The sequence below is a fragment of the Frigoribacterium sp. 2355 genome (genome assembly GCF_054060695.1).
This window is the reverse complement of sequence record NZ_JBSSDL010000007.1, coordinates 1-56,176: the sequence shown is the minus strand read 5'-3', so window position 1 is coordinate 56,176 and position 56,176 is coordinate 1. Positions and strand designations below refer to the sequence as shown.

Sequence of the window (56,176 nt, the reverse complement as noted above, 5' to 3'; positions counted from 1 at the left end):
GCTTCGCCTTGAGGGCGGCACGGCGATCGGGCACCAAGGTCTTGACGGTCACCTGCCTACACTAAGTGCAGCGACGCACTCGGTGCACCCTGAGTGCCTGGGGAGTCGCTGGGACTTGCGCGGCCGGGACGCGGCCTCCGTACCCCGCCGGCCCGCGCCTCCTCGTCCTGCCGACCAGACGAGGAGGGGCGCCCCCTGTGCTCGGCCACGGGACGCCCCCTGCCCCGGCGGCTAGTCCGCGGCGATCTCGCGGAGGGTGGCAAGGTGTTCGGCCCAGGCCTCGCGCCCGGCCGGCGTCGCCTTCAGGCTCGTCCGGGGCCGCTTGCCGACGAACCCCTTCGTCACGGCGACGTAGCCCGCCGCCTCGAGGGCGCTGACCTGCTTGCTCAGCGTCGAGTCGGTCACCTGCACGGCGTCGCGCAGGTCGCGGAAGTCGAGACCCTCGGCCGCGGCGAGCGCCGCCATCATCGAGAAACGGACGGGCTGGTGCAGCAACTCGGACAGCCGGAGGCGCGGGTGCGGTCGCGCGGTCATCGTCGCGCCTCGCGCACCTCGACGGCCGCGCAGGCGACCGACACCGCGAGCAGGACCGCCGCCATGACGGCACTGCCGACGACGTCCTGGCCCTGCGAGAAGCCGACGACGAGCATGGCTCCGACGTAGCAGGCGAAGAACGCGGCCAGGTAGGCCATCCAGCGCCGGCCGAAGCCCACGCGGGCCGACCTCCTCAGCAGGACGAACGCCACGACCAGGACGGCGATCCAGACGAGCAGGCCACCCATCGCGACGAAGTAGGCGGTGCCCGTCGTGAGCCCCATGGCGAGGGTGCCCATGGAAGCCGCGGCACCCAGGCCGAGCAGGAAGGCGACGGCGGGCCAGCTCGCCGCCGACGTCGCGCTGCGGCCCACGGCGTCCGCCCGGTCGAGCAGGCGCCGGGCCTCGGCGGAGTCGGGGGTGCCGGTCGTGCCGGTGATGTCAGCGGTCATGGTGGTCGTCCTCTCGTAGGACTCCCACTCTAGAAAGTACTTTCCCGATAAGCAAGTACTTTCTCGTCGATTCGATCGAGTGGGCAGAAGATGTTCGTCCCCCGCGGCGGAAGGACGTCTTCTGCCCACTCGACGGGCCCGTCGAGGTCGGGGCGCCCGGCCGGGCGCGGCCGACCGGGCCGGGCTAGATCGTCTCGTCGAGGTCGAGCAGACGGGCGCTCTCGTCCCACAGGCGCCGGGCGAGGTCGGCGTCGGCCGCCTGACGGGCCACGCGACCGGGGGCCTTGAGGCGGTCGAAGTAGTTTCCGCTCGGCGCGGGCACGGTCGCCGCCCCCGCGAGGCGGATCAGCGGCTCGGCTCCATCCTCGGTCGAGACGGCCAGGCGCTTGGCCGCGGTCATGAACGCGCCGTCGCCACCGAAGCCCGAGGCGACGAACCCGGGGTGGAACGCGAACGCGTCGACCCCGCCGCCGGCGCGGGGCAGGCGTCGGGCCAGCTCACGGGTGAACAGCACGTTGAGCAGCTTCGAGGTGCCGTAGGCGCGGAAGCCGCCGGCCCACGCACCCCGTGCGTTGTCGAGGTCGTCCAGGTCGACCCTGCCGAAGAGGTTGCCGGCACTCGAGGTCTGGACGATGCGGACCGACCCGGCCGGCGCCTCCTTCGCCGTCTCGAGGAGGCGCGGCGTCAGCAACGCGGTCAGGAGGAACGGAGCGAGGTGGTTGCCCTGGAACGTCGTCTCGTGGCCGTCGACGGTGAGCGAGCGCTCGGGGATCGTGGCGCCGGCGTTGTTGGCGAGCACGTGGATGCGCGGCAGCTCGGCGAGCAGCTGCTCGGCCAGGTCACGGACGGTCGACAGGTCGGAGAAGTCGGCGAGGTAGGCGGTGCCGCCGATCTCGTGCGCGACGGTGCGGGTGCGGTCGGGGTTGCGGCCGACGACGGCGACGGTGGCTCCGAGGCGGGCGAGCTCGCGGGCGGCGGCGCGGCCGATGCCCGAGCTGGCTCCGGTGACGACCACGGTCCGGTCGTCGAGGCGGGCGGCGGGAGGCAGGGTGACGGTCATGCAGGGGACGCTAGGCGGGATGCGCCGGGCCGGGTCGGCGGTCGGCGTTCTCTCGGCAGGCGTACAGCCGCGCGGGCCTCCGCCCGCGGTAGCGTCGCATTACGAGACGAAGTGTCTCGATTCATGGCGTGGTCTCCGCGCCTCGACCCGCCCCTCCTCAGAGAAGAGACGACATGTCCGACGCCACCGCCCCCCTGACCGGCTCCCGCACCATCGGCACCTGGCTCGACCACCCCGAGGGCGGGCCGGCGCTCCGTGCCGCCCTCGGGCAGGGAGGCGCGTTCGACGAGGGCGCGCTGGCCCCGGTCCGCGGCCTGCCGCTGCAGCAGCTGGTCGTGATGAGCCAGGGGCAGGTGCCGCAGGAGCTGGTCGACGGCCTGGTGCTGCAGGTCAACGGCGGCGTCGTGCCCGACGAGGCGGCCGAGGCCGACGGTCCGTGGCGCGAGACCGTCACCCCCGGTCGCTTCGCCGGCAAGACCGTGATCGTCACGGGAGCGGCGTCCGGCATCGGCCGGGCGACGGCGTCGCGGGTGGCGCGCGAGGGCGGTCGAGTCGTCGCCGTCGACCTCTTCGCCGACAAGCTGGAGGCACTGGTCGCCTCCCTGCCCGACGCCGACGTGGTCACCGTGGCCGGCGACATCACGAAGCAGGACGACATCGACGCGATCGTCGCGGCGGCCGGCGACCGCATCGACGCCCTGGCCAACATCGCCGGCATCAACGACGACTTCTCGCCCCTGCACGAGACGAGCGACGCCATGTGGGACCGCGTGATCGGCATCAACCTCACCGGCGGGTTCAAGCTGTCGCGCGCCGTGATCCCCGTGATGCTCGGGGCCGGGCGCGGCTCGGTCGTCAACGTGGCCTCGGAGGCGGGACTGCGCGGCAACGCGTCGGGCAACGCGTACACGGTGTCGAAGCACGGCGTCGTCGGCCTGACCAAGTCGGCGGCCTTCATGTACGCGAAGCAGGGCATCCGGGTCAACGCGGTGGCACCCGGCGGCGTGGCGACGGGCATCCCGTTCCCGGCGAACGTGTCCGAGGCGGGGTCGGCGCGGCTCCGTCCGTTCCAGGCGGCGATCCCGACGATCGCGACGGCCGAGGAGCTCGCGGCGTCGATCACGTTCCTGCTGAGCGACGACGCGGTGAACGTCAACGGCGCGATCCTGGCGAGCGACGGCGGCTGGTCGGTCCAGTAGGAGGGGTGGGGCCGCGGCGGGCGTGCGGGAGGATGGACCGGTGACCACCGCACGCCCCGGCCGCGCCCGCAGCGAGGCCGCCCGCCTCGCGATCCTCGACGCGACCCGCGACGAGCTGGCCGAGCGTGGCTACGACAAGCTCTCGCTCGACCGCATCGCCGCGGCGGCGGGGGTCGGCAAGGCGACGATCTACCGCTGGTACCCGGCGAAGGCGGCACTGGTGGCCGAGGGCATGCTCACGGGACACCTGCTGCCCCACCTCGAGGTGGCCGACACGGGCGACGTCCGACGGGACGTGCTCGACTGGCTCCGCGCCTCCTTCTCGACCTTCGCCTCGCCCGCGGCGGGCGGGCTGATCCGCGCGTCCATCGCGGCGACCGCCGAGGACGCCGCCGTCGCCGAGCACTACGAGGAGCGGGTCACCTCGGTCACGCGGGCGGCACTGCTGGCCCGCCTCGAGTCCGGGAGGCGCGCGCGGCAGATCCGGGACGGCGCCCCCCTCGAGGCCCTCGTCGAGTCGCTGATCGGCACCGTGCTGCTGCACGTCGTGACGCGCCGCGATCCCGGGCCGGCCGCGCTCCAGGCCACGGTGGACCTGCTGTTCGACGGCGTCGCGGCGCGGTCGGACTGACGCGTCACTGCCCGACCATCGCCTCCTCCACAGAGGGTGCCGAGCGTGCCCGAAGGCGTCCGCCTGTGGAGGGACGCCTCCATCGCCTCGATCCGCCGCGGACGAGCCCGGGGACGCCCGACGCGTGAGCGCCGCCCGGCAGGGGCTCCGCGTCGCCGACCTCGACGAGCGAGGGACGGAGCTGCGGCGGCCCCGATTCATCATCGACGATTCGGCGTGGCAACGGGTCGCCACCGAGCCGACGGTCCGTGACGCGATCGAGGCGATCATCCGGACGACCGCGCCCGACGACGTCCTCATCTGCCCACCCGTCGCCGCCGGGTACGGCTTCAGCGCCCGGAGCCCCGAGGACCACTCCGCGATCGTCCTGACGCTGGCCGACGCCTTCTCGGACTGCCGGCTCCATCCGGAGGTACGAGAGGTCGCAGCCATCCAAGCCGCTCTCTTCTCCGCGAGCACGGGCCGGGCAGCAGGCGCCGTCGACGTCCTCGTCGCCGCCTACGCCGTCCTGAACCAGGCCACCGTCGTGCACTACGACCGGGACTTCACCCACATCGCCCGCGTCCACCCCGGTCTCCGGCAGCAGTGGGTGGTGGCCGAGGGCAGCCTCTGAGCAGGTCGCGCGGGCCCGACGAGCCGGCGTCGTACTCCGGTGACGCGCCACCGGGGCCCATCGTTGGTCACCCGACCAACGTCGACCGTGAACGCGTGCATCGCACCGCCGCCGGCCACAGGATCGTTCTCGCAAGGCAGTTCCACTCGACAACACGAAGCACCGCAACTCGAACTCCTACGACAACGAAAGAGGACGAACCATGAGCAAGCTGAAGTCGAAGACCGCCACGATCATCGCCGCCGTCGCCGTGAGCGGCGGCGCCGTCACGGGGCTGAGCGGATTCGCCGCCGCTCCCGCACAGGCGGCGACCACCGCCCCCGCCTCGCCGGAGTCCAGCACCGGCAGCCCGATCACGGGCAGCGTCACCCTCGACCCGCTGGCGATCGTCAGCGCGATCAGCGCCGCCGTCAACGACCAGGGCGACCGGTCGGGCGCCGTGCTGGCCGCCCTGGACGTCGGCTACTACAACGCCGGCAACCCCGACCGGCTCACGGTCGCGGTCGTGAACAAGAACCAGGACATCGCCGTCGAGGGCTCGATCGTCGACGCCCAGCCGATCGACATCAAGGGCGGCAGCTACGTCATCTACTGGTTCGACGGCCCCGGCAAGGTCACCAACAACGGTGACGGCGGCTACCTGAACTGGGGCGTGCTCGGCAACAACGTCAAGACCGACAACGTCATCAGCATCAACGGCGGCTGACCCCACCGCGGCACCGCGAACCCGCCCCGACGTCCTCACCGGACGCCGGGGCGGGTTCGCGTGCGCCGTCAGGCCGGGGGCAGGGCAGGAGGCGCGGGTCGGTTCGGCGCCTCGACCGCCGCCTGGCCGTCCCGACGGCGCCCCCGCCGCACGATGCGCGACCGGATGACGCCCTTGACGAACGCGACCGAGACGAGCGCCGTCCGGTTCGGGGCGCTCCACGTCCGCATGAGACGGGCCAGGTGCCAGGCCACGGCCTGGCGGCTGTAGGCCGTCTCGCGGGCGATCTCGGCGTTCGAGAGGCCGTAGGCGGTGAGCGTGAGCATCTGCCGCTCGACGTCGTCGAGGTCGGGGGCGTCGGCCACGAGGTCGAGCACGACGTCGGGCCCCGGGGCCGCAGGGGATGGCTGGGAGCCGCCCGCGCCTCCTGGTCCCCCGCCCGGCGAGGCGGCGACGAGACGGGGCCGGTGCCGCGCCCACTCCTCGGCCCAGCAGGTCCCGAGCTCGTGGGCGACCTGCGAGGCGCGCGCCATCGCGAGGACGAGCGCCCCGGCCTGCCCGCCCGACGCCGAGTGCATGACGAGCGAGAAGATGCGCAGCGCGGGCAAGGCCCCCCGCAGGACGACGGCCAGGTCGACGTCGGGGCAGGTCGCACTGCGGCGGGCGACGGCACGCAACTCGTCGAGGCACGAGCCCGACACCGGACGACCGTGCTCGACCGCGGCGAGGGCCGGACCGAGCACGATCGGCACGATCTCTGCGTACCGGTCGCGCAGCCACGACCGGCCGGTCGCCCCGACGTCCTCGAGCGAGCAGTCGAGCAGCAGGTCGCTGAACTCGTCGTGCCGGGCGTCGAGCCGCAACCCCAGGGGCTGACCCGGGCGCATGATCGTCGTCGGGCGGCCCGTCGCGGAGCCGCCCGTCGTCGGGCGGTCCGCGGGGACGCCACCCTGCTCGGTCAACGTCCCACCCCCCGGTCGCGGCGCCGGCGCCCCTGGCCGGTCGGCCCGCCTCGCGGGCACGTTCCGAGCCTAGGAGCGACGAGCCGGTCGCACAGTCGGCTGGCTGGCCGACCGCGGTGTCCCCCGCAGGGGCCGGACCGACGCGACGGCGTGCCCGCCGGGCCGGTTCACCGGCCGGTCGCGGGCGCGGCGAACACCACGCGCACGACGAGACCGCCCGAAGGAGGCGCATCGAGGGTCAGCGTCGCCCCGTGCGTCTCGGCGACGGCCGCGACCAGGGCCAGGCCGAGGCCGTGGGAGCCGGCGACCCGGCCCGCCGACCGGTAGAAGGGCTCGGTCAGGCGCGTGACCTCGGCCGGGTCGATGACCTCGCCGCCGTTGGCCACGTGCAGGGTCGCCGCCCCCGAGGCGTCGGCGCCGACCGTCACGTCGAGTCGGCCGCCGGGCTCGTTGTGGCCGATGCCGTTGCGGACGAGGTTGCCGACGAGCACGGAGAGCAGGGCCCGGTCTCCGGTGACCAGCGTGGGACGGGCGGTGCGGCGCACCTCGACCCGCGCCTCCTCGGCAGCGGACGCCGTGGCGGCGAGGACCTCGTCGACCACGGCGACGAGGTCGACCCGGTCGGCGGCCACGCCGTCGCCGGACTGTGCGTCGGACAGGGCGAGCAGCGCCTCGACCGTCGCGATGCTGCGGGTGTTCATCTCGCGCAGGCGTCGGATCGTCACCGCCGGCGGTGAGCCGACCGCGTCGCCGACGCCTGTCGGGTCGAGCGCGAGGGCCGCGTCGAGCATCGCCTGCGTCGTCGCGAGGGGCGTGCGGAGCTCGTGCGACGCGTTGGCGGCGAAGCGGCGTTGGGCCTCGTACGAACGGTCGAGCCGGTCGAGCATGTCGTCGAACGTCGACGCGAGGCGTCCGAACTCGTCGTCGGGGCGCCCGGGCGCCGTCGTGGCGAGCCGTCGCCGGAACGACCCCGCAGCGCCGTGCTCGGCCTCGCGCGCCGCGGTCGCGAGGTGCCCGATCGGCCGGAGGAGGCGCCCGGCGACCATCCAGCTCAGCCAAACGCCGACGACCAGCGCGACGACGAACACGATCGACGACGTCGTCAGGAGCACGCGCAGGAGGTCGCTCTCGCCCGAGATGGTGACCGCCGGGCGCAACTCGGCGGTCTCGGGGACGGGCAGCGCCTCGGGGACGGGCGGTGTCCCGGCGGCGGGCGGCGCCCCACCGGTGACCACGCCGGCGTCGACCGAGGGCGCCCACGAGGCCGTCGGCGACGCGAGGTCGCCCGGCTCGGCGCTCGACGTGCGCAGGGCGGTGATGCGGTAGTCGGGCACGAAGCGCATCACGAGGAAGACCGAGGCCACGATCGACAGGCCCACGACCGTCAGCACCGCGCTGACGGTGGCGGTGAGCCGGAGACGGGCGCTGCCCCGGTGACGCAGCCCGCGCCTCTTGGGCCTGGTGGGTGTCGAGTCGACGCCGCCGGTCACGAGCCGGCCTCGGCGGCGATGCGGTAGCCGCTGCCGGGGACGGTGTGGATGAGCCAGGGCTCGCCCAGGCGTCGCCGGAGGTTCGAGATCGTGACCCGCACCGAGTTCGTGAACGGGTCGGCGTTCTCGTCCCAGGCCTTCTCGAGCAGCCGCTCGGCGCTGACCACGCCCCCGTCGGCCGCCAGCAGCACGCCGAGCACCGCGAACTCCTTGCGCGTCAGCTTCACGTAGCGGCCGTCGCGGTACACCTCGCGGCGGAACGGGTCGTAGCGCAGGTCGCCGCAGACCATGACCGGCGGACGGGCCTGACGCGGGCGCCGGGCGAGGGAGCGCAGCCGGGCGATCAGCTCGGGGAACTCGAACGGCTTGACGAGGTAGTCGTCGGCACCGAGCTCGAAGCCGTCGACCTTGTCACGGGTGCGACCGGCCGCGGTGAGCATCAGGACGCCCGGGCCGTCACCGGCGGCGGTCACCGAGGCGCAGACGTCGTCGCCGTGCGTGCCCGGCAGGTCGCGGTCGAGCAGCACGACGTCGTAGTCGTTCAGCGCGATCGCCTCGAGGGCGGCGTCGCCGTCGTGCACGACGTCGACGGCCATCGCATGACGTTCGAGGACGCTCTGGACGGCCTCGGCGAGGTAGACCTCGTCCTCGGCGACGAGTACGCGCATGGTGGCTCCTGTTCGGGTCGGGACGGACGGGACGCGGACGCCCTTCTCGAGGGTGACATGTCGGATGTCACCGAAGCGTAAAGCCCGCCGTTTACGGGCCGGCAACGAGCCGTGCGGTGGTCTGGACCCCGTCGCCCGACGAGGGCGACGCCGCGACCGCCGGTCGCGGCCCGTGATCGTGGAAGACCAGGAGTCCCCTCATGTCCAGAACCCGTGGCACCCTCTTCGCCGCCCTCCCCCTGCTCGTCGTCGCCCTCGCCGGCTGCTCGACCGCCGCCGACGACGCCGCCGCCGAGACGAAGTCCGAGTCGCAGATCGCCGCCGACGCCCAGGCGTGGGACCTCGCGAACGCGAACTGCCTCCGCGAGGAGGGCGTCGACATCGGCGACCCCTCGGGCGACGGCGGAGGCATGGCGATCTCGCGCGGCGACGACATGGACATGGATGCCCTGTTGGCCGCCTCGGAGAAGTGCCGGGAGTCGACGACCGACGAACTCGGCGAGCGCCCCGTGACCGCGTCCGAGAAGGAGAGCCAGGACGAGTTCGACGCGAGGCTGCGCGAGTCCGCCGAGTGCGTCCGTGACGCGGGATACGACGTGACCGACCAGCTCGACGGAGCCGGCGGCACGGACACGATGGACGACGTCCCCGAGGGCGTGCTCGAGGAGTGCGGCGCGTTCGGCAGCATGCCCACGACGGTGACCCGGTGAGCCCGTCGCGCCGAGCCGTCGCCTGGTCGTCCGTCGCCGGCGTGGCCGTGGTCGGGGCCGCCGTCACCGCCGTGTTCCTGGTCGGACCGCCCGGGGCGTCCCGTGCCGCCGACGCGCAGGTCGCGGCGGGCACGACGACGAGGCCCACCACGGCCGTGGTCGAACAGGGCACGCTGACCGGCACGACGACCAGGGCGGGCAGACTCAGCCGCCTCGACGGGCCCACGATCGCCGGGTCCGCACCCGGCACCATCACCTCGCTGCCGAAGGTCGGCGACGCCCTCTCGGCACGCAGCGAGCTCTTCCGGGTCGACGACGAACCGGTCACCGCGTTCGAGGGCGCCCTGCCGCAGTGGCGGGCGTTCGAGCAGGGCATGGCGAAGGGCCCGGACGTGCGACAGCTCGAGGACAACCTCAAGGCCTGGGGATACTTCCCGGGCACCCCGGACGACACGTTCGACCGGCGCACCGCGAACGCCGTCTCGGCCTGGCAGAAGGACACCGGCCAGGAGCGCACCGGGTCGATCGCCCGGGGTGCCCTGCAGTTCGTCACGGGGTCGTTCACGGTCAGCACGCTGACGGCGGCCGTCGGCGACGCCTCGGGCGGCGATCTGTACGACACGGCCCGCGACGACAAGGTCGTGTCGGTCGACCTGCCCGTCGGGTCGCCGCTGGCGGCCGTCGACGGGGTCGTCTCGGTCGCACTGCCCGGTCACGGCACCGTTCCCGGGCGGGTGTCCGACGTGGGGGCGGCCGTGGCCGACGAGACCGCGGGCACGACGACGGTCCCCGTCACGGTGTCGCTCGACGACCCGGCGGCGGCCGGCGACCTGACCGACGCGTCGGTGCAGGTCGACTTCGTCTCCGAGGTGGAGGAGAACGTGCTGCACGTGCCGGTCCTCGCCCTGGGCGCGGCCGTCGACGACGGCTTCGTCGTCGAGGTGCTCCAGCCGGACGGCACGACGACGGCCGTGCCGGTCGAGGCCGGCCTGTTCGCCGGCGACCGGGTCGAGGTGACCGGCGACGTCCGGGCCGGCGACGAGGTCGTGGTGCCCGCATGAGCGCCGTGATCGAGCTGCACGACGTCACGCGCGAGTACGGCCGCCCCCCGACGACCGCGTTGTCGTCGGTGTCGCTGCGGATCGACCGCGGCGAGCTCGTCGCGATCGTCGGCCCGTCCGGATCGGGCAAGTCGACCCTGCTGAACGTCCTCGGCACGCTGGACCGCCCCACCTCGGGCACCGTGCTCGTCGACGGCGTCGACGTGGCCGAGCAGAACGACCGTGAGCTGTCGGCCCTGCGGGCGCACCGCATCGGGTTCGTCTTCCAGCAGTTCCACCTCAGCGAGGGCGTCAGCGCGACCGACAACGTCGCGAACGGCCTGCTCTACGCGGGCGTGCCGCTCCGGCAGCGCCGAGCACGAGCGCGGGAGGCCCTCGAGCGGGTCGGACTGGGGCACCGCCTGACCCACCGACCGAACCAGCTCTCGGGCGGTGAACGGCAACGCGTCGCCATCGCGCGGGCCGTCGTGCACCGCCCGTCGCTGCTGCTGGCCGACGAACCCACCGGCAACCTCGACACGAAGGCCGGCGAGGGCATCGTGTCGCTGCTCGGCGAGCTGCACGCCGAGGGCACCACGATCGTCGTCATCACCCACGACGTCGAGCTCGCCGAGCGGTTGCCCCGGCGGGTGACGATCCGCGACGGGCACCTGGTGCACGACAGCGCGACCCTCGCGGGGGTGACCGCATGAGCGCCTCGGGGACGCCCTCGCGCCTCCTCGGGTCGGACGTCGTGCGACTGGGCGTGTCCGGGCTGGCGTCCCGACCCACCAGGGCCGTGCTGTCGGCGCTCGGCATCGCGATCGGCATCGCCGCCATGATCGCCGTGGTCGGCATCTCGACGTCGAGCCAGGCGAAGCTCGCGGCGACCCTCGACGAGCTCGGCACGAACCTGCTCTCGGCCTCCCAGGGGAAGGACTTCTTCGGCGAGGCCGTCGACCTGCCCCTGACGGCGGGGGTGTCGGCCGGGCACACCGAGGGGGTGCGATCGGCCGCGACGACCGGCACGGTGGCCGACGTCGGCGTGTACCGCAACAGCGCGGTGCCCGCGGGCAACACGAACGGGATCACGGTGCGGTCGGCGTCACCCACGCTGCTGGACGTGCTCGAGGCCCGCGTGGCGAGGGGCGTCTGGCTGACCGACGGCATGGCGCGGTACCCCGTGGTCGTGCTCGGCGCCGAGGCGGCGAACCGGTTGGGCGTCACCGAACCGGGACGGCACGTGATCGTCGGCAGCACCGGGTACGTGGTGGCGGGCATCCTCGAACCGGTGCCGCTGGCGCCCGAGATCGACTCGTCGGCGCTGATCGGCGAACGGGCCGCGGAGGCGTTGGCCGGTTCGCCTGTCCACCCGACCGCGGTCTACGTGCGGGCCGACCCCGCCCGGGTGCCGCAGGTGCGCGACGTGCTCGCGCGGTCCATCCAGCCGCGGAGCCCGTCCGACGTGGAGGTGACGCGACCGTCCGACGCGCTGGCCGCGCAGCAGGCAGCGGACCAGGCGTTCACCGGGCTGCTGGTCGGCCTCGGCGGTGTCGCTTTGCTGGTCGGCGGCATCGGCGTGGCGAACACGATGGTGATCTCGGTGCTCGAACGGAGGCGCGAGATCGGGCTGCGGCGGGCGCTCGGGGCGACGCGGTCGCACATCCGGCAGCAGTTCCTGGCCGAGGCCCTGTTCCTGTCGCTGCTCGGCGGGGTGGCCGGGGTGCTGCTCGGCGTGGCGGTGACCGCGGTGTTTGCCGCTCTGCGGGGGTGGCCACCGTCGATCCCGCCTGTGGTGCTCGTCGCCGGACTCGTCGCGACGCTCGTGATCGGGGCTCTGGCCGGGCTGTGGCCCGCGGTGCGAGCGGCACGCACCCCGCCGACGGAGGCGCTGCAGTCGTGAGGGGGGCGCCTCACCACCAGAACGGTGACTGCGGCCGGTAGGGCTCCTCGAGGCGGCGGACGTCGTCGTCGGTCAGCTCGACGTCCAGGGCGGCGACGGCGTCGGCGAGGTGGTGCGGCTTCGTCGCGCCGACGATCGGGGCCGAGACGACGGGGTTCCGCAGCACCCACGCCACGGCGACCTGGGCCATCGACACCCCGTGCTCGGCGGCGACCTGCTCGACGGCGTCGATGATCGGGCCGTCCTCGTCGGCGTCGAAGGCCTTCGCGACCTCGTCGACGGCGGACCGCTCGGTGGTCGCACCACGCGGTCGCGTCAGCCGTCCCTTGCCCTGCGGCGAGTAGGGCACGAGCCCGACGCCGAGGTCGGCGCAGAGTGGGATCATCTCGCGTTCCTCCTCGCGCTTCAGCAGGTTGTACTGGTCCTGCATGGTCGAGAAGGGCGTCCAGCCGTTGACCACGGCGGCGGTCTGCATCTTCGCGAACTGCCAGGCGAACATGCTCGAGGCGCCCGTGTACCGGACCTTGCCGGCCCGGACCAGGTCGTGGAGCGCCTCCATCGTCTCCTCCACCGGGGTCTCGGGGTCGAAGCGGTGGATCTGGTACAGGTCGACGTGGTCGGTGCCGAGTCGCGTGAGCGACGCGTCGACCTGCTCGAGGATCGCCCCGCGTGACAGCCCCGCTCCCCCCGGACCGTCGTGCATGCGACCGCTGACCTTCGTCGCCAGAACGACGTCCTCGCGGCGGGAGTACTCGCGCATCGCGCGGCCGACGAACTCCTCGCCGGTGCCCTGCTGGTAGACGTTCGCGGTGTCCCAGAAGGTGACCCCGAGCTCGACGGCCTGGCGGAAGAACGGTGCCGAGGCCGCCTCGTCGAGCGTCCACGAGTGGAGGCCCCGGGTGGGGTCGCCGTAGCTCATGCAGCCGAGGCCGATGCGGCTGACCTTCAGCCCTGTGGTGCCCAGACGGGTGTACTTCACGGTCGTGCCTCCTCGGCGTTCGAGGGTGGTTGGTTCTCCATGGTGGCGGAGGCCTCTGCGGCGTCGGTCGCGCCGGGCGCGCGGCGGTGGAAGAGCGCGGCGATCGCCCAGGGGCCCGGCTGGAGACGCACCGCCATCTCGTCCAGCACCCGCGCCTCCTGCTCTCGGTCGCGCGTGAGGTCGGAGATCTCGCAGGAGGCGCGCCACCACATCGCGAGGCGGCTCACGATCCGGCCGCCTCGCGCGGTCCGCTCGCGACGTCGGGTCGGTCCGGGGCGTCGGCGCGGACGACCGCCGGGTCGGCCTGCGGCGCCGCCCAGCTGGCGAGGAGGCGGAGGCGCTCCTCGGTCGGCGAGCCGGGCTCGGCGCTGTAGACGAGGAAGTTCAGGCCCGGGCGGCCCATCGGCTCCATGGCCTCGTAGACCATGTCGAGCTGACCGACGACCGGGTGGTGGAAGCGCTTCTGGCCGGACGTGTGGTGGCGCACCTCGTGGGCGCCCCAGCGCACGCGGAACTCGTCGCTGCGGGTGGACAGTTCGCCGATCAGGTCGTGCAGGGCGCGGTCGTGGGGGTCGCGGCCGGCCTCGGTGCGCAGGATCGCGACGTTGATGTCGGCGGCCACCGACCACGACGGGTAGAAGGCCTCGGCCTGCTCGCGGTGCAGGAAGACGAAGCGGGCGAGGTTGACCGGCCGCTCGTCGAGGGCGTAGAGGTCGGAGTAGAGCGCACGGAAGAGCGCGTTCTCGGCGAGGACGTCCATGCGGCCGTTGCGGACGAACGCGGGCCCGGCCGTCACGGCGTCGAGCACGAGCTGCATGCTGCGCGAGACGGTCTCGGGCGGACGGCGTCGACGCCGGGCGCGCACGGGCGACTCGTTCGCGGCGCGGGCGAGGTCGGCCAGGTGCTCGCGTTCGGCGTCGTCGAGCAGCAGGGCGGTCGCGAGCGAGTCGAGCACGACCTCGGACACCCCGCCGAGGCGCCCGCGTTCGAGCCGCGTGTAGTACTCGACGCTGACGCCCGCGAGCAGCGCCACCTCGCTCCGCCGCAGTCCGGGCACGCGGCGTCCGGGGCCGCCCGGCAGCTCGACCTGCTCGGGCCGCACCCGCGCCCGTCGGCTGGTCAGGAAGTCGCGGATCTCGCTCTCGGTGTCCATGCCCTCGACGCTACGACAGGGGCGGGTCGCGGTGGGAAGCCCTGGTGGTGACCCCCTCGGCGCGACGACGGGACGAACCCCGTTCGCGAAGGAGAACCCCGATGGAACGGGGTTCTCCTTCGCGAACGGGGTTCGTCGTCGCGGACGGGGCCCATGACGAGCCCGACCCCACCGCTCGGTAAGATCCGCACGTGCCTTCGACCCTCTACGAGCAGATCGCCGACGACCTGCGGCGGCGCATCCTGAGCGGCGACCTCGCGGTCGGCGACGACGTGCCGAGCGAGGGCGAGCTGGCCGAGCAGTGGCGCACCTCCCGCGGGCCGATCCGCAACGCCCTCGCCGCCCTGCGCTCCGAGGGCCTGGTCGAGACCCGGCGCGGCCGCCCGGCGCGGGTCGTCGCACGCAAGGCGCACCACCCGGTCGACGTGTCGATCCCCTTCACCAAGTGGGTGCGCGACGTCGGCGGCGAGCCCGGCGCCCGCACGCAGGAGGTGTCGCTGCGCCGCGCCGACGACGACAAGGCCCGGTCGCTCGGCATCGAGCCGGGCGCCCTCGTGGTCGACGTCGTCCGGCTGCGACTCGTCGACGGCCGCCCGACCATGCTCGAGCGCCTGACCTTCATCGAGGAGGTCGGCCGCGTGCTGTTCGACGTCGACCTCGACACGGTGTCGATCACCGAGTACCTCGACTCGCGGGGCTTCGGCTACGCCGACATCGACCACGAGATCGACGCGGTCGCCGCCGACGAGCTCGACGCCGAACTGCTCGGGGTCGAGCCCGGCACGCCGATCCTGCGGCTGCACCGCATCACGCGCGGCCCCGACGGCCGCACCTTCGAGGCCTCGGACGACCGGTACCGCAGCGACATCGTCCGCTTCACCGTCTCGGCGTCGGGCCGGGCCCGCGAGGGCGACCACTTCATCCGCGCGATCGGCCCCTGAGCGGCGCCGACCCGCACCCCTCCCGCGTCCGCGGACGCAGGAGGCAGGACGCAGGAGGCGCGGGGCAGCCCCCGCAGGCCGCCACCGCCCCCGGTCACTCGGGTCGGACGCCCACCCGCACCGACCCGCCGGCGGCGGCCGCCGCGATGCCGGCGTCGAGGTCGCGCAGGGCGACGACCTCGCCCACGAGGGCGTCGAGCGGCCAGGCCGCGTGCCTCCGTTCGACGAAGCGGGCGGCCTCGACGAGGTGCCGCGGGGCGTAGTTGTGCACGCCACGGAGGGTCACGAGACGTCGGACGACGCTCTCGGCGTCGAGCGGCACCGCCGGGGCGGGGAAGACACTGCCGACGAGCACGGCCACGCCGCCGACGCCCAGCGCGGCGAGCGCCGAGGTCACGGCGTGCGGCGACCCCGAGGCCTCCACGGCGACGAGCGGGGCACCGCCCGCGACGGAGAACGCGGTGCTCAGGCCGTCGTCGGAGTCGGGAGCAGCCGTAGGGTCGACCGTCGCGACCGCGCCGAAGCGGACGGCGAGCCGACGGCGGGCGGGATCGGGGTCGACGACGACCACCCGGGCCCCGGCGTCGGTGGCCAGCGCGGTCGCCGTGAGGCCGATCAGCCCGGCCCCCGTGACGAGCACCACGGCACCGTCCAGGGGCACGATCGCCGAGGCGGCGTCGAGGGCCGCCACGGCCGTCGCCGTGCCGCACGACACCGGGGCCAGCAGCTCGGCGGGCAGGTCGGCCTCGACCGGGACGATCGCCGTGCCCGACCGCACGTGCACGTGCGTGGCGAAGCCGCCGCTGAGCTCCCAGCCCGTGACGAGCCGCTCGTGCCCGTACTTCCGCACCGACTCGCACTTCTGCGGCAGGTCGCGCCGGCAGGTGGCGCACCGACCGCACGAGACGGTCAGCGACCAGACGACGCGTTGCCCGACGGCGAGCGGCGTCCCGTCCACCGCGACCGCCCCCGGCCCGAGGGCGACCACGCGACCGACCTGCTCGTGACCGAGGACGAGCGGGGCGGGCGCGCTCCGGTCGCCCCGGGTGGTGTGCACGTCCGAGCCGCAGATCGTCGCCAGCTCGACCTCGACGAGGGCGTCGCCGGGCTCGAGGACGACCGAGGGCACCGCGACGGCCTCGTGCGGACGGCCGGGTTCGAGCCACACCATGGCGGTCGGGGCCGGGTCGAGGGGCAGCGCGGCCGGGGAGGCGGGGTCCGTCACGGACGCGACCCGCGCCTCCTGGTCTGTCGTCCGCGGCGGCACCCCCGTCCGCGGCAGGGCGGTGGTCACGCGACCGCGGTCCTCGACGCGCCGGCGGCCGCGACCGCGGCGAAGGCCGGCAGCCCGACGAGGTCGCGGACGCTGTCGAGCACGACGTCGGCGCCCGCGGCGAGCAGCTGCTCGCGGGTGTGGGCGCCGGTCGTGACGCCGACGACGAGGCCGGCCCCGGCGGAGCGCCCCGAGAGGACGTCGCTGACGGTGTCGCCGACGACCGCGACGGCGGCGACCGACGAGGCACGGGTGCGCAGCAGGGCGGTCAGCACGAGGTCGGGTGCGGGGCGGCCGCGGCCGGCGTCGACGGGCGAGAGGGCGGCGTCGACCGTCCAGCCGAGCGCGTCGAGCAGGCGGTCGCGCGTGACGGGCGAGAAGCCCGTGGTCAGGACGACCGACACCCCGGAGGCGCGGAATGCGTCGACGAGATCGCCCGCGCCCTCGATCGGCTCGACTCCCGACTCGTCGACGAGCTCGCCGTAGGCCACCTCGAACTCGTCGTTCGCACGCTGCGCGAGCGCCTCGTCGCCCCCGGTGAGGTGCCGGAAGACCTCGATCTTCGAGCGGCCCATCGTGTCGCGGACGTACTGCAGGGCCTCGTCGCGGCTCAGCGTCGGGCCGAGGTCGACCCGGTCGGCGACGCGGGCGAAGGCCTGCTCGACCACGCCGTCGTCGACGACGGTCGTGCCGGCCATGTCGAGCACGACGAGCTCGATCGGGGTCGCGGCCTCGGCGGCGGGGGTGCCGGACGAGGCGGAGGTGGTGGCGGTCGTGGTGCTCATGCGGTGAGGCTCTCTGTGAGGGGCGAGTGGACGGTCGAGGTCGGGGCGGGGCGGTCGAGCGCCCGGTCGCGCCCGCCGTCGAGGTGCGCCCCGACGACGTGCTCGGCGAGACCGAGCCCCGTGGTCATGCCGATGCCGGTCGAGACGACCGTGACGAGCACGCCCGGGGCGACCTCGTCGACGACGAACTCGTCGCGTCCCGAGGCGTAGACGCCCTGCCACCGCTCGGTGACGACCGGCTCGGCGCCGAAAAGCACGCGGAACTCGTCGAGGAAGGCGTCGGCGATCCGTTCGTCCTGGAACGGCGCGATCGCGGCGCCCTTCCGGTGGCTGTCCCCGACGATCACCGACCCGTCGGGCAGCTGCGTGTACATCTGGTTGAGGTCCATCGCGGCCAGGTCCGGGCGCTCGGCGTGCAGTCGGGACCGCACCGCGTCGGCCGCTCCGGTGCCGGCGAACGCGCTGTAGCGGATCAGCGACCAGCCGGTCAGCAGCGGGGCGACGAGCGGCCGGACGAGGTCGGCTCGCACCCGCAGCATGTCGAGTCCGCAGCGTTCGAGGGCGTGTCGGTCGGCGAGGTCGGGCAGCAGCTGGTCGAGGTCGTGGTTGGTCGCGACGACGACCGTCCCGGCGTCGATCGGACCGCGGCTCGTCTCGACCCGTCCCGACGAGACCGACCCCACGGAGGTGCGGGTCAGGAAGCGCACCCCTCGCGTCTCGAGGTGCCGGCGGATCGCGTCGGCCGCCTCCCTCGGGTCGACCTGCAGGTCGTACGGGAGCAGGGCGCCGCCGACGACCGCACCGGGAGCCACCGGGGCCAGCGACGACAGCTCGGCCGCATCGAGCCGCTCGATCTCGGGCCGGTCGCCCAGCACGCGGTCGGTGCGGGCGAGGGCCAGCTCGTCGAGCAGGTCGAGCTCGTCGACGTGTCGGGCGGCGACGAGCGTGCCGCGCCGGGACAGCCAGAAGCCGGCGTCGCGGGCCAGCCGCAGCCAGAGCTCGCGGGCGGCGAGGGCGTGGCGGCGGGCCTCGCCGCTCTGCGGGGTGAGGCAGAGGTGGCCGAAGTTCCGCACGGTGGAACCCCCGATCACCGGGGAGCGGTCGACGACCAGCACCGAGAACCCCCGGTCGACGGCGGCGAGGGCGGCACCGAGGCCGACGATGCCCGAGCCGACGACGACCACGTCGTGGGGTGCCACCGCGTGCCCTGCCGCCGCGGTCGGGGCCGGGGCCGGGGCGCGACGGGCCGCGCCGGGGGCCGTGTGGTGTGTCGCGGTCATCGGAAGACCCTCCGCATCCAGATGGCGAGCCCCTCGACGACCAGGACCGTGACGAGGATCATCAGCACGATCGCCGTGACCGTCCCGTAGTTCGAGCCCTGGCTGGCGTTGAGCAGGTAGTAGCCGACTCCCCCGGCACCGACGATGCCGAGCAGCGTCGCGGCCCGCAGGTTGGTGTCGAGCATGTAGAAGGTGTGCCCGATCAGGGCCCGGGTGCCCTGCGGCAGGGTCGCCCCGGCGTAGACCTGCACGCGACTCGCCCCGGTGGCCGAGAGGGCGCGCTCGGGGCCGGGCGAGACCTCCTCGAACGAGTCGGCGAGCAGCTTGCCGAGCAGCCCGACGCCGCCGAGCGCCAGGGCGAGGGTGCCGGCCTGCGTGCCGAGCCCGGTGACGACGATCAGCACGATGGCGAGGATCACCTCGGGCACCCCGCGGATGCCGACGAGCAGCAGGCGCATGCCGCTGCGCACCCCTCGGCTCGGGGCGACGTTGCGGGCCGCGAGCGACCCGACCACGATCGAGGCGACGAGGGTCAGCACGGTCGCGGCCAGCGCGATGGCGATCGTCTCGCCCATGGCGGCGACCATGGTCGACGCCTCGTAGCTGCCGAACGACGGCGGCCAGAACTGCGTCGCGACGGCGGGCACCTTCGCCCAGACGGTGACGAGGTCGGACCAGGCGATGTCGCAGACGGCGATGCTTGCGACGACCACGGCGACCGCGAGCCACCCCCACGAGACGGTGCGCCGACGGGCGCGGTCCCACGGTCGGCGGAGCGCGGACTCGACGGTGGCGGGCACGGGACGCGACGGGGCGGGGTGACCGGCACCGCGCCTCCTGGTGGCCCGTCGGACGACGCGGTCGCCGAGACCGCGGCCGGTCGGCGCGATGCCGAGCATGGCGGCGCGGACGCTGCTCGAGACGATCTCCATCACGACGCAGAGCACGAAGATGACGAGGGCGTAGCCGAGGCCGAGGCCGTAGTCGAGCGACTTGAAGGCGAACGACATCTCCATGCCGAGGCCGACGACCCCGACGTAGCCGAGGATCACGCTGCCGCGGAGGTTGATGTCGTTGCGGTGCAGCACGGTCGCCACCCACGACGGCAGCACCTGGGGCAGCACGCCGGCGGTGAACTGCTGGAGGCGGCTGCCCCCCGCGGCACGGATTGCGGTGCGCGGACCCTCGTCGATCTGCTCGATCGCGTCGGCGAAGAGCTTCGAGATCATCCCGATCGAGTGCAGGCCGATGGCCAGGATGCCGGGCAGCGTCCCGAGCGAGAAGAGCAGCACGAACACCATGGCGAGCACGACGTCGGGCACGGCCCGGGCGAGCACCGTCACGAAGCGGGCGGCGGCACGCCACGCGGGGCCGGGGGTGGTGTTCGAGGCCGCGAGCACGGCGACCGGCACCGACAGGACGGCGGCGAGCAGGGTGCCGCAGATCACGAGGCCGAGCGTGAGGGCGGTGAGCTGCAACAGTTCGCCGAGCGGGGGGAACTCGATCGCCCCGACGCGGCCGAAGAACCGCTCGGCGTTGGCCCAGCTCTGCAGCATCCGCGCGGGGTCGATGTCGACGCTGCGCAGGGCCACGAGGCTCGCGACCAGCAGGGCGACGAGGGTGAGGCCCGCCGCGACGCGCTCGGGCGAGACCCGGCGACGAGGAGGCGCGGTGACGGGAGCGGGGGCCGCCCCGGTCGTGCGCGGGCGCTCGGTGACGGCGGTCATCGGACGGCGTCCCCGGCGAGCTCGAGCTCGATGGCTGCCATCTGGTCGGTGCTCGTGGCGACACGGCCGTAGATCTCCATCACCTGGGCCTTCGACAGGCCCTCGGTCCCGGTGTCGAGCACGACCTGACCGTGGCGCAGCCCGACGATGCGGTCGGCCCACGAGAGGGCGAGGTCGACCTGGTGCAGGCTGCAGATGACGGTGAGGCCCTCGTCGGCCGCGATCTCGCGGATCAACGCCATCACCTGGTCGCTCGACTCGGGATCGAGCGAGGCGACGGGCTCGTCCGCGAGCAGCACCTGGGGGCGCTGCATCAGGGCCCGGGCGATGGCGACGCGCTGCTGCTGCCCGCCCGAGAGGGTGTCGGCGCGCTGGTAGGCCCGGTCGAGCAGGCCGACGCGCTCGAGCCGGGCGAGCGCCTCGGCCTTCGCGGCCCGGCCGTACGACCAGAGCCCGAGCCGGGGCCCGCGCACGGAGGCGAGCGAGCCGGTCAGGACGTTCTCGAGCACGGTCAGCGACGGCACGAGTTCGAACTGCTGGAAGATGAACCCCACCTCGCTGCGCAGCCGCCGCAGGGCCCGCCCGGTGAGCTCGGTGACCTCGCGGCCGAGCACCGTGACGCGACCGTCGGTCGGCCGTTCGAGGCCGTCGACGTGGCGCAGCAGGGTGGACTTGCCCGAGCCCGAGAGGCCCAGCAGCACGACGACCTCGCCGCGTCGGACGCTGATCGAGGCGTCGTCGAGCGCGAGGGTCTCACCGAAGCGCTTGGTGATGCCCTCGAGCCGGACGACGGTCTCGGTGGGGGCGGTGTGCGGGTTCATGTTCGTCTCCGGTTTGTCGGACTCGGACTCCGAGACGTCGCCGGGACCCCCACGCGCGCGCGCGGGTCCCGGCGGGTTCCCGGGGTGGGGAGGTGCTACGTCGTGCGGGTCAGGCCTTGCACTGCGACGCGTTCGTCTTCTCGCAGATGTCGCGGATCTGGTCGTAGTACGCGTCGTCGACCGGGGTGGTCTGGAAGAACACGGCACGGAAGCCCTCGCTGTCGGCCCCCTCGATGCCCGCGGCGGCCATGTCGTCGGCGGTGACGTTCGAGAGGATGTCCTTCAGCTGGGCCTTGACGTCGTCGGGCAGCGAGTCCGACTCGACGATGGGCGCGCCGGGCACCATCTGCTGGTCGATCATCTCGACGGCGTCGCTCTTGGCGACCTCGCTGTCCTCGGCGAAGCCGGCGTCGCACTCGGTGCCCTCGCCGACCTTCTGCACGCTGACGTCGTGCTTGCCCGCGAAGACCGGGGTGATGTCCTTCTCGGGGTCGATGCCGGCCTCGAGCAGCGCGTAGCTCGGGAAGAGGTAGCCCGACGTCGACGACGGGTCGACGAAGCAGATCTTCTTGCCCTTCATGTCGGCGATCGACGTGATGTCGCTGCCCTTCGGCACGATGGCCTGCGAGTAGTAGCCGGGCTCCTGGCCCTCGGCCGTGGTGATCGACGAGATCGGGGTGAGCTCGGCGCCGTTGTTCGTGGCGGTGACGTAGGTGAAGCCCGAGAACGAGGCGACGTCGATCTGGCCGGCGATGCTCGCCTCGATCAGGGCCGCGTAGTCCGTCGACTCGTGGTACTCGACCGTCTTGCCGGTCTCCTTCGCGATGTAGTCCATCAGCGGCTGGTAGTTCGTCTCGGTGTCGACCGAGTCGGGCACGACGCCGAAGACGAGGGTGCTGTCGTCGACCGCGTAGCCACCGGCCGCGTCGGACGAGCCGGTGGCCGAGGAGGCGGGGGTCGAGCAGGCGGACAGCGTGACGGCGAGCAGGGCGGCGCCGACGAGGGCGGTCGCGGCGCGGGGACGGCGGAGGGTCATGACGGCCTTTCGGGGGGGAGCAGGACGTGACGATGGTGGCACGCGCCCGACCGACATAGGAACCTATCTTTGGGCCCGTTCAACGAGAGTTCACCTCTTGTCTGCCTAACCTGGGCGAGCCGACCGCGGGGCGGGACGGGGTGCCGTCCCGGCCATGGCGGGTCCAGGTGCGGCGGTCTACCCTCGGACCACCACCCCGCCCTGCTCCCGCGACGAAGGCCTCCGCATGCGACACGACGACGGCACCCCCGACTCCCCCGGCGACGACCTCGCGACCTGGTCGGACGAGGCGCACCGTGAACTCGAGCTGCTCGTCGCCCGTGACCGCGAGGCCGAGCAGGCCCGGCAGCACGAGGCCGAGCGCGTCGCCCGGGTCGAACGGGCCGCCCACCTCGAGCAGGAGCGCCGCCGCCGTGAGGCCGAGCTCCCGCCCGAACTGCGTGACGCCGACGACGAGCCGTACGACGGCGGGCCGAGGCGCCGACTCGTCATGGGGTCGTCGAAGGTGCTCGCCGCCGTCGCACTGCTGGCCGCGGTCGCCGTCGCGGTGACCGGGTTCCTCTAGGCCGACCCGCGCCTCCTCGGCCCGCGCGACGCCCGTCAGAGGGCGAGCAGGGCGATACCGCCGAGCACGACGCCCGAGGCCGCGAGCCGCTTCACGAGCGAGCCCTCACGCAGCACGAGCGCCCCGAACACGGCCACCATCACCACGCTCGTCTCGCGGGCCGGGGCGACGAGGGCGACCGGAGCCGTCCGGATCGCCGTCAGCACGAGGATGTACGACAGCGGCGACAACACCCCGAAGGCCAGCACCCGCGGCCAGTGGGCGCGGGCGACCGCGACGAGCTCGCCCCGACGCCGGCCGAGCGACGCGCTGTAGAAGACGACCTCGGCGAGCGTCACGCCGACCATGAACGACACGGGCGAGAGGCCCCAGGTGCGCAGGGCGTGGGCGTCCCAGATCGTGTAGCTCGCGATGGCGAGGCCGGTGAGCAGGCCCCAGGCGATGCCCGGGTCGAGGCGACGGCGCGCCGGGCCCGGGGCGGCCGGTGTCGACGCGGTCGACGGCCCGTGCAGGAGGCGCGGCGCCGGAGAGCCGGTCGGCCGCCGGTCGATCAGTCCGGTCGCCACCACCCCCGCGACGACCACGGCGATGCCCACCACGGCCGTCGCCGAGAGCTGCTCGCCGAGCAGCAGGACGGCGAGACCCGCACTGACCGCCGGGCCGCTGCCGCGAGCCGTCGCGTAGACGGTCGACAGGGTGCCGACCGCGTAGCCGCGCTGCAGCACCGTCATGTAGACGACGTGCAGCACGGCCGAGACGCCCGCCCCGACCGCGAGGCCGCCGACGCTCGCCCCGAGACCGCCCGTGAAGGGGACGACCGGCAGCCAGAGCACGGTGCTGGCGACGGCTCCCCACCAGAGGAAGGGGGTGCCGAGGCGGCTCACCCCGTGGGCGACGACGTTCCAGCCGGCGTGGCAGACGGCGGCGGCGAGGACGAGCAGGAGGGCGGTGGTGGACATGCGAGGACCCATCGGCTCGGCGCGGGGCGCGCCGAACGGGTCCTCCAGGCTTTTGTCCGTTCAGATGACGGCCCGGCGATGGCGCCCGACCGTGGCGCCGCTCGGACCAGTCGGATCGTGGGACCCCGGAACCCTAGGCGCTGTCGCGGTCAGCGTAGGGGCGGCGGGTGTCCGGGAGGTGAACCGTGCCGCGCTGCACCCGGTTCCGAACGATGCACCCGGAAGCTTCGGGGTGCACCGTTCGAAATCGTGTGCGAGGGCGATGGCCGGAACGGGATCGGGAGCGGCTCAGCCTTGCTGCACCGACCACGCGACGTCGAGGCTCGTGGCCTCGCCCGGCGCGAGGGTGACGAGCGGCCCCAGCACCTCGAGCTCGACGAGGTGCGCCGAGGGGTGCAGGTCGCCCAGCTCGCCGATCGGCGACGCCGTGGGGCGCTGCAGCCAGATCTCGACCTTCGAGCCGCCGTCGGGCCAGGTGCCCCCGGCCGCTGGCTCGGTGGCGAGCGTGAGCGTGGTGCCGTCGGGGTCGCGGTAGGCCGCGGAGCCCGACGCCTCGGGGTAGCCGCGCTTGGCCACGCCGGTCCCGACCGGCAGCAGCACGTCGTCCTCGTGGCGCGACGACGTGACGTCGCCCTCCCAGCCGCCGAGGTCGAGCTCGACGGGAGGCGCGGCGTGGGCGACGACGACCGCGGCGTCCTCGAGGGGGCGACCCGCGCCTCCTCGGGTGTCGACCTGGCAGACCTCCCAGATCGACCAGGTGCGCGGGACGGCCGAGACGTTGGTGAAGGTCGCCGTCTGGCGGAACCCGGCACCGACGGCGGGCACCGTGAAGCGGCGCTCGACGCGGAGACCCGAGCGGGCGTCGTCGGCGCTGGTCAGCACCACGGTCACGGTCCCGTCGTCGAGCTGCCACCCGACCGCCCACGGCCCCGAGTCGAGCACGGGGTCGGGCGGGCCGGCCCACTCGTCGGGGCCCGACCAGCCCTGCGGCGCCGGCCAGGTCTTCGAGCCGCCGACGTTGGCCCAGGTCGACATGTCGCCGTCGCCCGCCGGCCACGCGGCCACGGGGACGACCGGTGCGAGGTCGGCGTCGACCAGATCCGGGTCGCGCCAGAGCCGCTCGCGGCCGTGGGCGACCAGCGACAGCAACCGACCGCCACGGGTGGGTGCGAAGACGAGCTCGAGGTCGGGCGTCGTCACCCGCAGCAGCGGCAGCTCGGGCGTGCCCGCCTCGACGACGACCGGTCGGGACGTCACGCGCGCGGAGCCGGTTCGCGCGCGCCGGCCTCCTCGCGCACGGGCGCACCCGCCGGGATCAGCACGACCTTGCCCGTGGCCCCGGCCGCGGCGATCCGGTACGCCTCGTCGGCGTCGGTCAGCGGGAGCCGGTGCGAGACGACGATCTCGGGGCTGAGGCCGTCCGCGGCGATCATGCGCGCAACATCCTCCATGCCCTGCACCGAGGTGACCCACGACGCCGTGAGGGTGAGCTGCTTGTGCAGCAGGGTGTCCGAGACCTCGGTCTCGAGGCGCCCGCCCTCGCCGAGCAGGCCGACGCGACCCCACTCGGCCGCGGCCTCGACCGCGGTCAGGCGGCCGGGCGTGCTGCCCGAGCAGTCGACCGTGACCTGGCAGCCGACGCCGTCGGTCAGGGCCAGCACGTTCGCGACCGCGTCGCCGTCGGCGAGGACGACGTCGTCGACCAGGCCGGTCGCCCGGACGAACTCGATGCGCTCGGGCGACCGCTCGACGCCGATCACGCGGCGGGCACCGAGCATGCGGCCGAGCATCGCCGCGGCGAGGCCGACCGGCCCGAGGCCGACGACGAGCAGGTCCTCCCCGCCGTGCACGCCGGTGCGGCGCAGGCCCTCGTAGGCGGTGCCGAATCCGCAGGCGATCAGGGCGCCGTCGACGAAGGACAGCCCGTCGGGCAACGGCACGCAGGTCGACTCGTCGACCAGGACGTACTCGGCGTGGCCGCCGTCGCGCTGCCAGCCGTAGGACGCCTTGTTCGGCTGGTCGGTGCAGCTGATGAAGTAGCCCGAGCGGCAGTTGCGGCAGCGTCCGCAGCCCTGGATGTGGTAGACGATGACGTCGTCTCCGACGCCGAATCGCGTGACCCCGGGGCCCGCCGAGACGATGCGGCCGCTCGGCTCGTGGCCGGCGACGACGCCCCGGTAGGCGGGGGCGCCGTCGAGGCCCTTGTGGGTCTTGTAGCCGTGGTAGATGAAGCCGATGTCGCTGCCGCAGATGCCGCTCGCGCCGACCTGCACGAGCACCTGCCCGGGGCCGGGCGTCGGCACGTCGTGCGTCCGCAGCTCGGCGGTGCCGTCGCCGGGCAGGAACACGCCCTGCATGGTGCCGGAGGGGGACGAGGAGGCGCGGGTCGCGTCCCCGGCGGAGGACGCGGTGGCTGAGGGTGCGGTGGTGGTCATGGCCTAGCTCTCTTCGATCGACCCGCGCTTGCGGGACAGGGTGACGTTGAGCAGCACGGCGAGCACGATGATGACACCGCGGACGACGCTCTGCAGGAAGGAGTCGACGCCGAGCAGCACGAGCCCGTTGCCGATCAGGGTGATGAAGATGACGCCGAGGAAGGTGCCGATCAGGCTGCCCCGGCCGCCCGACATCGCGGTGCCGCCGATGACGACCGCGGCGATGACGTCGAACTCGAGGCCGTTGGCGGCGCCGGCGTTGCCCGAGCCGAGGCGGGCCGCGAGCAGCACGCCGCTGAGGGCGCCGAGCATGCCCATGATCGCGAACAGCACGATGCGCACCCGGGCCACCTTGATGCCGGCCAGCCGGGCGGCCGCCGCGTTGCCGCCGATCGCGAAGACCGAGCGGCCGAACGCGGTCTTGCGGGCGACGAAGGCGAAGACGAGGAAGGCCAGGATCATCACGACGGCGGGCGTCGGGACGCCGAACACCGTGCCGGTGAGGAACGGCATGACCGGGTCGTCGAGCGGCAGCGGCACGGGCAGGGCGTCGGTGCCGAACTGGCCGAGGCCCCGCAGCACGCTCCAGAGCCCGAGGGTGGCGATGAACGACGGCACGAGGAACCTCGCGCGCAGCACGCCGGCGAGGGCGCCCCAGCCGGCTCCGACCACGAGCGTGATGAGGATCGCCAGCAGGGCGGGCAGCCCCCACTGGGTCATGGCGACGGCGACGATCACCGACGAGAGCGCGACGGCGGGGCCGGTGCTCACGTCGATCTCGCCGGCGATGATCACCAGGGTCATGCCGGTGGCGGCGATGCCGATCAGCGCGGCGTCCCGCAGCAGGCCGCTCTGGTTCGCCACGGTGAAGAAGCCGACCGCGTTGAACATCAGGTAGAGGTACAGCAGCACGATCGCGACCAGCAGGCCGACGATGTTGACGAGCGTGGTGTTGCGACGGAAGGCGTCGCGGACGCGACCGAGCGCGGAGTCGCGAGGCGCGCCTCCTGGTCCGCCGGTCGGGGTGGTCGTGGGGTCGAGTGTGGTGGTCATCGGGTCGTCCTTCTTAGCTCGAGACCATGGAGGCCTGGAGCAGCACGGGCAGGGAGATGTCGGGGGCGCGGAACTCCTCGCGGAGGCCGCCGTCGCGCAGCACGAGCACGCGGTCGCAGGCGAGGGGCAGCTCTTCGATCTCGCTCGAGACGAAGACGACGAGCTTGCCGGTGTCGGCGACGGCGCGCATGATCTCGTAGATCTGCGCCTTCGCCTCGACGTCGACGCCTCGCGTCGGCTCGTCGAGCAGCAGCACGCGGCTGTCCGCGTGCAGCCACCGCGCGATGACCGCCTTCTGCTGGTTGCCGCCGCTGAGCGTGCCGATCGGCCGGCCCAGGTCGTGCGCCTTGATGCTCAGACGCTCGGCGAGCGCCTTCGTGGCCGTCGCGATCGCACCCGACGACAGCGCGCCTCCTCGGGTCACCCGGCCGAAGTCGCTCATGACGATGTTCTCGTCGATGCCGAGGCCGGGGATCACGCCGCGGCCCTTGCGGTCCTCGGGCGTCATGCCGACCCCGAGCGCGAGCATGCGGGAGGCGCTGGGCCGGTCGACGACGGAGCCCGCGATCGCGATCGTGCCCCCGGTCGCCGGGCGGAACCCCGCGATCGCCTGGAGCAGCTCGGTGCGTCCCGAGCCGAGCAGGCCGGCGATGCCGAGCACCTCGCCGGCCCGACCCTCGAAGGTGACGCCCGAGAGCTTCGGGGCGACCTCGAGGTCGGTGACGGCGAGCAGCACCTCGCCGCTCGTGACGGGGCGCGTGGCGACGGCGCGCTCCCCGGGGTCGGCGCCGATCATCAGCTCGATGATGTGGGCGGTGTCGCTGCCGGCGATCGACACCGTCTCGACGACCTTCCCGTTGCGCATCACCGTGGCCGTGTCGGCGATCTGCCGGATCTCGTCCATGCGGTGGCTGACGTAGAGCACGGCGACGCCCTGCGCCGCGAGGCGCTTGACCGTGTCGAGCACGAGGTCGACCTCGGCGGCGGCGAGCGCGCTGGTGGGCTCGTCGAGGATGAGGAGGCGCGGGTCGTCCTGCAACGCCCGGCCGATCTCGACGATCTGCTGTTGCGCGAGGGTCAGCCCGGCGACCTCGGCGTGCACGTCGATGTCGGCGCCGAGGCGGTCGAAGGTGGCACGGGCCCGCTCGACCATGGCCCGGGTGTCGATGCCGAAGCGGCCGCGCGGCCACCGGCCCATGGCCAGGTTCTCGGCCACGGTCACGCCGGGCACGAGGCTGAGCTCCTGGTAGCACGTGGCGACGCCGGCGGCGGCGGCCGCGGTCACGCCGCCGGCGCCGAGCGGCACGCCACCGAGCAGGACCTCGCCGGTCGTGGGGGTCTCGACCCCGCTCAGCAGCCGGATCAGCGTGGACTTGCCGGCACCGTTCTGGCCGAGCAGGGCCCGCACCTCGCCGGCGTGCACGGCGAAGTCGACGCCGTCGAGCGCGGTGACGCCGGGGTAGACCTGGCTGACGCCGCGGGCCTCGGCGATGGGGGCGCCGCGGTCACGGGCGGGATCGAGCGGCGCGTCCGGGGTGGGAGCTGTCGACTCTGACAAGGGGATCCTCCTGGGATCGAGGGGACGGGGTGAGGGGCGGCGGGGGCCCGGCGTCGTGCCGGGGCCCCCGGCGCCGATCAGGGGAGGCCGTCGGGGTGGGTCTCGGTCCACCCGGCGGCGTCGGCCGGCAGGTACAGGTCGATCGGTGCGGCCACGACCTTCTCGTCGGGCGTCTTGCCGTCGATGGCGTCCTGGGCCGCGGCGAAGGCGAGCTTGCCCGCCTCGATGCCGCTGATGTCGACGACGGCCTTGAGCACCGAACCGTCGGCCAGCTCGGCGGCGATGTCGCTCGTCATGTCCGAACCGAAGACGGCGACCTGACCGACGAGCCCTCGGGTCTGCACGGCCTTGTAGGCGCCGACGGTCGCGCCGCCCGCCTCACCGTAGAGACCGTCGAGGTCGGGGTTCGCGCTGAGCATCTGCTCGGCGGTCGAGACGGCGGTGTCGACCTCGGCGCCCTCCTGGTTCGCGACGAACACGGTGCCGGGCAGGGCCGCGGTCAGCGCCTCGGAGAAGCCCTTGTAGCGCTGCTGGCAGACCTCGTACTGCTCGCAGTTGATGACGCCCATCCTGGGCGCCGTGATGCCGGCCTCGGTGAAGTAGGCCGCGGCCTGCTTCCCGAGGTCGCCGCCGAACTTCAGCGGGTCGCCGAGCACCCACGCCGTGACGTACTGGTCGACGGCGTCGTCGCTGACGCAGGTGTTGTAGCAGATGACCGGGATGCCGGCCTCGCTGGCCTGCCGGACCGCGGGGACGCTGCCGTCGGTCGAGACCGCGGACAGGATGATGGCGCTGACGGCCGACGAGGTGAGCGTGTTCATGAACGAGCTCTCCTTCGACACGTCGCCCGCCGAGGTGGACTCGAGGAAGTCGACGTTCTTCGAGTCGGCGTCCGCGGCGTCCTGGACGCCCTTCTTGACGCCGCCGTAGAAGCCCTGGGAGTCGAGGTAGAGGGCGCCGATGCGCTCGGTGCCGCCGTCGCCTCCGTCGGCGCTGGGGATGGAGCAGCCCGCGAGCGCGACCGACGCGGCGAGCGCGGCGGCCACGGCGAGGACGCGCCGTCGGGTCCTGGTGATGGGTGACATGGGTCGGGGTTCCTTTCTAGGGGCGCACGGCGTCGTCGCCGGGCGTGACCACGGGTGCGGTCGGGTCGGAGGAGGCGCGGGTCGGGTCGGTCGTGACCCCGAGCTCGGCCGAGAGGGCGGCGACGACGCGGCGCAGGGTCGCCACCTCGGCGTCGCGCACGTCCTGCGGGTCGTCGTGGAAGAGCAGCATCGACGGTAGCGAGGTGGCGAAGTAGTCGACCTCGCCCGGTGTGCGGGAGAGCTCGTCCACGTACGAGTCGAAGTCCCCCAGCAGGTCGGCCGCCCGCTCGACCTCGCCCAGACGGGAGAGGGCACGGACGGTGGCCGCGCTGCGCTCGGTGAAGGCCTGCGTGGCCATGCCCGCGAAGTCGCCGGTCGACCGGGAGGCCTCGGACCAGGCGGCCCGGGCGGCGTCGGCGTCTCCCGCCGCGGCGAGCGCGTCGCCGAGGGCCAGGTGCAGCTCGGCCGTGGTGGCGAGCGGGTGCCGTGCCTCGCCGAGGGTGGCGGGTGGCGTGAGGGCGGCCTCGACGGTGGATCGCGCCCGGTCGACGTCGCCCTCGGCCAGCGCCCGACGGGACACGGCGAGGCACGCGTCGTCCCAGGCGCCGAGCACCTGGCCCTCGCCGCCCTCCCAGGGCTGGAAGCTGCGCGAGGTGAGCACGGCGAGCGCGTCGTCCGGGCGTCCCACCTCGGTGAGCAGTCGGGCGCGCACCACGCAGAGGTCGTCCCGCTCGGCGACGAGGTCGATCCGTGACTCGAGCTCGGCCAGCCGGTCGTCGGCGGACGCCCCCAGCCGCCCGGCCAGCTCGTCGGACTCGAAGAGCAGCCGGGAGTCGTCGGGACGGACGCGCAGCGCGTCGTCGTAGTGACGTGCCGCGAGGTCGGGGTCGGCCAGCACGTTGTAGGCGGCCACGCCGAGGTTCCGCTGCACGACGGCGGCCTGCGCGTCGTCCAGGTCGGTCGCGGCGGCCCGTCGCCACGCGTCGACGGCGTCCTGCCCGCGGCCCCGGTCGTACCACCAGCTGCCCAGCAGTGACCAGGCGAGGCCGTCGGCCGGCTCGAGGGCGACCGCGTCGAGCAGGGCGGCGACGTCGTCGAGGCGCGAGGGCAGACAGTTGGTCGCGTCGAGGGCGTGGACCGTGGCGAGTGCCCGGCGCGCCTCGTCGACGCGGCCGGTCCTCGCCAACGAGGAGGCGCGGTGGTAGGCGAGCAGCGGACCGACCGCCACCTGCCCGAGCGCGGTGGCCGCGACGGCCCCCTGGGCGAGGTCGAGGACGCGGAGCGCCTCGTCGACGTGCCCGGACGAGCCGTACTCGAGCGCGACGTCGAGCAGCGTCGGGGCGTCGTCCGTGAGGCGTCGGCCCGCGAGGTGTCGCGCCCACTGGTCGAGCGGGTCGAGCTCGAGGGTCTCGGCGAGCAGCCGGTCCGCCTCGTCGTGTCGGCCGAGGCCGCGCAGGGTCAGCGCGAGCAGGTCGCGCACCTGCAGGTTGTCGGTGCCGTGCGACAGGGCCGTGCGCAGCAGGGCCTCGGCCCGGACGGGGTCGGCCGGACCGGCGAGCCGGGCCAGGGCCAGCGACGCGGGAGCCACCCAGGCGGCGTTCCAGGCGGACTTCTCCAGCGCCTCCTTCGCCTCGGGGGTGCGCCCGAGGCGCAGGAGCGTGAGGCCGAGACGGTAGAGGGCCTCGCCGTCGGCCGGGTTCGGCGCCCAGGCCGACTGACGGCCCACCGCGACACGGAGGAGCACGAGGGCTTCGTCGTAGCGGGCCGCGGCGTGGAGGAGGGTCGCCAGGGCGACGTTGCTCCGCACGTCGCCCGGGTCGCGGCGGAGCGCCTCACGCCAGTAGGGCTCGGGCGAGCGGGTCGCGTGACGGTACTGCCGCAGGTACTGGCCGATGAGGAAGAGCTCCTCGACGGTCTCGACGTCGGCGGGGGCGGGCGGGGCGACGGCGGCCTCAGGGGCGGCGATCTCGGGGGCGCCGGGCTCCGGGGTGCCGGCCGCGGCCACGGCGTCGAGGCTCGCCTGGACCGTGGCGCCGGCGACCGTGACGAGCGTGCGTCCGGCGGAGCGCGCCTCCACGACGACGTCGGAGAGGAGGACGCCCGCCGGCAGGGACCGGTCGAGCACCGACGGCAGGCCGGGTTCGACGTCGACCGTGACCGAGTCGAGGACGGTGCCGTCGACCGTGCGGACGACGACCTCGGCCCGCGGGTGGACGGCCGTGACGGCGAGACCGATGCGCAGGACGCTCCCGGCCCCGGCGGGGGCGTCGAGCTGCTCGACGCGCAGGGCCGCGTCACGGGTCGCCTGGTGGGCGGGGCCGATCTCGGTGATCGGGTACCAGAACTGGCTGAAGGTCTTTGTCTCGCCCGGGGTGAGGAACGAGAAGTCGGGCTGGTTGTCGGTGTACACGCCGGCCATCAGCTCGACGTAGGGGCCGTCGCCGTCGGTGAGGTTCGCGTCCCAGGCGTGGCCGAAGGGGGCGTCGCCCCAGGTCCACTGCTTCTTGCCGGGCGAGATGGCCCGGTCGGCCCAGTGCACGAAGCCCGCGCGGCGCCCGTGGTCGTAGCCGCCGAAGAAGTCGTCGTCGGTGTGGGTCACCATGTACGAGGTCGGCACGGGGATGTTGCGGTACCAGTCGAGGCGGTCGGCGTCGGGGTGCTCGTCGTCGACGCGGGCCGGGTAGTCGACGCCGTAGTAGTCGCCCTCGACCCGGGGGAAGGTCACGACGGCCCGTTTGGCGTGGTCGGCCACGTGCCGCACGTCGGTGGGGAAGAACGACTGGTAGTCGTCGCCCACGGCGGCGGCGACGTTGGCCCACCAGAGGAAGGTCTGCGTCTCGTCGCTACGGTTGAAGAGGCGCACCCTGGCCTCGATGAGCGACGAGTCGGGGCGAAGGCGGATGCCGTGCATGCCCTTCATCCGGGCGAAGGGGTCGTGGTCGGAGCACCACACCGTCACCGACCCGTCGGCCTCGCGCTCGATCGACACGTCGGTCGGCAGGAAGGTCGCGGGCCGGTGGTGCTGCGGCCAGTTGAACTCGACGCCGCCCGAGATCCACGGACCGGCCAGGCCGACCAGGGCCGGCTTGATGACGTTGTTGCGGTAGAAGACGTCGTAGTCGGCGGTCTTGTCGTACGCGACGTGCAGCCGACCGCCGAGCTGGGGCAGGATCACCAGGCGCAGCCAGCGGTTCTCGAGGTGGACGGCCTGCCACTCGTGCGGCCGCTTCTCGGCGGAGATGCGCTCGTGGAACGGCAGCGGGAACACCCGCCCGGACGATCCCTGGTAGACGCGGGCGTCGAGGAAGGCGGGGTACCGGTCGGGCTCGCCCGGCAGGTAGGTGTCGAGGACGAGGGGTTCCGACCAGACGGCGACTCCGGCGTCGGCCTGATCAGTGGGCACGGGGGGAAGAGCCATCTTCGACTCGGCGGTGAGCATGGTCCGAGCGTACGGAGGCCCCGAGCCCGTCGGAACGACCGATCCTGCCGACTGCCTGGACGAAACCACTGCGGCGGGCCAGACTCGTCCGCATGCTCCTCGAGGACGGCTTCCCCGGTCAACGCCTGCTCGTCATGCCCCGACCCCGGGTGCGGGCCGCCCTCTCGCGGCCGGGCACGTCCCACCTCGTCGTCACCGACGCGGGCTACTTCCCCCGGGCCCGGGCGCACGGCATGACCCGGCCCGACGGCGTCGACCAGTGCGTGGTGCTGGTCTGCACCCGGGGCTCGGGCTGGTGCGAGGTCGCCGGGGTGCGGCACCCCGTGCGGTCGGGGCAGGTCGTGATCGTGCCCCCGGGCGTCGCGCACGCCTACGGTGCCGACGACGCCACCCCCTGGACCCTCTGGTGGCTGCACGTGGCCGGGCACGACCTCGCCGAGTTCCTCCGCGTCGCGGGGGTCCGGGCCGGCGCCCCGGTGCGCGAGCTGTCGGACGTCTACCGCATCGTGGCCCTGGTCGAGGAGGTCGTCCAGGCCATGGAGCGCGACCAGACCTTCGCCAGCGCCCTGGCCGCCTCGGGAGCCGCGTGGCACCTCATGGCGCTCGTGTCGTCCGAGCGGACGGCCGGGGCACCACGGGTGTCCGCGGTCGGACAGGCCCAGGAGTACCTGCGCCAGCACGTCACCGAGCGCGTCTCGGTCGACGAGCTCGCCGCGATGGCCCGGCTGAGCCCCTCGCACTTCGCCACCCGTTTCCGCCGCGAGACCGGCGTCACGCCGCTGCGGTACCAGACCCAGTTGCGCATGGCGCGGGCCCGCGAGCTGCTGGACACGACCGACTCGCCGGTCGGCCTCGTGTCCGAGCGCGTCGGCTACGTCGACCCCTTCTACTTCGCCCGCCAGTTCAAGGCCGTCCACGGGGTCTCACCGACGGCGTACCGGGCGCAGCGGAAGGGCTGAGCCGTCCGCCGTTCACCCCGAGACACCCGGTTTCGAACGATGCACCCAGAAGCTTCCGGGTGCATCGTTCGGGACCGGGTTCATCGGCGCAGGAACTTACACATGGCGCGTCGAGCGATGCGGTCCGGCGAGCCGCGACCCGGCTGGCGCTTCGCACCGCGTTTCGTGCACTGCACCGCGTCTAGTCCGGGTGCAGTGCACGAAACGCGGTGCGGTGCGGTGCGGTGCGGTGCGCCCACGACCACGCCGGGGACGACGAACGCCCCCGCACACACGGTGCGGGGGCGTCCGGCGGAGCGGCTCGGATCAGGCGAAGGTCGCCGCGTCGATCACGAAGCGGTAGCGCACGTCGGACTTCAGGACGCGGTCGTAGGCCTCGTTGATCTGGTCGGCGTCGATCAGCTCGGTCTCGGGCACGATGCCGTGCTCGGCGCAGAAGTCGAGCATCTCCTGGGTCTCGCGGATGCCGCCGATGGCCGAACCGGCCCAGCTGCGACGCGCCGGGATCAGCGCGAACGCGGGCACCTCGAGTGGCTCGGACGGGGCGCCGACGTTGACGAGGGTGCCGTCGACGGCCAGCAGGCCGAGGTACGCGCCCATGTCGACCTTCGCCGAGACGGTGTTGATGATCAGGTCGAACGAGTTCGCCAGGTCGGTGAAGGTCTGCTCGTCGCTGGTCGCGTAGTGCGCCTTGGCGCCGAAACGCAGCGAGTCCTCCTTCTTCGAGGTGGTCTGCGACAGCACGGTGACGTCGGCGCCGAGTGCGGCGGCGATCTTGACGCCCATGTGGCCCAGGCCGCCCATGCCGACGATGGCGACCTTGGTGCCCTCGGTGACGCCCCAGTGGTGCAGCGGCGAGTACAGCGTGATGCCGGCGCAGAGCAGCGGCGCGACCTTGTCGTAGTCGAGCGACTCGGGCACGCGCAGCACGAAGTCCTCGGTGACGACGACGGCCTGCGAGTAGCCGCCCTGGGTGACGGTGCCGTCGGCCGGGTCGACGCTCGTGTAGGTGCCGGTGTTGCCCTTGGCGCAGTACTGCTCGTCGCCGCGCTTGCAGTACTCGCACTCGCCGCACGAGTTGACCATGCAGCCGACGCCGACGCGGTCGCCGACCTTGTGCTTGGTGACCTCGGAGCCGACCTCCGAGACGGTGCCGACGATCTCGTGACCGACGACCTGCGGGTACTGGATCTCGCCCCACTCGCCGCGGACGGTGTGGATGTCGCTGTGGCAGATGCCGGCGTAGGCGATGTCGATCATGACGTCCTTCGGACCGACGTCGCGGCGCTCGATGGTCGTCTTGACGAGGGGCTCGGTGGCGGACGGTGCCGCGTAGGCGTTGACGGTGCGCATGGGTCTCCTGGGGGTGGATTCGGTACGGGGACGAGGGGCGGGTCGGAACGCGGTGCTCGACGACGGGCTCCTCGTCATCGACGCTACGCCCCCGCGCCGATCGTGGGAGGCCCTGGCAGGGCCCCCGACGCGACGGCCCGCAGGAGGCGCGGTGCGCGTCCGTCCGGCACCGCGCCTCCTGCGGGTGGTCCGCTCGGGCACCGGTCATCGTGAGACACGCTTTCGGGTGGGAAAGTGCCCTGACTCGCGGCTCGGCTCGCACGGCGCGCGGCGTAGCAAGGAGCGAGACGCAGCACCGGGTGGTCCGGTGCCGGACGAAGGAGTCGACATGGCAAGCGGAGTGGCAACGGTATGGGTACCCGTGACGGACATGGGGCGGGCGACGGCGTTCTACCGTGACGCGCTCGGCCTCACGGTGAAGGACGAGAGCGACGACTGGACCGAGATCGACGCGAACGGCCTGATGATCGGCCTCAACGGTCGCGAAGAGGCCGCGGCGTCGAGCGAGGGCGGGGCGGTCATCACGTTCCAGCCCGACGGCAGCCTCGAGGACGCCCTGGCCGACCTGCAGGCGCGCGGCGCCGACGTGACGGGCACGATCAGCGAGCACCCGTGGGGCCGCATCCTGCCCTTCAAGGACTCCGAGGGCAACGACCTGCAGTTCTACACGCCGCCGACCGACTGACGTCGGGGCCCCCAGGAGGGGGGGGGGGGGGGGGGGGGGCGGCGGCGCGCCCGCCGGGGGGGGGGGGGGGGGGCGCCGCCCCCCCCCCCCCCCCCCCCCCCCCCCCCGGGGGGCAACCGCTGGTGTTGTCCCCCCCCCGCCCCCCGGGCGGGGGGGGGGCCGCGGGGGGGGGGGGGGGGGGCGCCCCCCCCCCCCCCGCCTCCTGCGTGTGGTCGCGCCGCGGCGGGGCCGGTCGCGCCGCGGTCGCGTCGACCCGGCCGCGACCCCCCATGATGTGGGGATGGTCACCGAGATCCTCATCCTGAGCAACCTGCTCGCCGGCCCGCAGCACGGGTACGACATCAAGCGGAACGTGCGGCGCCCGGGCCTCGGCGTGGTCAACAACAACGCCGTCTACACGACGCTGAAGCGCCTGCACGACCGGGGCGCGCTCGACCGTCGCACCGTGGAGACCACGGGTCGCCCGAACCGCCAGGTGTTCTCGCTGACCGACGCGGGCCGCGACCTGCTGATCGGGCGGGTCGCCGACTTCCCCCTCTCCCGCGCCGGCGACGACGAGGAGTTCTACGTCCGGTTCGCGCTGCTGGACCTGGTCGACGAGGCGACGCGGGCGACGATCTTCGCCACGCGCCTCCAGGCCCTCGACGAGCGCATGGCGACGGCCCAGGCCTACCTCGACGCCAGCGACGACGACGCGACGCGCTTCCCCGTCCAGTCGGTCGCGATGTTCCGGCACCTGCTCGACCAGCTGCGCAGCGAGCGGGCCTGGGTCGAGGACTACTCGCGCGACGGCGAGATCGGTGCCCCTACGGCCCCGTAGAGCGGGGCACCTTTTTCGTCCCGTCCATTGATGACTAGTACCAACTGGACTAGCGTGACCTCGAAGCCACGCGTCAGCCGATCGCGTCACCTCGTCGCCGGCAGCCGACGTCACCGGCGTGGGCCGGCCCGGGCGACGAGGCGCCGTCGGGTCGTCGTGGCAGGGGCGTCACCGGTCGGGCCGGGGTGACCGCGGGGGGTCGCGGGCACTCCGGAGGTGACGGCCTGCAGGAGGAGCGGGGTCGTCTGAACCGACACCGCACCTCCTGCAGGTGAGGCGACCGGCTCAGGCGTCGAAGTCGGTGGCGCGGCTGCGCTCCGCCCACGCGTCGACGTCGCGGCGGAGGTCGTCGAGTGCGCCCGTGACGATCTCGACGGCGTCCGAGCCGAGCAGCAGCAGGTACGGAGCCTCGCCCGAGTCGACCGCGTCGACGAGCAGGCGGGCACCGGCGGCGGGGTCGCCGGGCTGGGTGCCGTCCGAGGTGTCGGCCTCGATGCGGCGACGACCGGCGGTCTCGGCGTAGTCGGCGATGGGCGTGGCGGACTGCGTGAGCGAGCGCCCCGAGAAGTCGGTGCGGAACGAGCCCGGTTCGACGACCGTCGCCGTGATGCCGAGCGGGGCGAGTTCGGTGCGCAGGGCCATGGTCATCTGCTCGATCGCGGCCTTGACGGCGCCGTAGTAGCCCGAGCCGGGACCCGTGCGGCGGGCGCCGATCGACGACAGGTTGACGATCGTGCCGCTGCGGCGGGCACGCATGCCGGGCAGGACGGCCTTGACGGTGCGGACGCTGCCGTGGAAGTGCGTGTCGAACAGGCGCGCCACGTCGGCGTCGTCGCCCTCCTCGACGGCGGAGCGGTAGCCGTAGCCGGCGTTGTTGACGAGGACGTCGACGCCGCCGAACCGCTCGGTGGCGAGGTGGACGGCCGCGGTCACCTGGTCGGGGTCGGTGACGTCCAGGGCGATGGCGACGGCGTGGTCGGGGTGGGCGTCGGCGATGTCCTGCACGGCCGAGGCGTCGCGCGCGGTGACGACGACGTCGTGTCCGCGGGCCAGCGCCTCCTCGGCGGAGGCTCGCCCCAACCCCGTGGAGCAGCCGGTGATCAACCAGGTCGACATGTGTTCTCTTCTCTCTCGTGCGTCGCGGTCGCTGACGCGCCGCACCCCAGACAACCAAGGAGGCGCGGTGCGCGTCGGGCCCCGCCGCCTCCGGTCCCAGCCGCACCCCTCTCGCGTGGCTGCCACGAGCCGCACCGTCGGTTGAACATGGCACCGCCCACATGCGCGGTGCGACGTTCAGTCGGCGGTGCGACACGGGCCTCGTCGCACGCGCCTTCCATTGCGCCCTGGACATCGACGGCGAGGCTGCGTATGGTAACGATACCAACCACCCTCGAAGGCAGGATCGTCAATGGTGTCCACTCTGCATTCCCCGTCGCGTCGAGGTGCTCTCGGAGCATTCGTCGCCCTCTCGCTCGTGACCGGCCTGGCCGTCGCCGGGCATCCTGCCGAGGCCGAGGCCGCCTCGACCTCCCCCGATCCCGTCTGGCAGTCGCGGGCCTCGGCCTCGTACGACGCCCTGCAGGACCACCTCTACACGGGTGCCGCGGGCCACGGCCTCTACCGCGAGAACACGAACACGGCCGAGGGAAATCCCTACTCGTTCCTCTGGGAGTACCGCGAGGCGACCCAGGCCGCCCTCGACCTGCAGGGCCTCCCGGGCGTCGGCCCGGCCTATGCGAACTCCGCCCGGGCACGGGTCGACGGTCTCGAGAACTACTACGCCGTCGCGCCCGGTGGGCGCCCCGGCTACCAGTCGTACCTGCCCGCCCCGCTCGGCACGGGCGGCGACGTCTACTACGACGACAACGGCGTGGTGGGCCTGTCGTTCATCAGCCAGTTCCACGCGACGGGCGACCCGCAGTACCTCGACCGGGCCCGCGCCGCGTTCACCATCGCCTCTCGGGGATGGAACGCCGACCCGACGCTCGCCTGCCCCGGCGGGGTCGACTGGGTCGACACCGCCGACAACACGACGCGCGGCGCGAACGTGACGGGCCTCGCCGCCCAGCTCGCGGCCCACCTCTACGAGGAGACGGGCGAGAACGCCTACCTGCGCTTCAGCACGCAGGCGTACGACTGGAACGAGTCGTGCCTGAAGCAGTCCGCCGGGCTCTACCAGAACAGCCGTCACGACGACGGCACGGTCGACCCGACGCTCTGGACCTACAACTCGGGTGCGATGATCGCCACGGCGACCATCCTGTACCGCGCGACGGACGACCCGACGTGGCTCACCAAAGCCACCGACGACGCCCGCGGGTCGCTCGCGTACTGGGGTGCCGAGGGCCGACTGCAGCAGCAACCCGCCATCTTCAACTCGTTCTACTTCAAGGACCTCTTGCTCCTCGACTCCGTGCAGCACGACCCCGCCTACCGCGCGACCATCCAGGAGTACGCCGACGCCACCTGGCGGGACAACCGCGACCCCGCCACCGGGCTGTTCCACTTCCAGCCGAGCGGGGGCGGCGACTACCTGCCCGAGCGCCCCGCGGCCACGCTCGACCAGTCCGCGATGGTGCAGATCTTCGCGGCGCTCGGCTGGTCGGCCGACCGCCTGGGCCAGATCAGTTGAGCAGCGGTTCACGGATCGTGGCCCCCGTCGGCGTCGTGGACGTCGGCGGGGGCCACGTCACGGCCGGCGTCGTCGTCGACGGCCGTCTCGTCGACGAACGCCGGACGGCCCTCGACCCCCACGCGCGCCGAGACGACTTGCTCGCCCGGTTGACCGGGCCCGCCTCGGAAGCGGCCCGCGCCTCCTTCTCGGCTGGCCGCCCCGCGCCCACGCGGTGGGTCGTCGCCCTGCCCGGCCCCTTCGACTACGACGCCGGCCGCGGCAGCTTCGAGGGCGTCGACAAGTTCGCCGCCCTGTCCGGCGTCGACCTCCGCGCCTCGTTCGCGGAGGCGCTGGGCACCTCTCCGGCGTCGGTCCGCTTCGTCAACGACGCCGTCGCGTACGCCGTGGGCGAGTGGTCCTCCGGCGCCGGTGCCCGCGCGGACCGCATGATCTGCCTGACGCTCGGGACGGGGGTCGGCTCGGCCTTCCTCGTGGACGGCCGACCCGTGACGGACGGCGCGGGCGTGCCGCTCGACGGGAACGTGCACACGCTCACCGTCGACGGCGGCCCGCTCGAGGAGACCGTCTCGACCCCCGCGCTCCGTTCGGGGTACCGGCGACGGACCGGCGACGACCTCACCGTCGAGCGGATCTGTGACCTCGCCCGCGCCGGGGACGCCGTGGCGATCAGCCTCGTCACGGACACGTTCACGGCGCTGGGCACCGCGCTGCAGCCCTGCGTGGAACTGTTCGAAGCGGGGACGGTCGTCGTGGGGGGCGGCGTCTCGCGCTCGTGGGACGTGATCGGCGCGCCCTTCGCGGCGGGCCTCGTGCAGGGCGTCCCCGGGCCGGTCACGGGCCTCACCGTCGTCCCGGGCACGCTCGGCGACCATGCACCCCTGATCGGCGCCGCGAGCTGGGCCGAGCAGGGCTGACCCCGGCGGGCCGGCCCAGCCGGGCCCGCCCGGCCGGGCCGCTCACTCGTCCCGGGCCGTGCCCCGCACCGACGCCTTGACGGTCCCCAACCGCTGCCCGACGCCGCTCCCGTGCGGGCGGACGGTGTAGGGCCCGACGGCCGCCGGGACGATGAACGTCTCGGCGTAGTGGATCACGAAGGGCTCGAACGCCCCGGTCGGACTCTCGACGACGGCCTCGGCCCCCTCGACGAGGTTGAGCACGTTGACGGTGCCCCGGGTGTCGTGGGGCACGACGTCGTCGAACCAGTGCCGGCGAACCTCGATGAACTCGAGTTCGTGCAGCCCCGTGCGCTCCTCGACCCAGCCGTCGCCGCGCGCGACCTCGGTCACCTGACCGACCAGCTCGTCACGGGCGAACCGCTCGTCGCGGTCCCACTGGACGTTGGCGAGCGCGTGGTCGAGGTGGACCGGCCGCGGGACGCCGTCGAGGCCCAGGCGCCCCCAGTCCCACATCTTGAAGGTGAAGATGTACGGCGTCGCCGAGATCTCGAGCACCATCGAGTCGGACCCCGAGCAGTGGACCGTGCCGGCCGGGATCAGGAAGTGGTCGTGCTTCGCGGCCGGGAAGGCCGCGACGAACCGTTCGGCGTCGAACGGCTCACCACCGGCGGCCGCCGTGCGCAGCGCCGACTCCATCTCGCCGCGGTCGATGCCCTCACGAAGCCCTAGGTAGACGACGGCGTCGTCCGACGCGTCGAGCAGGTAGTAGCTCTCGTCCTGCGTGTACGGCATGCCGAAGACGTCCTGCATGTAGTCGGTCAGCGGGTGGACCTGCAGCGACAGGTTGCCGCCGTCCATGGTGTCGAGGAAGTCGAAGCGGATCGGGAACTCGGCCCCGAACCGTGCGTGGGTGCGGGCGCCCAGCAGCTCGCGCGGGTGCCGGAACACCAGGTCGAGGGCGGGCAACTCGACGACGGTGCCGTCGACGGAGAGCAGCAGGCTGTTCTCCTCGGGCACGCAGTCGAAGCACCAGGCGTAGTTGCTCTCGTCGCCGACCTCGAGAACCGTCTTCATCCACTGACCACCCCAGACTCCGGGATCGAAGAACGGGACGACGCGGAACGGCCGACGGGAGGCGATCTCGAGGCCCGCGAAGAAGGTCCGCGCCTCGACGAGCTTGGCGCCGGCCATCGAGTCGTTGGCGTCGAGCACGAAGTCGAGCCGCTCGAAGAGCGCGCGCTTGTGCCGGTCGGCCGTCCGCCACTCGACGAAGTACCCGCGTTTGACCTTGCGGAGCTGGTCCTCGTCGCCGTTCCCGGCGCGCCAGTTGGGCGCCCCGGCACGCTGCCGTCGTTGGATCTCCCACCGCGCGAGGTCGGCGAGCACGATCACGTCGATGTCGACCGGGACGAGGGTGGCACCCCAGCCGTAGAGCACCACGGGCCCGTCGGCGCGCCGGACCTCGTCCGCCACGGCGGCGAGACGGTCCGCGTCGTAGAACTCGTCGAGCGTGTGGTGGCTGAGCACCCCGAAGACGCGGTCGTCGGTGAGGTCGCGCGCGATGAGTGCGTCGATCTCGTCGGTCGTGCGGGCCGCGGCCTCCTCGACGTCGATCAAGGAGGCGCGGGGCGCGACCGCCTGCAACTCGCGACGCAGCGCCTCGAGGTCGCTGCCGGGGTAGGTGTCGACGGCTAGCACGACGCCCGGTTCGAGCAGGTCGGCGAGGCGGCCCCAGGCGTCGGAGCCCGTCCAGGCCCGGTGCCCCTCGGGCAGCTCGATGACGGGGGTCTTGTCGTAGGCGCCGGGGACGACGCCGGCGGGGACGGAAGTGGTCATGCTCGCCTGCTTTCATTGATAACGTTACCAACACTAACGGACGGCAGGAGGCGCGGCAACGGCGAGCGCCTGGGGGCATCGATTCAGGGCAGCCCGCAGGGCAGGCAGGGCTCAGTGGTGGACGATGTGCACCGGAAGCTCGACGAGCTGCGGAGGCTGACCTTCGGCGGATCCGTCGAGGCGCGCCAGCAGCATCTGCGCGGAGGCGCGCCCCAGCTCGACGGGGTCGTGGTCGATGACCGAGAGCGGGACGGGCGCCATGTCGGCGAAGTCGAACGAGTCGAAGGCGAACAGTCGCGGCACGGCCGTCGTCGGCGCCTCTTCATCCCGCTGCGACAGGGCGCGCAGGACCCCCACGCTGATGCGGTTGTTCGCGGCGAAGATCGCGGTGGGCGGATCGTCGGTCGCGAGGAGGTCCCGCGTCACCGCCTCGGAGGCCGAGGCCTCCTGCAACCCGAAGACGACGAGGTCGTCGTCGACCGTGAGCCCGCGCTGCTCGAGGGCAGCCCGGAAGCCGGCCAGGCGACGACGCCCGGTCGACACCGTCTCTTTGTTGCCGAGGAACGCGATCCGCCGGTGCCCCTCGTCGAGCATCTGCGAGACCGCCTGCCGGGCCCCCTCGACGTCGTCGATCAGGACGGCGTCGGCCTGCACCCCGTCGACCGTCCGCGACGCGAGGACGAGTGGGACGCCGGCGAGTCGTTCGGGCAGGAAGCGATCGGCGTCCCCGCCGACCGGGACGACGACGAGACCCTCGACCTGGCGACCGAGGAAGTCGGACAGCAACTGGCGTTCGAGGTCGGCGTCCTCGTTGGTCGTCCCGACGAGGATGCGCCGGCCCGTCGCCGCGACGACCTGCTCGATCCCCTGCACCACACCGGCGTAGTAGGGGTTGGCGATGTTCGTGATCATCACGCCCACGAGCCCCGAACGGTGCCCGGGCCGGAGGCTGCGTGCGTTCTCGTTGCGGTGGTAGCCGACCTCGGCGACGACGCGTTCGACGTGCTCGCGGAGCGCGGGACGGACGTTCTTACCGCCGGAGAGCACCCGGGAAACGGTCATCGGACTGACGCCGGCGACGCGGGCGATGTCCTTGACCGTGACGGCCGAGCCCCTGCCCGTGCCCGTCGGGCCGGTGTCGGCCGACTGTGATCCTGCCCCTGCCGCCATCCCCCCAGATATACAGGCCCACTCCCGCTTGTCAAACCTGGAGGACTGTGGCACGGTGTTGGTAACGTTATCAATTCAACGACGAACGGAAACGACCATGGCCCACCCGATCCCTGGCGGTCCCACGGTGACCCGGCGCACGGCACTCGCCCTGGGTGGCGTGGGGCTCCTCACCGCGACCCTGGCGGCCTGCGCCCGCGGCACGGACACCCGTCCGTCGGCGCCCGGCACCGTCACCCTGAACAGCGACAATCCCACCTGGGGCCCCGGCTACGACGCGGCGTCCGCGGTCCTCGAGGCGCGCATCGGCTACCGCATCACCTCGCGCTCGATCGCCAGCGTGGCGAACTACAACCAGATCATCCGCATGACGGCGCAGACGAACAGCACGACCGACCTGATCAAGTGGACGAACGGCTACCGCCTGCAGGACATCGCCCGGGCCGACATCCTGACCGACCTCAACGAGGTGTGGGACGACGCCATCGGTCGCGGCTGGGTCGACCCGGCTCAGCGTGCGTCGTTCACCTACGAGGGCAAGGCCTACGGCGTCCCGCTCTACAAGAGCTACTACGCCGTCTTCTACAGCAAGCGCGCCTTCGCGGAGAACGGCATCGACGTCCCCGCGACGTTCGACGATCTGATGAGCGCCGCGCAGATCCTCAAGGACGCCGGCATCACGCCGTTCCTGGCTCCGGGCGCGACGACGTGGGAGTCCGAGATCTGGTTCATGCAGCTGCTGGCCTCGATCGACCCCGACTACTACGCGGCCGTGACGACGAACAAGGCGAGCTACGTCGACGACCCGGCCCGCGAGGCCATGGACCTCTGGTCGACCATGTACGCCGACGGGTTCTTCTCCGCCCCGGACGTCACGTCGAACGACCTGCCCGGCCTGGTGTCCGAGGGCCGTTTCGGCATGATGCTCTACGGCACCTGGTTCGCGAACACCCTGCTGGCCTCCGGCCTCACCGACGACGACATCGGGTTCTTCCGGGTGCCTCCCCGCGCCTCCTCGACGGCCCCGGCCGTCATCGTCGAGAGCGGTTCGCTGTCGGTCCCCGTCAAGGCCCACCGACGTGACGCGGCCGTCGACGTCGCGCGGAACTGGCTGTCGACCGACGTGCAAGAGGCCTGGGTCGGCTTCCTGGGCGACACCAGCCCCAACCCCGCGGCCCTGCCGAAGTCCGATCTCGTCAAAGACCTGGCCGCCGACATCGCCACGAACAAGCCGACCGAGCTCATCCGCTACTGGGAGGCGTCACCGACTCCCCTGGTCGAGGGCAACGTGCAAGACCTCGGGTCGTTCATGGTGACCCCGAGCACGCAGCACGGCGAGTCGGCCCTCCGGTCGATGGAGGCGCGTGCCCGCACCGAGTGGAAGATCTGGGACGCCGCATGACGCTCACCCAGCCCCCGATCCCCCGAGAAGCCGCGGCTCCCGCAGACGACGCGACCCGCGCCTCCGTCGTCGCACCGCATCGTCCCGGCCGAGCGCCGCTCGCCGGGGCCGCCTTCCTCGCACCGGCCGTCGCGCTCGTGGTGCTGCTGCTCGTCGTGCCCTTCGCGTTCACGATCTACCGCAGCTTCTTCGACGACAACGGCTTCACCCGCACCTGGGTGGGGCTCGACAACTACACGGCCATGTTCGCCGACCCGGCGTTCGGCCAGTCCGTGCTGAACACGTTCTTCTGGGTCGTCGGGACCCTCGTGCTGCCCGTCGGCCTCGGCCTCGCGATCGCGGTCGGGACGTGGAAGCTGAAACTCGGCGCCCTCGCCCGGTTCGCGGTCATCCTGCCGTACGCGATCTCGGGGTCCGCCACCGCGGTGGTGTGGACCTTCATGCTCTCGACCGACGGCGGTCTCGACACCCTGCTGCGCCTCCTCGGGCTCGATCCCCTGATCTCGCAGTGGCTGCTGCAGTGGCCGCTGAACACCGTGATGATGATCGTCGCGACGACGTGGCAGGCGACGGGAGCGTGCGTCATCCTCTTCCTCGTCGGCCTGCAGTCCATCCCGCCGAGCACGCTCGAGGCCGCGCAGCTCGACGGCGCCTCGGGGTGGCGGCTCTTCTGGGCCGTGACCTTCCCCCAGCTACGGCCCATGACGATCGTCGTCGTCGGCATCTCGATCGTCGGCAGCCTCAAGGTCTTCGATCAGGTGCTGCTGCTGACCAACGGCGGGCCGGGTACGGCGTCCGAGACGCTCGCGCTGACCATGTACCGCGAGACCTTCACCCTGTCGCGCTACGGCTCGGGGGCCGCGGTGGCGGTCTTCCTCACGGTCGTGGTCGTCGTCGCCTCGTACGCCTACCTGCGTCGCCAGCTGCGGCCGGCGAAAGACTAGGAGCCCCGATGACCAAGACCTCCCGCCGCGTGCTCGCCGTCGTCCTGACGGTCACGTCGCTGATCTGGCTGATCCCCTCGTGGCTGCTCGTGGTGAACGCCTTCACGCTGAGCAGCGAGTACTCGGGCAGCCCCTCGTGGTGGCCGACCTCGTTCTCTCTCTTCACCAACATCCGGACGGCGTTCGAGAACGCGAACGTCGGCCAGGGGATGCTGAACAGCCTGCTGTACTCGGTCGTCGGAGCGGGGGCCGCCGTGTTCATCGCCTCGCTGGCCTCGTTCGCGGTGACGATCATGCCGCTCAAGCGCCCGACCCTGTGGTTCTGGGTCATCTACGTCGGCACGATCCTGCCGCTGCAAGCGTTCCTCTCTCCCCTGTTCACGGGCTACGCCGCGGCGTCGCTGTTCGACACGCAGTACGGCATGCTGCTCGTCTACATCGCCCTCACGATCCCGTTCGCGTTCTTCGTCGTGCGGGGCCACATGACGGGCCTGCCGAACGAGGTGCGCGAAGCGGCGTCGCTCGACGGTGCCGGCTGGGCGCGCATGTTCTTCCAGGTGCACCTGCCGCTGTCGACGAGTGCGCTGATGGCGGCGTTCGTCTTCCAGTTCACCTGGATCTGGAACGACCTGCTGTTCGGCCTGACCCTGTCGTCGAGTTCGAACATCCGGCCGGTCATGGCGACGCTCGCCGACCTCACCGGCAACTACTCGACCTACGGTCCGCCGGTCGCGCTGGCCGGTGCCCTGGTCGCGTCGTTGCCGACGATCATCGTGTTCTTCTCGTTCCAGCGCTTCTTCGCCCGCGGGCTGAACCCGACCGCCTGACCCGCACCGCGCCTCCTCGACGTCACCGCCCGTCCCCCTCGCGCCACGTCCCTCGCACCACGTCCCCCGCACCACCGTCCCTCGCATCACCGTCTGGAGAACCACCCCGATGACCGAAGCCGCCCTCGTCTCCGCCCAGCCCTGGTCCCACCTCGAGGCCCGCGCCGGCCTGCTCGACCGGGCCACCGCCGTGACGGCCACCGTCGGCGGGGCGCGTGTGCGCGTCGTGCCCGAGCCGCTGAAGACCACCGTCGACGGCGTCCCCGCCCAGAGCCTGCGCCTCCTCGTCGACGACGAGGCCGCGCGGGCAGCACTCGACCACGTCTCCGTCACGGGCACGGACGGGGTCGAGCTGATCGTCGGTCGACCGGCGGCTCCCGACGACCTGTCGGTGCGCCTCCTGGTCCGAGAGGTCGACGCCCCGACCGAGGTGCACCTGCACCTGCCCGGCCTCGGGACGGACGTGGTCACGGTCACGCTCGAGCCGCAGCGCGACTGGCACGTGCACGTCGTGCACCACTCGCACTTCGACTTCGGCTACACCGACCCCCAGACCAACGTCATCTCGTCGCAGCGGTCGTACCTCGACTCGGCCGTCGAGCTCGCCGCGGCGACCGACGACTGGCCCGACGCCGCCCGATTCCGCTGGAACGTCGAGGCGCTCTGGGCCTTCACCGACTGGGAGCGCCACCGTCCCGCCGCCGCGGTCGCCGAGTTCGTGCGCCTCGTCAAGGAGGGGCGGGTCGGCCTGAGCGCGCTGCCCTTCAACCTGCACACGGACACCTGCTCCACCGAAGAACTGCACCAGCTGCTGCGTGAGGCGCGGCGCATCCGCGACGAATACGGCATCGACTTCACGACGGCGATGCAGACCGACGTCCCCGGGCAGGTCGCCGGCCTGCCCGACGCCCTGCAGGAGGTCGGGGTCAAGTACCTCGCGGTGGCTCACAACTGGGCCGGCCGGTCGATGCCGCACATGAACGGTGCGCTCGACCTGCCGCGGATGTTCCGGTGGCGCACCCCCGCCGGCGGCTCGGTGATCGTCTGGATGACCGACAGCCCCCACGGCCTCGCCTACATGGAGGGTCCGATGGTGGGCCTCACCGAGGAGTACGAGGTCGCCGAGACCTACCTGCCGGCCTACCTGACGGCCCTGGCGAACCGCGGCTACCCGTTCCCGCCCGGTGTCTTCGGTGCCCACGGCGAAGAGGCCGAGGGGCGGCCCGGCTACCCGTGGGACGTCCTGCACCTGCGCACCCAGGGCTTCATGGGCGACAACGGCCCGGCCCGCCTGCACCTGGCCGAGACCGTGCGCCGCTGGAACGAGACCTGGACGTCGCCGCAGCTGAGGGTGTCGACGAACGAGGACTTCTTCGCCGAGGCCGAGGCACGGCACGGCGACGAGCTCGTCACGGTCGAGGGCGACTGGGGAGACTGGTGGGTCGAGGGCGTCGGCTCCGGTGCGGTGCCGCTGGCCCTGACCCGGGAGGCGCAGGCGTCGGTCAGCGACGCGCAGTCCTTCTCGCAGGCGGCCGCGTGGCTCGGCGGCTCGGCCGTGCCGACCGAGCGGGCGGACGCCGACCACGTCTACGACGCCGTCTCGATGTTCAACGAGCACACCTGGGGAGCGAGCAACTCGTGGACCCACGGCGACGAGGGGTACGACTCCGGCGAGCGCCAGTGGCAGTGGAAGGTGGGCCAGGGCATCGCTGCGCACCAACGCGGCCGCGACCTCGAGGAGCACGCGCTCGTCTACCTCGCCGAGGCCGTCCGAGCGGCCGACGGTGCCCTCACGAGCATCCTCGTGGCGAACGCCTCGGGTGCGACGAGGACGGGGGCCGTGCGGTTCCTGCTCAAGGAGTCGACGGTGCCGCTCGGTGCCTCCATCGGCCTGCGCGACGGTCGCGGCGGCGACGACCTGCCCCACGTCGAGGACGCCCAGTCGAACAGCCTGCACCGCGAGTCCGGTCGCTGGGTCACGGTCCAGGTGCGGGACGTCCCGGGCTGGGGTTTCGTCCGGCTCGACGTCGTGTCGGCGGACAGGGCACCGGTCGAGCCCGTCGTGCACGGGGCCTTGACGACGCCCCTCAGCGAGCTCTTCACGCTCGAGAATGAGTTCCTCCGCGTGCGGGTCGACCCTCGGACGTCGGCCATCAGCTCGCTGGTCGAACTCGCGACCGGGCGCGAGCTCGTCGACGCGGGTGCCCCGACCGGCTTCAACGCGTACGTCTACGACGAGTACGGGTCGTCGGGTGCGGGGGTGAACCATCTCGCCAACAAGCTGTGGAGTTCGGACCGGCTCGAGCTGCTCGCGTCACGCTCCACCGGTGGGCCGGCGGTGCTGGTCGAGCGTGTGGCGGACGCCGTCGAAGAGCGGTTGGTCTTCTCGTTCTCCGCGCCCGGTGTGGACGAGGTCCGCGTGACGCTCCGTCTGCGCCACGGCGAGCCGCGCCTCCTGATCGCGAACCGGCTGACGAAGCCTGTGACCCGCACGAAGGAGAGCGCGTTCTTCGCGTTCCCGTTCGCGGCCGCCGAGCCGACGGTGCGCTACGAGGTGTCCGGCGGGGTGACGGGTTCCGGGCTCTCGCACGTGCCCGGGGCCCCGCAGCACATGCGGGCGATCCGCAACTGGGTGACCGTCGAGGACGGACCGGAGGCGGTGGCCTGGGTCACGAAGGACGCGCCGCTCGTCATGCCGGGCACGATCAGCCTCCCCTACGCGCCGTTCCCGGCGAGCACGAGCCCGGTCGGCGCGGCGACGGTCTACTCGTGGGTGCACAACAACGTCTGGGACACGAACTTCCCCATCGAGCAAGGCTTCGACGCGACCTTCGAGTACGCGGTCGGCGTGCGTGCCCGCCCGGGGCAGGCCGTCGAGGCCGTCGCGCTGGCGACGACCGCGGACCTCGTCCGGCCGCTGACGTCGGTACCGGCCAGCACGTCGGGGGTCGAGGAGCGCGCCTCGGTCGAGCTGCTCACCCTCGACGACGACCGGGTGCGGCTCGTCGCGATCGTGTCCGACGGCGAGGCCTCGTCGATGGTGCAGCTGCAGTCGATCGCCGACGAGGCCACGACGGTCACGCTCGGGTTCGGTGTCGACGTCGCGTCGGTCGAGCGCACGACCTTCCTCGGCGACACGATCGGGCCGCTCGAGCTGCGGGGCTCGACGGTCGCGGTGGCGCTGCGGCCGTACGAGTCGGTGGGCGTCCGCGTGCGACGCGGGTGAGCCGAGGAGGCGCGGTGTCCGTCGGACCGGCACCGCGCCTCCTGACCGGGGTCGGCCGCTCGCGGCCCGTTCTGGGGCCTCGTGTCGCGAGGTCGTCCGACGTAGCGTTCAGGGGTGTCAGCAGGTGTCGTGGGTCAGACGTCTGCCCGCACACCTCCTACGACCGGTGACGCCACGGAGGCGCCCCGCCCGCTGCACATCGATCCCCCGGCCGTCGATCCGCCGGCCGATGACGACTCCCTGCGCCTCGGCATGGAGCGGAGCATGGCGGCGACGCTGGCCGTCGCCGCGTCCCTGCTGGTGCTGCTCGCCCTGCCGGACTTCACCGCGGAACACCTGCCGGGGTTGACGCCACTCGTCGTCGTGTCGCTCTTCCTCGGCGGGTCGATGCTCGCGGCGCTGCCGCTCGCGCTGCTCCGTCGCCCGGGGCCCGTCCGGGCAGGCCTGTGGATCCCCGTCGCGGCCTACGTCGGCCTCCTCGTCCTCGAGCCTTTCCAGACCCACCGCACCACCGTGGACGACGGGACGATCCCGTGGCTGGTGGGCCTGTCCCTCGTCGCGTTCGCCTGCACGGCGGTGGCCGAGGTCGACCCCGTGCGCGCCGGGATCATCTGCGGCGGCATCGACGCGGCTCTCGCCGCCGCCTACTGGGGACGGTTCCCGTTCATCGACAACCTCCTCGAGTTCATCGGCCTCGGCCTGCTCGCCGCCGCGCTCGTCGTCGGCGTGAAGGCCCTGCGGGCCCGGGCCGACCAGGCCGACGCCGCCGAACACCGCGCCCAGTTGCTGTTCGAGGGCCAGCAACGGCAGGAGGCCACCGAGGTCGAACGGGTGCGGACCGACGCGCTGTTGCACGACACCGTCCTGGCCGCGCTCCTCACGGCGGGTGGCGACCACTCCCCCGAGCGGACCGCCGCCGTCGCCCGGTCGGCCCTCGACATCGTCTCCGACGTGGACCACCACGCCACCTTGCAGCCGACGACCGTCCCCTTTGGCGAGGTCGTCTCGGCGGTCGAGTCCGAGCTCGCCCCGCTGCGCGCCGCCGCCCGGGTCGACCTGGCCGCGGTCCGCGACGTCCTGCTGCCGCCCGCCACGGCCGAGGCGCTCGTGTCGGCGACGCTGCAGGCCCTGACCAACAGCGTCCGTCATGCAGGAGCCTCGGCCGACCGGGCGGCGACGGCCACGCGCCTCGAGGGCGGCGGCCTGCGCATCACCGTCTCGGACGACGGAGCGGGCTTCGACCCGGACCGGGTGTCCGCCGAGCGGCTCGGGGTGCGCGTGTCGATCTTCGAGCGCGTGCGCCTCGCGGGGGGTTCCGCGAGCATCCGGTCGGCACCGGGTCGCGGGACCGCCGTCCACCTCGAGTGGCACCCGACCGGCGGCACGCCGACCGTCGCCCGCCGCCCGGGCGAGGCCCTGCTGAACCTGATCCCCCGACGTCAACTCTCGCGCGTCCTCGGCGTCGTGATCGTCGTGGCGGTCCTCATCGCGACCGTGGACGCCGTGCTGGTCACCCACGCGTACGGCTCCGTCGTCGCCTCGCTCCTCGGCCTGCTGATCCTGCCGGCCCTGGTCCGCGGGGCGAGACGCGGCTGGATGTCGAGCCGGACGGCGTGGGGCACGACGGCGGTCAGCTGCCTTTTGTGCGCCGTCGCCACCATCGGCCTCGATCCGGAGGCATTCGACTACGTCTCGATCGCCCGGTACACCTGCGGGGTGCTGGCGGGCGCCGTGATGGGGTGGATGGCCGGACGCAAGGGACCGCCCGTCGTCGCCGTCGCGGTGCTCGTCGCGCAGATCACGTTGTGGGCGGGGCCCACCGGGGCCATCCGCCTGGGTCTCGCCGGCGAGATCGTCGTGGTCATCGCCGCCCTGCTGATGCACCAGGCGATCCGACAGGTCACCTCGGCGGCGCGGGTCGCCGCGGGCCAGCACCGCGAGCTCACCATCGCGCAGGCCGAGCTCGACGCCGTCCACCACGAACGCCACCGGCGGCTGCAGCACGCCCACCGCACCGTCGCCCCGACCCTCCGACACGTCGTCGACGCCCGGGGCGAGCTCGACGAGGCCACCCGGGCCGAGTGCCGGGTGCTCGAGCAGTCGCTCCGGGACGAGATCCGGGGGCGCGGCCTGCTCAACGACGCCGTCCGGGCGAGCGTCGAGGCGCTGCGGCGTCGGGGATCGCTCGTGCAGGTGCTCGACGACGGCGGGCTCGACGACGTCGCGCCCGAGACCCTGGACGCCCTGCTCGACGACGTCGCGCGCCGTCTCGAGCCCGTCCGGTCGAGCCGCGTCGTCCTTCGCTCGGGCCACCCCGAGTCCGGCACCGCCGTCACCATCGTCGCGTCGACCCCGGACGAGACCGCCGCGGCCCTCGGTCTCGACGCCGACGACGAGGTGGACCTCTGGGTCACGATCCCCCATCCCGTGGGTGCCGTCTCCGGAGGAGGCGAGCGTCGCACCGCCGAGTGAACGTCGCACCGCCGAAGTGGGCGATGCGACGTCCAGCCGACGGTGCGCCACCGGCACCGACAGGAGGCGCGGTGCCGGTCGGACCGGCACCGCGCCTCGGTCGGACCGGCGATTTCGGTCGGCTCCCGCTGGCAGCACCTCGTCCGCTATTGTCACCAATCAGCAATAAGTGTCATCGTTGGCCCAGTTGTTGACGATTGGATGACCGATGGCGAACTGGCCGGCACACACGACGCGCACCGTGCCGTGGACCAGCTCGAGTCGTCGTGGCACCCGGGATGATCGGATGCTCTCCGAGATCCAGGCGTCGATCCCGCCGACGATCGCCGATCTCGACGTACCCGTCCATTCCGACCGCGATCTCTCGCGAGCCCGCTACGAGGCCGTCGACCTCGAGCGGGTCGCCGACGGTGTGCTCAGCCCGCTCGCCGGCTTCCTGATCCGCATGGAGTCGGTGGCATCGAGCCGTATCGAACACGTCGAGGCATCGCCCCTCGCGTTCGCACGGGCCATCGGCGGCCTGAAGGAGAACGACTCGGCGATGTCGATGGTGGCCGCCGGCGCCGCCATCACGAAGCTCGTCGCTGCTTCCGGTGCGACCATCTCGCTCGACGAGATCCTCACCGCGCACGGGGCGCTCATGCGAGACGACCCGGACGTGACCGAGCGGCCGTACGCAGGCCGCGTGCGCGACGTGCAGAACTGGATCGGCGGCTCGCAGTACTCGCCACGGAACGCGCTCTACGTCCCGCCGCCCCCGGAGGACGTCCCCGACCTCCTCGACGATCTGGTCGCCTTCTCGAACCGGGACGACGTCGAGCCCATCACCCAGGCGGCGATCGCCCACGCGCAGTTCGAGAGCATCCACCCGTTCACCGACGGCAACGGTCGCATCGGCCGCGCTCTCATCGGGGCGATCCTCCGCCGTCGCGGCGTGACGCCGCACACGGTGCTGCCTGTGGCGAGCGCCCTCGCGGCGGACACGACCCACTACTTCTCGCTGCTCACCGCCTACCGCTCCGGCGACGTCGCCCCGATCGTGACGGACCTCGCGCTCTGCGTCGAGACGGCGGCCCGCGAGGCCCGAGGCACGGCACGTCTCTTCGCCGGGTACGTGGACGCCTGGCGCGACCAGGCGGCACCCCGAGCCGGCAGCGCGGCCGACCGCATCCTGCCCGTCCTGCTGACGTTGCCGGTCTTCACCGTCGAGCAGCTCGTCGACGAGATGCGCGACCTGCCCGAGCGAAGCGTCTACAGGGGCGTCGAGGTGCTCGTGGAACACCACGTGGTCGAAGCAGTCACCGAACGTGTCCGAGGGCGCGCCTACGCCGCGATGGACGTCCTCGACGAGTTCGACGACCTCGACACCCGCATCCGCGAGCGCATCACCCGACTGCGCGGGGCCTGACACCCGCAGGAGGCGGGGGGGGGGGGGGGCCCGGGGCCCCCCCCCGGGCGGGGGGGGCGCGGGGCCCCCCGGCGGGGGGGGGGGGGGGGGGGGGCCCGCGCGGGGGGCCCCGCCCCCCCCCCCCCCCCCCGCGCGCCCCCCCCCCCCCGGGGGGGGGCCCCCCCCCCGCGGGGGGGGGGGGGCGGGCCCCCCCCCCCCCCCGCCTCCTGAGGTGGCCGCGTCGTCCCCGTCGCGTGCGTGGCGAGGCTGAGGGACCCTGGCGGGGCCTCCCTGCCCCGCCCGCGCCGGCCTAGCGTCGAGAGCGACCCGGCCCGGCGGGCACCCCGCCGCCCGGAGCCGGCGTCCGGCACCGGACGTCCCGGCCCCCGACACCCACCACCAGGAGCTCAGCCATGTCAGATCAGCCCGTCCAGGTCGGCGGAGGACGCACCCTCTTCGGCGACTTCGCCCCCAAGCTCGCCGAACTCACCGACGACGTCCTCTTCGCCGACGTCTGGAACCGCCCCGAACTGTCCGCGCGCGACCGCAGCCTCGTCACCGTCGCGGTGCTCACCGCCGGCGGCAACACCGAGCAGCTGCGGTTCCACCTCGGCCGCGCCGTCGAGAACGGCGTCACCCGGGACGAGCTCGTCGAGGCGATCACCCACGTGACGCTCTACGCGGGCTGGCCCCGCGGGATGGCCGCCATGGGCGTCGCCAAGGAGCTCTTCACCGACGACGCAGACGACGACACCGACGAGAAGTGAGGAACCCGTGAAGATCCTGCCCCCGCAGCCCACGACCCTGAACCCCGACGAGCAGTTCCCGGGTCAGGTGTGGCTCGACCCCATCGTCACCCCGCAGACCGACGACCAGCGCACGACGGTCGCGAAGGTCCGCTTCGCCCCCGGCGCGCGGACCGCCTGGCACCACCACGCGCGAGGCCAGTTCCTGTACGTCACCCAGGGCGTCGCCCGGTTCGGCACCCGCGACGGGAAGGTCGTCGACGTCCACCCCGGGCAGACGATCTACCTCGCGCCCGGCGAGGAGCACTTCCACGCCGCCGCCGAGGGCAGCTTCATGGAGCACGTCGCCGTCCTCGAGGCGGCCGACGACCCGGCCACCACCACGACCTGGCTCGAGCGCATCACCGACGAGGACTACGCCGGCCGGGACGCCGGCTGAGGCGCCGAGACCCCAGGAAGTCGCCGAGGAGGCGCGGTGCGATTCGATCCGGCACCGCGCCTCCTCGGGTCGCTCCGTCGCGCGGCCGAGCCGTTCGCGGCCGAACGCTCGTAGGGTCGAGGGATGACGACGACGACCTGGACGACCCTGCAACTCATCCTCTCCGCCGGAGTGGTCGTGTGCGGCGCGCTGCTGACGAGGGGTGGTAGTGACCTCGTGGGCGTGCTGATGATCCTCAGCGGGTCGGCCTCGATCGTGGTCGGGCTGCGGGCCATGGCCGTGACCCGGCGCGTCGAGAGGCAGCACGCCGCCCTCGAGGCCGGCGACCCGCCGACGCACGAGCGCTGACGCCAGCAGCCCGGACGGCACCGCCGACGCCACCGCCACTCCCGCCGACCACCACCGAGCACGAGGCCCCCATGACCGACATCCCCTGGACCACCGGCACCTGGACCACCGAGCCCACGGCCGTCGACGTCGCCGACGACGGCATGCGCGTCACGGCGGCCGAGGGCAGCGACGCCTGGCGCCTCACGTCGTACGGGTTCGTCCACGACACCGAGCACGCCCTGGTCGCCCCGTTGGAGCAGGGCACCGCCATGGAGGTATCGTTCGTGCTCGACTTCTCGGCGCAGTTCGACCAGGCCGGGATCTTCGTCTCGGTCGACCCCGAGACCTGGGTCAAGGCCGGGGTCGAGCTCAGCGACGGCGAGCAGAGCCTCGGCGCCGTCGTGACGCGGGGCGAGTCCGACTGGTCGCTCTCCCCGGTCGAGTGGACCGGCCGCACCGTGACGATCCGAGCCAGCCGCTCCGGAGACGCGCTCACCATCCGGGCCCGGGTCGACGCCGAGCCCTGGCGCCTGGTCCGCGTCGCCCCGCTCGCCCCGGACGCCGCGGCGAGCGCCGGCCCCTTCTGCTGCGCCCCCTCGCGCGCCGACCTCACCGTGCACTTCACCTCGTGGACGACGTCCGCCGCCGACGAGAGCCTCCACCCCGAGGACTGAGCACGTGCCCGACCCCGCGGGCCGCGCCCGACGCCGCGGCCTGGGGACGGCCCCGTGGGCTGGGGACGGCGGAACCGAGGAGGCGCGACGACGCTCGGCGACGGGTCGGTCACCGTCGAGGTCCGTTCTCGACAATTTTGTTGAGCGCACTCAGGATTGAGCACACTCGAATGCTCGACGCCGAGACCCCTCGGACCGAGGACGTCACGGGCCGCGCCGGCGAGCCCATCACCCGCAGCCTCCGGGCGGGGGGGGGGGGGGGGGGGGGGGGGGGGGCGGGGGGGGCGGGGGGGGGCCGGGGGGGCGGCCGGAGTGGGG

At 73.2% G+C, this 56,176-nt stretch carries 52 protein-coding genes (1 of these 52 cut by a window edge); 25 read left to right on the top strand and 27 right to left on the bottom strand.

What is annotated here, in order from left to right:
- From ACVJ1F_RS10285 to ACVJ1F_RS10270, 4 genes are all read right to left on the bottom strand, one after another.
- Positions 1-52, bottom strand: partial view of a TetR/AcrR family transcriptional regulator gene (locus ACVJ1F_RS10285; protein WP_456885994.1) — the beginning only. Its footprint begins 641 nt before the window's first position; 52 of the gene's 693 nt are visible here — the first part of the coding sequence; its start codon is at positions 50-52; its stop codon lies off the left edge, out of view.
- Positions 53-231: 179 nt separating this feature from the next.
- The gene (locus ACVJ1F_RS10280; protein ID WP_456885992.1) at positions 232-534 is read right to left on the bottom strand and encodes a winged helix-turn-helix domain-containing protein; all 303 of its coding nucleotides are present in this window, start codon (positions 532-534) and stop codon (positions 232-234) included.
- A complete protein-coding gene (locus ACVJ1F_RS10275) occupies positions 531-986 on the bottom strand; it encodes a hypothetical protein (protein ID WP_056043896.1) in 456 nt (151 codons plus the stop codon). Before ACVJ1F_RS10275 ends, ACVJ1F_RS10280 begins: the two co-directional genes overlap by 4 nt.
- Positions 987-1,170: 184 nt before the next feature.
- On the bottom strand, positions 1,171-2,046 hold the full coding sequence (locus ACVJ1F_RS10270) for an SDR family NAD(P)-dependent oxidoreductase (RefSeq protein ID WP_456885990.1): 876 nt from the start codon (positions 2,044-2,046) through the stop codon (positions 1,171-1,173).
- A 173-nt stretch (positions 2,047-2,219) separates the two neighbouring features.
- On the opposite strand from ACVJ1F_RS10270, the gene ACVJ1F_RS10265 reads away from it, so the two are divergent.
- From ACVJ1F_RS10265 to ACVJ1F_RS10250, 4 genes are all read left to right on the top strand, one after another.
- Positions 2,220-3,245 (top strand): SDR family NAD(P)-dependent oxidoreductase, encoded by a 1,026-nt coding sequence (locus tag ACVJ1F_RS10265; RefSeq protein WP_456885988.1) that lies wholly within the window; start codon positions 2,220-2,222, stop codon positions 3,243-3,245.
- A gap of 40 nt (positions 3,246-3,285) precedes the next feature.
- Positions 3,286-3,876 carry a TetR/AcrR family transcriptional regulator gene (locus ACVJ1F_RS10260; RefSeq protein WP_123571386.1) on the top strand — a complete coding sequence of 197 codons (591 nt, stop codon included), beginning with the start codon at positions 3,286-3,288 and terminating at the stop codon, positions 3,874-3,876.
- A 124-nt stretch (positions 3,877-4,000) separates the two neighbouring features.
- A complete protein-coding gene (locus ACVJ1F_RS10255) occupies positions 4,001-4,489 on the top strand; it encodes a PIN domain-containing protein (RefSeq protein WP_456885986.1) in 489 nt (162 codons plus the stop codon).
- Positions 4,490-4,691: 202 nt separating this feature from the next.
- Complete coding sequence (locus ACVJ1F_RS10250) at positions 4,692-5,195, top strand: hypothetical protein (protein WP_456885984.1); 504 nt, start codon at positions 4,692-4,694, stop codon at positions 5,193-5,195.
- Positions 5,196-5,263: 68 nt separating this feature from the next.
- Here the strand turns inward: ACVJ1F_RS10250 and ACVJ1F_RS10245 are convergent, their stop codons facing one another.
- The 3 genes from ACVJ1F_RS10245 to ACVJ1F_RS10235 all read right to left on the bottom strand — a co-directional run bounded on the left by ACVJ1F_RS10245 (position 5,264) and on the right by ACVJ1F_RS10235 (position 8,315).
- Positions 5,264-6,157: a LuxR C-terminal-related transcriptional regulator gene (locus ACVJ1F_RS10245; protein ID WP_456885982.1), complete on the bottom strand. Its 894-nt coding sequence runs from the start codon at positions 6,155-6,157 to the stop codon at positions 5,264-5,266.
- Positions 6,158-6,324: 167 nt separating this feature from the next.
- A complete protein-coding gene (locus ACVJ1F_RS10240) occupies positions 6,325-7,647 on the bottom strand; it encodes a sensor histidine kinase (protein ID WP_456885980.1) in 1,323 nt (440 codons plus the stop codon).
- Positions 7,644-8,315 carry a response regulator transcription factor gene (locus ACVJ1F_RS10235; protein WP_456885978.1) on the bottom strand — a complete coding sequence of 224 codons (672 nt, stop codon included), beginning with the start codon at positions 8,313-8,315 and terminating at the stop codon, positions 7,644-7,646. Before ACVJ1F_RS10235 ends, ACVJ1F_RS10240 begins: the two co-directional genes overlap by 4 nt.
- A 200-nt stretch (positions 8,316-8,515) precedes the next feature.
- On the opposite strand from ACVJ1F_RS10235, the gene ACVJ1F_RS10230 reads away from it, so the two are divergent.
- Genes ACVJ1F_RS10230 through ACVJ1F_RS10215 form a run of 4 tightly spaced genes read left to right on the top strand, consistent with a single transcriptional unit; the run spans position 8,516 to position 11,968 of the window.
- Positions 8,516-9,025: a hypothetical protein gene (locus ACVJ1F_RS10230; protein ID WP_456885976.1), complete on the top strand. Its 510-nt coding sequence runs from the start codon at positions 8,516-8,518 to the stop codon at positions 9,023-9,025.
- Positions 9,022-10,086: a peptidoglycan-binding protein gene (locus ACVJ1F_RS10225; protein WP_456885974.1), complete on the top strand. Its 1,065-nt coding sequence runs from the start codon at positions 9,022-9,024 to the stop codon at positions 10,084-10,086. The genes ACVJ1F_RS10230 and ACVJ1F_RS10225 overlap by 4 nt, the downstream gene beginning before the upstream one ends.
- Complete coding sequence (locus ACVJ1F_RS10220) at positions 10,083-10,778, top strand: ABC transporter ATP-binding protein (RefSeq protein WP_043594658.1); 696 nt, start codon at positions 10,083-10,085, stop codon at positions 10,776-10,778. The genes ACVJ1F_RS10225 and ACVJ1F_RS10220 overlap by 4 nt, the downstream gene beginning before the upstream one ends.
- Positions 10,775-11,968, top strand: a complete 1,194-nt coding sequence (locus tag ACVJ1F_RS10215; protein ID WP_456885972.1) for an ABC transporter permease — start codon at positions 10,775-10,777, stop codon at positions 11,966-11,968. The genes ACVJ1F_RS10220 and ACVJ1F_RS10215 overlap by 4 nt, the downstream gene beginning before the upstream one ends.
- Positions 11,969-11,978: 10 nt before the next feature.
- Here ACVJ1F_RS10215 and ACVJ1F_RS10210 read toward each other — a convergent pair whose 3' ends face one another.
- From ACVJ1F_RS10210 to ACVJ1F_RS10200, 3 genes are read right to left on the bottom strand one after another with little or no spacing between them, the layout of a single operon-like run.
- Positions 11,979-12,947: an aldo/keto reductase gene (locus ACVJ1F_RS10210; RefSeq protein WP_123571393.1), complete on the bottom strand. Its 969-nt coding sequence runs from the start codon at positions 12,945-12,947 to the stop codon at positions 11,979-11,981.
- A complete protein-coding gene (locus tag ACVJ1F_RS10205) occupies positions 12,944-13,174 on the bottom strand; it encodes a hypothetical protein (protein ID WP_456885970.1) in 231 nt (76 codons plus the stop codon). The genes ACVJ1F_RS10210 and ACVJ1F_RS10205 overlap by 4 nt, the downstream gene beginning before the upstream one ends.
- Entirely contained in the window at positions 13,171-14,100 is a 930-nt protein-coding gene (locus ACVJ1F_RS10200; RefSeq protein WP_082460081.1) for a helix-turn-helix transcriptional regulator, read from the bottom strand. The genes ACVJ1F_RS10205 and ACVJ1F_RS10200 overlap by 4 nt, the downstream gene beginning before the upstream one ends.
- 191 nt (positions 14,101-14,291) lie before the next feature.
- Between ACVJ1F_RS10200 and ACVJ1F_RS10195 the strand changes: the two genes are divergently transcribed.
- Positions 14,292-15,041, top strand: coding sequence for a GntR family transcriptional regulator (locus ACVJ1F_RS10195; RefSeq protein ID WP_043594651.1), 750 nt, complete (start codon positions 14,292-14,294; stop codon positions 15,039-15,041).
- Between the two features lie 94 nt (positions 15,042-15,135).
- Here the strand turns inward: ACVJ1F_RS10195 and ACVJ1F_RS10190 are convergent, their stop codons facing one another.
- The 6 genes from ACVJ1F_RS10190 to ACVJ1F_RS10165 all read right to left on the bottom strand — a co-directional run bounded on the left by ACVJ1F_RS10190 (position 15,136) and on the right by ACVJ1F_RS10165 (position 21,963).
- Positions 15,136-16,335, bottom strand: a complete 1,200-nt coding sequence (locus tag ACVJ1F_RS10190) for an alcohol dehydrogenase catalytic domain-containing protein (RefSeq protein WP_456885968.1) — start codon at positions 16,333-16,335, stop codon at positions 15,136-15,138.
- On the bottom strand, positions 16,332-17,099 hold the full coding sequence (locus ACVJ1F_RS10185) for an HAD family hydrolase (protein WP_456885966.1): 768 nt from the start codon (positions 17,097-17,099) through the stop codon (positions 16,332-16,334). Before ACVJ1F_RS10185 ends, ACVJ1F_RS10190 begins: the two co-directional genes overlap by 4 nt.
- Positions 17,096-18,379: a TIGR03364 family FAD-dependent oxidoreductase gene (locus ACVJ1F_RS10180; RefSeq protein WP_456885964.1), complete on the bottom strand. Its 1,284-nt coding sequence runs from the start codon at positions 18,377-18,379 to the stop codon at positions 17,096-17,098. Before ACVJ1F_RS10180 ends, ACVJ1F_RS10185 begins: the two co-directional genes overlap by 4 nt.
- A complete protein-coding gene (gene phnE / locus ACVJ1F_RS10175; protein WP_456885962.1) occupies positions 18,376-20,106 on the bottom strand; it encodes a phosphonate ABC transporter, permease protein PhnE in 1,731 nt (576 codons plus the stop codon). The genes ACVJ1F_RS10180 and phnE overlap by 4 nt, the downstream gene beginning before the upstream one ends.
- On the bottom strand, positions 20,103-20,927 hold the full coding sequence (gene phnC, locus ACVJ1F_RS10170; RefSeq protein ID WP_456885960.1) for a phosphonate ABC transporter ATP-binding protein: 825 nt from the start codon (positions 20,925-20,927) through the stop codon (positions 20,103-20,105). The genes phnE and phnC overlap by 4 nt, the downstream gene beginning before the upstream one ends.
- A gap of 109 nt (positions 20,928-21,036) precedes the next feature.
- On the bottom strand, positions 21,037-21,963 hold the full coding sequence (locus ACVJ1F_RS10165) for a phosphate/phosphite/phosphonate ABC transporter substrate-binding protein (protein ID WP_456885958.1): 927 nt from the start codon (positions 21,961-21,963) through the stop codon (positions 21,037-21,039).
- Positions 21,964-22,189: 226 nt separating this feature from the next.
- Here ACVJ1F_RS10165 and ACVJ1F_RS10160 point away from each other — a divergent pair, with 226 nt between their 5' ends.
- Complete coding sequence (locus ACVJ1F_RS10160) at positions 22,190-22,528, top strand: hypothetical protein (protein WP_456885956.1); 339 nt, start codon at positions 22,190-22,192, stop codon at positions 22,526-22,528.
- Positions 22,529-22,563: 35 nt separating this feature from the next.
- Here the strand turns inward: ACVJ1F_RS10160 and ACVJ1F_RS10155 are convergent, their stop codons facing one another.
- From ACVJ1F_RS10155 to ACVJ1F_RS10125, 7 genes are all read right to left on the bottom strand, one after another.
- A complete protein-coding gene (locus ACVJ1F_RS10155; RefSeq protein WP_056043961.1) occupies positions 22,564-23,487 on the bottom strand; it encodes an EamA family transporter in 924 nt (307 codons plus the stop codon).
- Between the two features lie 288 nt (positions 23,488-23,775).
- Positions 23,776-24,744, bottom strand: a complete 969-nt coding sequence (locus ACVJ1F_RS10150; protein ID WP_456885954.1) for a hypothetical protein — start codon at positions 24,742-24,744, stop codon at positions 23,776-23,778.
- Complete coding sequence (locus ACVJ1F_RS10145) at positions 24,741-25,922, bottom strand: zinc-dependent alcohol dehydrogenase family protein (RefSeq protein WP_456885952.1); 1,182 nt, start codon at positions 25,920-25,922, stop codon at positions 24,741-24,743. Before ACVJ1F_RS10145 ends, ACVJ1F_RS10150 begins: the two co-directional genes overlap by 4 nt.
- Positions 25,923-25,925: 3 nt before the next feature.
- Positions 25,926-26,975 (bottom strand): ABC transporter permease, encoded by a 1,050-nt coding sequence (locus ACVJ1F_RS10140; RefSeq protein ID WP_043594640.1) that lies wholly within the window; start codon positions 26,973-26,975, stop codon positions 25,926-25,928.
- Between the two features lie 13 nt (positions 26,976-26,988).
- Positions 26,989-28,533, bottom strand: coding sequence for a sugar ABC transporter ATP-binding protein (locus tag ACVJ1F_RS10135; protein ID WP_456885950.1), 1,545 nt, complete (start codon positions 28,531-28,533; stop codon positions 26,989-26,991).
- A 77-nt stretch (positions 28,534-28,610) separates the two neighbouring features.
- Positions 28,611-29,618, bottom strand: coding sequence for a substrate-binding domain-containing protein (locus ACVJ1F_RS10130; RefSeq protein ID WP_123571405.1), 1,008 nt, complete (start codon positions 29,616-29,618; stop codon positions 28,611-28,613).
- 16 nt (positions 29,619-29,634) lie between these two features.
- Complete coding sequence (locus tag ACVJ1F_RS10125) at positions 29,635-33,057, bottom strand: DUF5107 domain-containing protein (protein ID WP_456885948.1); 3,423 nt, start codon at positions 33,055-33,057, stop codon at positions 29,635-29,637.
- A 92-nt stretch (positions 33,058-33,149) separates the two neighbouring features.
- On the opposite strand from ACVJ1F_RS10125, the gene ACVJ1F_RS10120 reads away from it, so the two are divergent.
- Positions 33,150-34,016 carry an AraC family transcriptional regulator gene (locus ACVJ1F_RS10120; RefSeq protein ID WP_043594638.1) on the top strand — a complete coding sequence of 289 codons (867 nt, stop codon included), beginning with the start codon at positions 33,150-33,152 and terminating at the stop codon, positions 34,014-34,016.
- 306 nt (positions 34,017-34,322) lie between these two features.
- On the opposite strand, the gene ACVJ1F_RS10115 is transcribed toward ACVJ1F_RS10120, so the two are convergent.
- The gene (locus ACVJ1F_RS10115; RefSeq protein WP_456885946.1) at positions 34,323-35,369 is read right to left on the bottom strand and encodes an NAD(P)-dependent alcohol dehydrogenase; all 1,047 of its coding nucleotides are present in this window, start codon (positions 35,367-35,369) and stop codon (positions 34,323-34,325) included.
- A gap of 361 nt (positions 35,370-35,730) precedes the next feature.
- On the opposite strand from ACVJ1F_RS10115, the gene ACVJ1F_RS10110 reads away from it, so the two are divergent.
- The gene (locus ACVJ1F_RS10110; protein WP_456885944.1) at positions 35,731-36,054 is read left to right on the top strand and encodes a VOC family protein; all 324 of its coding nucleotides are present in this window, start codon (positions 35,731-35,733) and stop codon (positions 36,052-36,054) included.
- A 280-nt stretch (positions 36,055-36,334) separates the two neighbouring features.
- The gene (locus ACVJ1F_RS10105) at positions 36,335-36,874 is read left to right on the top strand and encodes a PadR family transcriptional regulator (protein ID WP_456885943.1); all 540 of its coding nucleotides are present in this window, start codon (positions 36,335-36,337) and stop codon (positions 36,872-36,874) included.
- A gap of 285 nt (positions 36,875-37,159) precedes the next feature.
- Here ACVJ1F_RS10105 and ACVJ1F_RS10100 read toward each other — a convergent pair whose 3' ends face one another.
- Positions 37,160-37,990, bottom strand: a complete 831-nt coding sequence (locus tag ACVJ1F_RS10100) for an oxidoreductase (RefSeq protein ID WP_456885941.1) — start codon at positions 37,988-37,990, stop codon at positions 37,160-37,162.
- A 292-nt stretch (positions 37,991-38,282) separates the two neighbouring features.
- Here ACVJ1F_RS10100 and ACVJ1F_RS10095 point away from each other — a divergent pair, with 292 nt between their 5' ends.
- Both ACVJ1F_RS10095 and ACVJ1F_RS10090 read left to right on the top strand, forming a co-directional pair.
- The gene (locus ACVJ1F_RS10095) at positions 38,283-39,506 is read left to right on the top strand and encodes a glycoside hydrolase family 76 protein (RefSeq protein ID WP_456885939.1); all 1,224 of its coding nucleotides are present in this window, start codon (positions 38,283-38,285) and stop codon (positions 39,504-39,506) included.
- Complete coding sequence (locus ACVJ1F_RS10090; protein WP_456885937.1) at positions 39,503-40,423, top strand: ROK family protein; 921 nt, start codon at positions 39,503-39,505, stop codon at positions 40,421-40,423. Before ACVJ1F_RS10095 ends, ACVJ1F_RS10090 begins: the two co-directional genes overlap by 4 nt.
- A gap of 42 nt (positions 40,424-40,465) precedes the next feature.
- Here the strand turns inward: ACVJ1F_RS10090 and ACVJ1F_RS10085 are convergent, their stop codons facing one another.
- Together ACVJ1F_RS10085 and ACVJ1F_RS10080 are read right to left on the bottom strand one after the other, a co-directional pair.
- A complete protein-coding gene (locus ACVJ1F_RS10085) occupies positions 40,466-42,241 on the bottom strand; it encodes a class I mannose-6-phosphate isomerase (RefSeq protein ID WP_456885935.1) in 1,776 nt (591 codons plus the stop codon).
- Positions 42,242-42,352: 111 nt separating this feature from the next.
- Positions 42,353-43,411: a LacI family DNA-binding transcriptional regulator gene (locus ACVJ1F_RS10080; protein ID WP_456885933.1), complete on the bottom strand. Its 1,059-nt coding sequence runs from the start codon at positions 43,409-43,411 to the stop codon at positions 42,353-42,355.
- A gap of 97 nt (positions 43,412-43,508) precedes the next feature.
- Here ACVJ1F_RS10080 and ACVJ1F_RS10075 point away from each other — a divergent pair, with 97 nt between their 5' ends.
- The 10 genes from ACVJ1F_RS10075 to ACVJ1F_RS10030 all read left to right on the top strand — a co-directional run bounded on the left by ACVJ1F_RS10075 (position 43,509) and on the right by ACVJ1F_RS10030 (position 55,858).
- On the top strand, positions 43,509-44,813 hold the full coding sequence (locus ACVJ1F_RS10075; RefSeq protein WP_456885931.1) for an ABC transporter substrate-binding protein: 1,305 nt from the start codon (positions 43,509-43,511) through the stop codon (positions 44,811-44,813).
- On the top strand, positions 44,810-45,757 hold the full coding sequence (locus ACVJ1F_RS10070; protein WP_456885929.1) for a carbohydrate ABC transporter permease: 948 nt from the start codon (positions 44,810-44,812) through the stop codon (positions 45,755-45,757). The genes ACVJ1F_RS10075 and ACVJ1F_RS10070 overlap by 4 nt, the downstream gene beginning before the upstream one ends.
- Before the next feature lie 8 nt (positions 45,758-45,765).
- Complete coding sequence (locus ACVJ1F_RS10065; RefSeq protein ID WP_456885927.1) at positions 45,766-46,584, top strand: carbohydrate ABC transporter permease; 819 nt, start codon at positions 45,766-45,768, stop codon at positions 46,582-46,584.
- Between the two features lie 109 nt (positions 46,585-46,693).
- A complete protein-coding gene (locus tag ACVJ1F_RS10060; protein WP_456885925.1) occupies positions 46,694-49,810 on the top strand; it encodes a glycoside hydrolase family 38 N-terminal domain-containing protein in 3,117 nt (1,038 codons plus the stop codon).
- A gap of 114 nt (positions 49,811-49,924) precedes the next feature.
- Entirely contained in the window at positions 49,925-52,282 is a 2,358-nt protein-coding gene (locus tag ACVJ1F_RS10055; protein ID WP_456885923.1) for a sensor histidine kinase, read from the top strand.
- 286 nt (positions 52,283-52,568) lie between these two features.
- The gene (locus ACVJ1F_RS10050; protein WP_456885921.1) at positions 52,569-53,690 is read left to right on the top strand and encodes a Fic family protein; all 1,122 of its coding nucleotides are present in this window, start codon (positions 52,569-52,571) and stop codon (positions 53,688-53,690) included.
- A gap of 392 nt (positions 53,691-54,082) precedes the next feature.
- Positions 54,083-54,436, top strand: a complete 354-nt coding sequence (locus ACVJ1F_RS10045) for a carboxymuconolactone decarboxylase family protein (RefSeq protein WP_285061885.1) — start codon at positions 54,083-54,085, stop codon at positions 54,434-54,436.
- Positions 54,437-54,443: 7 nt separating this feature from the next.
- On the top strand, positions 54,444-54,854 hold the full coding sequence (locus ACVJ1F_RS10040) for a (R)-mandelonitrile lyase (protein WP_456885919.1): 411 nt from the start codon (positions 54,444-54,446) through the stop codon (positions 54,852-54,854).
- Positions 54,855-54,977: 123 nt separating this feature from the next.
- The gene (locus ACVJ1F_RS10035; RefSeq protein ID WP_456885917.1) at positions 54,978-55,202 is read left to right on the top strand and encodes a hypothetical protein; all 225 of its coding nucleotides are present in this window, start codon (positions 54,978-54,980) and stop codon (positions 55,200-55,202) included.
- 71 nt (positions 55,203-55,273) lie between these two features.
- Positions 55,274-55,858, top strand: coding sequence for a DUF1349 domain-containing protein (locus tag ACVJ1F_RS10030; protein ID WP_456885915.1), 585 nt, complete (start codon positions 55,274-55,276; stop codon positions 55,856-55,858).
- Positions 55,859-56,176: the final 318 nt, after the last annotated feature.

Excerpts from the sequence above, each read along its gene's own strand:
- ACVJ1F_RS10280 (WP_456885992.1), bottom strand. The coding sequence starts at position 534 with ATGACCGCGCGACCGCACCCGCGCCTCCGGCTGTCCGAGTTGCTGCAC.
- ACVJ1F_RS10275 (WP_056043896.1), bottom strand. The coding sequence starts at position 986 with ATGACCGCTGACATCACCGGCACGACCGGCACCCCCGACTCCGCCGAG.
- ACVJ1F_RS10270 (WP_456885990.1), bottom strand. The coding sequence starts at position 2,046 with ATGACCGTCACCCTGCCTCCCGCCGCCCGCCTCGACGACCGGACCGTG.
- ACVJ1F_RS10265 (WP_456885988.1), top strand. The coding sequence starts at position 2,220 with ATGTCCGACGCCACCGCCCCCCTGACCGGCTCCCGCACCATCGGCACC.
- ACVJ1F_RS10250 (WP_456885984.1), top strand. The coding sequence starts at position 4,692 with ATGAGCAAGCTGAAGTCGAAGACCGCCACGATCATCGCCGCCGTCGCC.
- ACVJ1F_RS10235 (WP_456885978.1), bottom strand. The coding sequence starts at position 8,315 with ATGCGCGTACTCGTCGCCGAGGACGAGGTCTACCTCGCCGAGGCCGTC.
- ACVJ1F_RS10230 (WP_456885976.1), top strand. The coding sequence starts at position 8,516 with ATGTCCAGAACCCGTGGCACCCTCTTCGCCGCCCTCCCCCTGCTCGTC.
- ACVJ1F_RS10220 (WP_043594658.1), top strand. The coding sequence starts at position 10,083 with ATGAGCGCCGTGATCGAGCTGCACGACGTCACGCGCGAGTACGGCCGC.
- ACVJ1F_RS10215 (WP_456885972.1), top strand. The coding sequence starts at position 10,775 with ATGAGCGCCTCGGGGACGCCCTCGCGCCTCCTCGGGTCGGACGTCGTG.
- ACVJ1F_RS10200 (WP_082460081.1), bottom strand. The coding sequence starts at position 14,100 with ATGGACACCGAGAGCGAGATCCGCGACTTCCTGACCAGCCGACGGGCG.
- ACVJ1F_RS10185 (WP_456885966.1), bottom strand. The coding sequence starts at position 17,099 with ATGAGCACCACGACCGCCACCACCTCCGCCTCGTCCGGCACCCCCGCC.
- ACVJ1F_RS10180 (WP_456885964.1), bottom strand. The coding sequence starts at position 18,379 with ATGACCGCGACACACCACACGGCCCCCGGCGCGGCCCGTCGCGCCCCG.
- phnE (WP_456885962.1), bottom strand. The coding sequence starts at position 20,106 with ATGACCGCCGTCACCGAGCGCCCGCGCACGACCGGGGCGGCCCCCGCT.
- phnC (WP_456885960.1), bottom strand. The coding sequence starts at position 20,927 with ATGAACCCGCACACCGCCCCCACCGAGACCGTCGTCCGGCTCGAGGGC.
- ACVJ1F_RS10165 (WP_456885958.1), bottom strand. The coding sequence starts at position 21,963 with ATGACCCTCCGCCGTCCCCGCGCCGCGACCGCCCTCGTCGGCGCCGCC.
- ACVJ1F_RS10160 (WP_456885956.1), top strand. The coding sequence starts at position 22,190 with ATGCGACACGACGACGGCACCCCCGACTCCCCCGGCGACGACCTCGCG.
- ACVJ1F_RS10155 (WP_056043961.1), bottom strand. The coding sequence starts at position 23,487 with ATGTCCACCACCGCCCTCCTGCTCGTCCTCGCCGCCGCCGTCTGCCAC.
- ACVJ1F_RS10145 (WP_456885952.1), bottom strand. The coding sequence starts at position 25,922 with ATGACCACCACCGCACCCTCAGCCACCGCGTCCTCCGCCGGGGACGCG.
- ACVJ1F_RS10140 (WP_043594640.1), bottom strand. The coding sequence starts at position 26,975 with ATGACCACCACACTCGACCCCACGACCACCCCGACCGGCGGACCAGGA.
- ACVJ1F_RS10130 (WP_123571405.1), bottom strand. The coding sequence starts at position 29,618 with ATGTCACCCATCACCAGGACCCGACGGCGCGTCCTCGCCGTGGCCGCC.
- ACVJ1F_RS10125 (WP_456885948.1), bottom strand. The coding sequence starts at position 33,057 with ATGCTCACCGCCGAGTCGAAGATGGCTCTTCCCCCCGTGCCCACTGAT.
- ACVJ1F_RS10120 (WP_043594638.1), top strand. The coding sequence starts at position 33,150 with ATGCTCCTCGAGGACGGCTTCCCCGGTCAACGCCTGCTCGTCATGCCC.
- ACVJ1F_RS10115 (WP_456885946.1), bottom strand. The coding sequence starts at position 35,369 with ATGCGCACCGTCAACGCCTACGCGGCACCGTCCGCCACCGAGCCCCTC.
- ACVJ1F_RS10105 (WP_456885943.1), top strand. The coding sequence starts at position 36,335 with ATGGTCACCGAGATCCTCATCCTGAGCAACCTGCTCGCCGGCCCGCAG.
- ACVJ1F_RS10100 (WP_456885941.1), bottom strand. The coding sequence starts at position 37,990 with ATGTCGACCTGGTTGATCACCGGCTGCTCCACGGGGTTGGGGCGAGCC.
- ACVJ1F_RS10095 (WP_456885939.1), top strand. The coding sequence starts at position 38,283 with ATGGTGTCCACTCTGCATTCCCCGTCGCGTCGAGGTGCTCTCGGAGCA.
- ACVJ1F_RS10085 (WP_456885935.1), bottom strand. The coding sequence starts at position 42,241 with ATGACCACTTCCGTCCCCGCCGGCGTCGTCCCCGGCGCCTACGACAAG.
- ACVJ1F_RS10080 (WP_456885933.1), bottom strand. The coding sequence starts at position 43,411 with ATGGCGGCAGGGGCAGGATCACAGTCGGCCGACACCGGCCCGACGGGC.
- ACVJ1F_RS10075 (WP_456885931.1), top strand. The coding sequence starts at position 43,509 with ATGGCCCACCCGATCCCTGGCGGTCCCACGGTGACCCGGCGCACGGCA.
- ACVJ1F_RS10070 (WP_456885929.1), top strand. The coding sequence starts at position 44,810 with ATGACGCTCACCCAGCCCCCGATCCCCCGAGAAGCCGCGGCTCCCGCA.
- ACVJ1F_RS10065 (WP_456885927.1), top strand. The coding sequence starts at position 45,766 with ATGACCAAGACCTCCCGCCGCGTGCTCGCCGTCGTCCTGACGGTCACG.
- ACVJ1F_RS10060 (WP_456885925.1), top strand. The coding sequence starts at position 46,694 with ATGACCGAAGCCGCCCTCGTCTCCGCCCAGCCCTGGTCCCACCTCGAG.
- ACVJ1F_RS10050 (WP_456885921.1), top strand. The coding sequence starts at position 52,569 with ATGCTCTCCGAGATCCAGGCGTCGATCCCGCCGACGATCGCCGATCTC.
- ACVJ1F_RS10045 (WP_285061885.1), top strand. The coding sequence starts at position 54,083 with ATGTCAGATCAGCCCGTCCAGGTCGGCGGAGGACGCACCCTCTTCGGC.
- ACVJ1F_RS10035 (WP_456885917.1), top strand. The coding sequence starts at position 54,978 with ATGACGACGACGACCTGGACGACCCTGCAACTCATCCTCTCCGCCGGA.
- ACVJ1F_RS10030 (WP_456885915.1), top strand. The coding sequence starts at position 55,274 with ATGACCGACATCCCCTGGACCACCGGCACCTGGACCACCGAGCCCACG.